This window comes from Streptomyces sp. NRRL S-1813 (assembly GCF_000719605.1).
Classification (GTDB): domain Bacteria; phylum Actinomycetota; class Actinomycetes; order Streptomycetales; family Streptomycetaceae; genus Streptomyces; species Streptomyces decoyicus.
The window spans coordinates 1-42,594 of sequence record NZ_JOHB01000049.1 but is presented as its reverse complement, the minus strand read 5'-3'; the positions used below and the strand labels follow the sequence as shown (position 1 = coordinate 42,594).

Below are 42,594 nucleotides of genomic sequence, written 5' to 3'. Positions count from 1 at the left end.
CCACCCGCCCCCACCTCCCCGAACACTCGTTGCCCCCGCAGCCCGCAGCCCGCAGCCCGCAGCCCGCAGCCCGCAGCCCGCAGCCCGCAGCCCGCAGCCCGCAGCCCGCAGCCCGCAGCCCGAGGCGGCCATGGCTTTGTGGCGTGGTGACGTGGCGCGCTCTGCTGCGGGCAGGGCTGCCTCGGCGTTTGGCCGATACCTTGTGCGGGCGCGACCGCCCTGCCTGCTCACCTTCCGTCGATCACGGCTGTCCAGCGATCACCTACCGCCCGTCTGGGGCCGCGCCACTTTCCACCCCACTTCGCATCCCTCCGTTTCTTGGTGCCCTCCTCGCTCCCCATCGCACGAGCCCGATGGAGCCGGCCGAGTGCCCAGACCGCCGCGGCCGAGAGTCCGGCTGCTGCTATGAGGGAAGCTCCTGTCGGCGTTGTCCTTCGCTCCTGAGCTGCTGGTTCTGTCGGTACTGCCGAGTCCGGTGGTTCTGCTGGTCCCGGATGCCACGGGGCCACCGTGCGGCCGCCCGCCGGTACGGGAACCCCGAAGACCGGCAGCAGCCGTGAAGGGCCGCCGTGGAGCATGCTGCGGGGCAGCAGCGACAGCGGGTCCAGGTAGCTCTTGCCGCGGCGCAGGCCCCAGTGGACGCATGGCGCCCGGCAGTGGAACGGGCCGCGTTGCAGAACGGCGACCGGTTGGCCTGCCGTGACGCGCTGGCCCTTCCGGGCCGTCGGGCGTACGGGTTCGTAGGTGGTGCGTAAGGGTGGACGGCCCGAGTGGGACACCTCGATCGTCAGGACGCCACGGCCCGCGACGGCCCCGGCGTACGCAACCCGGCCAGGTGCCGCAGCCCGCACCACCGCGCCGGCCGGTGCGGCCAAGTCCACGCCGCGGTGCCCGGCCGCCCACGGCGAAGGAGGTGGCTCCCAGCCGCGTACCACCGTGGGCCCGACGCCCGTGGCTCCTCCCACCGGCCAGGCTCTGTCCTCACCCGGTGGGTCGGCACCCGGCGCGTCTCCACCCGGTGAGTCGGCACGTGCCGCACCCCCGGGACGTGTCACCGCTCTGGGAGGTGTCACGGTCCTGGGACGCGTCTCCGCTTCGGGCCGCGCCCCCGACCTGGCACGTGCCACCGCTCTGGGCCGCGTCACCGCCTCGTCAGGTGTCACCTCCCCGGCACCTGCGGTCATCTCCTCAGGGCGTCCCGCCACCTCGCCACGTCCCACCCCCGCCATCCGATTCGCCACCCGCTCCACCCCGCGCTCAGCCCCCGTGGCCAAGGGCAGCGGGTCGGCAGCGCTCGCGGGCGCGGGGGACAGAAGGGTGAGCACCGCGGCCACGGCCGGGGCCAGCCGCGCACAGGCCGCGCGGGCCGGGAAGAAGCAGCTCGGCCCGTATCCGGTCGGCTCGCCGCGCGGTGCCGGTGGTGAGGGCGCCGGTGGCCGGAAACGTGGACGGAAGCGTGACCGGGGAGGCGGAACCGGAGGGGAAGCCGAAGGAGGCGGAGTCAAGGGAGGGGGAGCCGAGGGAGGGGGAGCCATGGGAGGGAGCGGGGGAGGGCAGGGGAGGAGGTCCGGCCGGTGCTGTGGGCGGCGGTGGGACGTCCCCGGCTGCCCACCGCCGACGGCCGGGACCGGGGAGCACCCGGTGAAGCCCGCGCGTAAGCCCAGGTGGAAGCCGCCGACGGCGCGGACGGTCCTGGCCGAGCCGGGAGCTTGTCGAGTGCTTCGGCGGGTGTCGCGTCGCGCATTCTGCTGGGTGTGGAGTCGCATGCCCCGACGGTGACGCAGGCCGTCGCGGCGGGGGGATCTTGGTCCGGAGCTGTGGATGAGGAGGCGGTTGTGGACAACGGTGTCACCCGCCCGGGGCTCGAAATGGTGTGTGTCGCCCGGTGCGTCGGCAGTCCCGTACACTTCTGATGGCGATCCGGGTCACCGGGTCGACTTCGCACGCCCCGCCGTCAGTGCACCAGTCCCTTTCGGGCAGCACGACGGCCGCGCTCCTCGGTCCTCGGACGGCTCCGCAAGGTGTCTTCCCCGGCAGGCGCGTCGGGGCGTCAGGCACCGCGGCCGACCGGCCGCAGTGGAACCGAGTACAACAAGGAGTACGGCCATGGCCGTCGTCACGATGCGGGAGCTGCTGGAGAGCGGCGTCCACTTCGGGCACCAGACCCGTCGCTGGAACCCGAAGATGAAGCGCTTCATCTTCACCGAGCGCAACGGCATCTACATCATCGACCTGCTCCAGTCGCTGTCGTACATCGACCGCGCCTACGAGTTCGTCAAGGAGACCGTCGCCCACGGCGGCTCGGTCATGTTCGTCGGCACGAAGAAGCAGGCCCAGGAGGCCATTGCCGAGCAGGCGACCCGCGTGGGCATGCCCTACGTGAACCAGCGCTGGCTCGGCGGCATGCTGACCAACTTCTCGACCGTCTACAAGCGCCTTCAGCGCCTGAAGGAGCTCGAGCAGATCGACTTCGAGGATGTGGCCGCGTCCGGCCTCACCAAGAAGGAGCTCCTGGTTCTCTCCCGCGAGAAGGCCAAGCTGGAGAAGACCCTCGGTGGTATCCGCGAGATGCAGAAGGTGCCCAGCGCCGTCTGGATCGTGGACACCAAGAAGGAGCACATTGCCGTCGGTGAGGCGCGCAAGCTCAACATCCCGGTCGTCGCGATCCTCGACACCAACTGCGACCCGGACGAGGTCGACTACAAGATCCCGGGCAACGACGACGCGATCCGCTCCGTCACCCTGCTCACCCGCGTGATCGCCGACGCCGTCGCCGAGGGCCTCATCGCCCGCTCCGGTGCCGCCACCGGCGACCAGAAGCCGGGCGAGAAGGCTGCTGCCGCCGAGCCGCTGGCCGAGTGGGAGCGCGACCTGCTCGAGGGCGAGAAGAAGGCTGACGACGAGGCCCCCAAGGCCGAGGAGAAGCCCGCTGAGGAGGCCGCCCCGGCCGCCGAGGTTCCCGCCGCCGAGGCCGAGAAGCCGGCCGCGGACGCAGAGCAGGCCTGACCCGCAGCATCCGGCTGATGACGGCGGGGGAGGGCGCCACAAGCGCCGCCCCCGCCGTCCACCCGTAGATCTTTCGACTTCGAGATTTCGAGAAGAGATTCACAGACCATGGCGAACTACACCGCCGCTGACGTCAAGAAGCTCCGCGAGCTCACCGGCGCCGGCATGATGGACTGCAAGAAGGCCCTGGACGAGGCCGAGGGCGACGTCGACAAGGCCGTCGAGGCGCTGCGAATCAAGGGCCAGAAGGGCGTCGCCAAGCGCGAGGGCCGCTCCGCCGAGAACGGCGCCGTGGTCTCCCTGGTCGCCGACGACAACGCCTCCGGTGCCATCGTCGAGCTGAAGTGCGAGACGGACTTCGTCGCCAAGGGCGAGAAGTTCCAGGCCGTCGCCAACGAGATCGTCGCGCACATCGCGAAGACCTCTCCGGCCGACATCGAGGCCCTGCTCGCCTCCGAGATCGCGGCCGGCAAGACCGTCCAGGCGTTCGTCGACGAGGCCAACGCCACCCTGGGCGAGAAGATCGTCCTGGACCGCTTCGCGCAGTTCTCCGACGGCTTCGTGTCGGTCTACATGCACCGCACCATGCCCGACCTGCCGCCGCAGATCGGTGTCCTTGTCGAGCTCGACAAGGAGAACGCCGAGGTCGCCAAGGGCGTCGCGCAGCACATCGCCGCCTTCGCCCCGAAGTACCTCTCCAAGGACGACGTGCCGGCCGAGGTCGTCGAGGCCGAGCGCCGCGTCGCCGAGGAGACCACGCGTGCGGAGGGCAAGCCCGAGGCTGCCCTGCCGAAGATCGTCGAGGGTCGCCTCAACGGCTTCTTCAAGGACGCGACGCTGCTCGGCCAGCCGTACGCGCTCGACAACAAGAAGTCCGTCGAGAAGGTCCTCCAGGAGGCCGGTGTCACCCTGAAGCGCTTCGCGCGCATCAAGGTCGGCATCTGAGCCTGCGCGAAGGCAGCGAATGACCTGCGACCCCGCTAGGGTCGTACGCAGTCGGCCGCTCAACGGCCGGCCGCAGATGTGACGAGGAGGCCATTGCCGCACAGGGATCTGAACCAGACCCACGGCAATGGCCTTCTTCGTATGTGCACGAGGAGAGCTCAATGATTCACGGTGCCGACGGCGCGCACACAGACCATCCCGGCCACGGCGGCAGGCGACGCTTCCTGCTGAAGCTGTCGGGCGAAGCGTTCGCCGGCGGCGGCGGACTGGGCGTCGACCCCGATGTCGTGCACGCGATGGCCCGCGAGATCGCCGCCGTGGTGCGCGAGGGCTACGAGATCGCCATCGTGATCGGCGGCGGAAACTTCTTCCGCGGCGCCGAACTCCAGCAGCGCGGCATGGACCGGGCGCGTTCCGACTACATGGGCATGCTCGGCACGGTCATGAACTGTCTGGCACTCCAGGACTTCCTGGAGAAGGAGGGCATCGACTCCCGCGTCCAGACGGCGATCACCATGGGACAGGTCGCGGAGCCGTACATTCCGCTGCGCGCGGTGCGCCATCTGGAGAAGGGCCGGGTCGTCATCTTCGGCGCCGGCATGGGCATGCCCTACTTCTCCACCGACACCACCGCCGCCCAGCGCGCCCTGGAGATCGACGCCGAGGCCATGCTGATGGGCAAGAACGGGGTGGACGGGGTCTACGACTCCGACCCCAAGAAGAACCCGGACGCGGTGAAGTTCGACGCCCTCGAATACGGCGAGGTCATCACCCGGGAGCTGAAGATCGCCGACGCCACCGCCATCACGCTGTGCCGGGACAACAAGCTCCCGATCCTCGTGTTCGAACTGCTCGCGGAGGGCAACATCGCGCGCGCGGTGAAGGGTGAGAAGATCGGCACGCTCGTCAGCGATCAGGGCACCCGGGCCTGACGGCCTCAACTGCCGTGATTCCGTCCGGGCATCGGCCTGTACGGGCGGCAGCTCCCGTACCGGGGAAGACCCCGGTACGGGGATGGACAACGGCCTGCCGGTCGGACACCGTGCAGGAGAAGACGCGCGGCAGGGGCGAGGCTCTGCTTCTTACCGAAAAGACCAGGAGCAAGTGGTGATCGAAGAGATCCTCCTCGAGGCCGAGGAGAAGATGGAGAAGGCCGTCGTGGTCGCCAAGGAGGACTTCGCCGCGATCCGCACCGGGCGTGCGCACCCGGCGATGTTCAACAAGATCGTGGCGGACTACTACGGTGCGATGACGCCGATCAACCAGCTGGCGTCGTTCTCGGTTCCCGAACCGCGGATGGCCGTGGTGACCCCGTTCGACAAGAGCGCGCTGCGCAACATCGAGCAGGCCATCCGCGACTCCGACCTCGGCGTCAACCCGAGCAACGACGGCAATATCATCCGGGTGACGTTCCCCGAGCTGACCGAGGAGCGCCGCAAGGAGTTCATCAAGGTCGCGAAGAACAAGGGCGAGGACGCGAAGATCTCGATCCGCAGCGTGCGCCGCAAGGCCAAGGAGACCCTCGACAAGCTCGTCAAGGACAAGGAAACCGGCGAGGACGAGGTGCGTCGCGCCGAGAAGGAGCTCGACGACACCACCGCGAAGTACGTCGCGCAGGTGGACGAGCTGCTCAAGCACAAGGAATCCGAGCTCCTCGAGGTCTGATGAACGAGTCTTCCTGGGGGGCCGCCCCGCCCGGCGCCGGTCAATGGGTACCGGCCGACCACGGACCGGCCTCCTCGCTTCGCGGGGCGGCGCCCGCCGCCCCGGCGGGTCCCGTGCACGACTGGGGTGACGCGGCGCAGACTCGGCCCATGCCCTTCGTGCCCGGGCCAGGCGGACACCAGGACGACGGCCGGGAACATCGGGATATCCGGGATAACCGGGACCACCTGGACGACCGGGGGGCTGCTCGACTGAGCGGCCCCCTGTTCCGCGACGAAAAGCCGCAGGAGCCCATGCCCACCTCTCTTTCCGGGTCCGACAGCTCGCCGGACTCAGAGAAGCCGAAGAAGAAGAGCGCGGGCCGCAATCTGCGCGCCGCGATAGGGGTCGGCATCGGCCTCGGCGCGATCATCGTTGCGTCGCTCTTCGTCTACAAGCCTGTCTTCATCGGCGTGATAGCGATCGCCGTTGTCGTGGGCCTGTGGGAGCTGACCTCGCGGCTGGCGGAGCGCAAGGACATCAAGGTGCCGCTGGTGCCGCTCGCGGTCGGTGGCACCGCCATGGTGGTCGCCGGCTATGTCCGCGGTGCCGAGGGTGCCTGGGTGGCGATGGCGCTGACCGCGCTGGCCGTCCTGGTCTGGCGGATGACCGAGGCGCCGGAGAACTATCTGCGCGATGTCACCGCCGGGGTCTTCGCGGCGTTCTACGTGCCCTTCCTCGCGACGTTCGTGGCCCTGATGCTCGCGGCCGAGCCCGACGGGCCGCAGCGGGTACTGACCTTCCTGCTGCTGACCGTCGTCAGCGACACCGGTGCGTACGCGGTCGGCTGGCGGTTCGGCAAGCACAAGCTCGCACCGCGCATCAGCCCCGGCAAGACCCGCGAGGGACTCGTCGGCGCGGTGCTCTTCGCGATGGTGGCCGGCGCACTGTGCATGCAGTTCCTGATCACGGACGGTGCCTGGTGGCAGGGCCTGCTGGTCGGCCTCGCGGTCGCCGCCAGCGCCACCCTCGGCGATCTCGGCGAGTCCATGATCAAGCGCGATCTCGGCATCAAGGACATGGGGACGCTGCTGCCCGGTCACGGCGGCATCATGGACCGCCTCGACTCCCTGCTGCCGACCGCCCCGGTCGTCTGGCTGCTGTTCGTGATCTTTGTGGGAGCCGGCTGAGCACAGGGTGTTCGCAGGTGGAAGCAGGGAGGCGGGCTTTGTCCCGTCGGCTGCTGCCGCGCGTATGACGGGCCTCCCGATGCCCGTGAGGGGTCTGCCGCACCATGTGGCAGGCCCCTCTTCGCGCGTCTGCGACACTGCACGGACCATGCCTGCACCCGGAGAAGTCAGTCTCTGATGGGTGATGAGAAGCCCCCTACACAGCGGTTTTGCTGCCGGTAGGGGGCTTCTGTTTGGCCCGTGGGCCGTGACTGGGCCGTCAGCGGTGCCAGTACGGCCAACAGCTACTCCAAGGCTGAGGCCACAGCGGACGCGTGCGAAGGGCAGTAGACGGGAGGCGCTTCGGTCACGATGGCCAGACCCTTCACTCCCGGGTACGCAGCCTGGAAGTTTTTGAGCACTGCCCGTGGGCTGTCGCCCATGTCCAGCTCCGTGCAGACAAGCTGCCCCTGAACGCCGAGGTCGTCTGCTTCCACCTGCCTGAGTTCCGGAGCGCGGGCCTTCACGGCGCCGGCGTATTGCTCGTCCTTGTCCGATGGCGAAGGCACGTCATCTGAGGCATCTGAGGAGGAGGGAGACGCAGACTTCGGGCCCCCTGGACCCTTAGGAGCCGCGGGCTGCACGTGTGGCAGCAATGGTCGGACGAGGCGAGGACGGTTCTTTGGCCTCGTTCTCAGGTGAGGCATCACCGCACCCTGCCAGGACGACGAGCAAAACCGCGCCGGCAGCCGCGTTGTGTCCTCGCATGACCATCCCCCTGTTCCGAGACTTTCCGGCGGCGAACCGTAGCGTTGCGCACTTGCACGTGCCCCAGTTTCCGATCAGCAGCGGATCCTTCGACCGGGGGATCGCTCCGGCTGGAGAAGCCGGGCGAGGCCGCCGGGTGGGAAGGGCGGGCGGTGGCGGGGCGCCGTTCTTTCGTCGTCAGGGATGCGGCAGCCTGAAGGGACCGGACGCTCCGGAGATGGCGAGGGGGAGCGGCTGCTGCCGGGATGTGGCCGGGGGCAGCGTGGGCGCTCTGCTAGGCACCCCGCCATCGTGGCTGGGCATGCGGCTGCGCCGAACGGCGCGAGGTTCTCAGAGCTTGGCCAATTTGCTGTACGGACTCATGATCCGTGCCTGCACCGAACCGAAGTCGACAAGTACCGCGACTTCATCCTCGATGCCGATCACACGGCCGAGGCCGTGCTCATCGTGTGTGACCCGGTCGCCCATCGCGAACTGCTTGGGAGGGCGCGTGACCGGGGGCTTGAAGGGGCTGGACGGCAGGTGGCGCCGGGCTACGGCAGGCTTTGTCATTATCAGCAGTATGCGCCTGGTGAGCGAGCTGCCCCTCACACGCCGGCTAACGCAACCAAGCTGAGATCTCCGTCGGCGGTCACTGCTCACCCCATTTCCACGGGCCCCGCGAAGCTGCGGACGCACTACCGGCTTGGCGTGAATTGACGAGGTCATGCCGGTAGCCCGGCCGTCCCCGGGCCGTGCGAGGTGGACTGCCCATGGCAGAAGGCCGCAGCGGGTGACTGTCACCTCACCGCTCCGGCCTGGGCCCCCTTAAACGATCTGCCACACTGGACGGACCATGCCTGCACCCGGAGAACTCACTTTCGTCGCGCCGCGCGGGGCCAAGAAGCCCCCGCGGCACCTTGCCGATCTCAGCCCCGTCGAGCGTCGCGAAGCGGTGGCCGCGATCGGGGAGAAGCCGTTTCGCGCCAAGCAGCTGTCGCAGCACTACTTCGCCCGTTATGCGCACGACCCGGCGCAGTGGACCGACATTCCTGCGGCGGCGCGCGAGAAGCTGGCGAGCGAACTGCTGCCGGATCTGATGAAGGTCATGCGGCACATCTCGTGTGACGAGGACACCACGCGCAAGACCCTGTGGAAGCTGCACGACGGCACGCTCGTCGAATCCGTGCTGATGCGCTACCCCGACCGGGTCACCATGTGCATCTCCTCGCAGGCCGGATGCGGAATGAACTGCCCGTTCTGCGCGACGGGGCAGGCGGGACTGGACCGGAATCTGTCGACCGCCGAGATCGTGCACCAGATCGTCGACGGGATGCGGGCGCTGCGCGACGGCGAGGTGCCGGGCGGGCCTGCGCGGCTGTCCAACATCGTCTTCATGGGGATGGGCGAGCCGCTCGCCAACTACAAGCGGGTGGTCGGGGCGATCCGTCGGCTGACCGACCCGGAGCCCGATGGGCTGGGGCTGTCCCAGCGCGGCATCACCGTCTCGACGGTCGGGCTGGTCCCGGCGATGCTGCGGTTCGCCGACGAAGGGTTCAAGTGCCGGCTGGCCGTGTCGCTGCATGCGCCCGACGACGAGCTGCGCGACACCCTGGTGCCCGTCAACACGCGCTGGAAGGTGCGTGAGGTGCTGGACGCGGCGTGGGAGTACGCGGAGAAGTCCGGGCGGCGGATTTCGATCGAGTACGCGCTGATCCGCGACATCAACGACCAGGCGTGGCGCGGTGACCTGCTGGGTCGGCTGCTGAAGGGGAAGCGGGTCCATGTGAACCTGATTCCGCTGAATCCGACGCCCGGCTCGAAGTGGACCGCCTCGCGTCCCGAGGACGAGAAGGCGTTCGTCCAGGCCATCGAGGCGCACGGGGTTCCGGTGACCGTTCGTGACACCCGCGGCCAGGAGATCGACGGCGCCTGCGGACAGCTCGCAGCCTCGGAGCGCTGACCGCCCGCTGGTACCGTGTGATCGAACAAATGCACATTCCGACAGGGGAGCGCCACAGCGCTGAGAGTGCGGAAGCGTCGTAGTCCTACGGTGCCCGCAGACCCTTGAACCTCGCCCGGGTCATTCCGGGTAGGAAGTTCGGTCGTCACTCATGCTGTTGCGCCCCGCCCCAAGCCGCCTCCGCACGTCATCCGACGTCGAGAGCCGCGGACACCGGGCGGGGCCGCGTCTCTTCCTGGCCAGCCAGGAGGAAGTCAGTGAGCATCACCAGCAGGATCACCGTCCCGGCGGTCGCCGCCGCGGTCGGGATAGCCGCGCTCGCCGCCTGCGGTACGCCGGGCGGCGGGGCGGACGCCAAGACCGTCACGCTCGTCAGCCATGACTCGTTCAACGTCTCCCGGTCCGTCCTGGCCGCCTTCGAGAAGGAGAGCGGCTACAAGGTCAAGATCCTCAAGGGCGGAGACGCCGGCAAGGCCGTCAACCAGGCGATCCTGTCCAAGGGAAATCCCCAGGGCGATGTGTTCTTCGGCATCGACAACACGCTGCTCTCGCGCGGTCTGAACGAGGGCGTCTTCAGCCCGTACGAGGCCAAGGGGCTGGCGAACGTGCCGGCCGGGCTACAGCTCGACAAGGGCGAGCACCGCGTCACGCCGCTCGACTACGGCGACATCTGCGTCAACTACGACCGCGGCTACTTCGCCCGGCACAAGACCGCGCCGCCGAAGACCTTCGACGACCTGCTCGAGCCCCGGTACAAGGGGCTGCTGGTCACGGAGAACTCCGCCACCTCCTCCCCGGGGCTCGCCTTCCAGCTCGGCACCATCGCCAAGTACGGACAGGACGGCTGGCAGGACTACTGGAAGAAGCTCAAGGCCAACGGCGTCGAGGTCGTCGACGGCTGGGAGCAGGCCTACTACGAGCGGTTCTCGGGCTCCGCGGCCGGCAAGGGCAAGGGCGACAAGCCGCTGGTGGTCTCCTACGCCTCCAGCCCGCCGGTCGAGGTGCTCGGCAAGAAGCCCGCGCCCAAGGAGGCACCCACCGGTGTCGCCACGGGCACCTGCTTCCGCCAGATCGAGTTCGGCGGTCTGCTCAAGGGCGCTAAGAACGCGAAGGGCGGTAAGGCGCTGCTGGACTTCCTGGTGAGCAAGGAGTTCCAGGAGGACGTACCGCTGAAGATGTTCGTCAACCCGGCGCGCAAGGACGCCAAGGTGCCGGAGCTGTTCACCAAGTACGGCGCCACGATCGACGAGCCGACGACGCTGCCTCCGGAGACGATCACCAAGAACCGCGAACAGTGGATCAAGCAGTGGTCCTCGCTCGTTCTGAAGTAACCCGCAGCCGGCGCCCCCGGCCCGCGCGGGGAACGGCGGTGCGGCTCGGCCTGATGGCGCTGCCGCTCGCCTTCTTCGCGCTGTTCTTCGCCTATCCGGTCGTGGCGATCGTCGGGCGGGGGCTGAAGGACGGCGGGCAGTGGCAGCTCGCCCGGTTCGGGGCGGTGCTCGGCGACCCGGATGTCGTTCATGTGCTGTGGTTCACCGTCTGGCAGGCGGCCGCTTCCACGGCGCTGACGCTGCTGATCGCACTGCCCGGCGCCTATGTCTTCGCGCGCTTCGACTTCCCCGGCAAACAGCTGCTGCGGGCGGTGGTGGCCGTGCCGTTCGTGCTGCCGACCGTCGTCGTCGGCTCGGCCTTCCTGGCACTGGTCGGGCGGGGCGGGCTGCTGGACGAGCTGTGGGGCCTGCGCCTGGACACCTCGGTGTGGGCGATTCTGCTGGCGCACGTCTTCTTCAACTACGCCGTGGTCGTACGGACCGTCGGCGGGCTCTGGGGGCAGCTCGACCCGCGCCAGGAAGAAGCGGCGCGGGTGCTGGGAGCCGGCCGGTTCGAGGCCTGGCGGCGGGTGACGCTGCCGGCCCTGGGGCCCGCCGTCGCGGCCGCCGCGCTGATGGTCTTCCTCTTCACCTTCACCTCCTTCGGGGTGGTGCAGATTCTGGGCGGGCCCGCCTTCTCGACGCTGGAGGTGGAGATCTACCGGCAGACCGCGGACTTCCTGGATCTGCCGACGGCCGCGGTCCTCACCCTGATCCAGTTCGCGGCGGTGCTGGGCGTGCTGGCGCTGCACGCCTGGACGGTGCGGCGGCGGGAATCCGCGCTGCGGCTCGTGGCACCGTCGCAGACCGCACACCGGCCGCGCGGCCGCGGCCAGTGGACGCTGCTGTGGGGGACGCTCGCCGTCATCACCGTCCTGCTGATCGCGCCGCTGGCCGTGCTCGTGGAGCGGTCGTTCGCCGGGCCGGACGGCTATGGGGCGGTGTTCTACACCTCGCTGCGGTCCTCCGCGTCCGCCGACAGCACCTTCACCGTCGCGCCCCTCGACGCCCTGTGGAACTCCCTCGCCTACGCGGCCGCGGCCACCGCGATCGCGCTGGTGGTGGGCGGGCTGGCGGCCGCCGCGCTGACCCTGCCCCGGCTCCGCAGGGGCCCGTCCGGACGGACGCCCCTGGCCGGCCGGTTCGTCCGCGGCTTCGACGCGCTGCTGATGCTGCCCCTCGGGGTCTCCGCGGTGACCGTCGGCTTCGGGTTTCTGATCAGCCTCGACGCACCCCCGCTCGATCTGCGTGCCTCGTGGTGGCTGGTGCCGCTCGCCCAGGCACTGGTGGGGGTGCCGTTCGTGGTCCGGACGATGCTGCCGGTCCTGCGGGCGATCGACAGGCGGCTGCGGGAGGCGGCCGCCGTGCTCGGCGCCTCGCCGTGGCGGGTGTGGCGCGAGATCGACCTGCCGATGGTGCGGCGGGCCCTGCTGATCGCCGCGGGCTTCGCCTTCGCCGTCTCGCTCGGTGAGTTCGGGGCGACGGTCTTCATCGCACGGCCGGACCAGCCGACGCTGCCGGTCGCCGTGGCGCGACTGCTGGGACGTGCGGGAGAGCTCAACTACGGGCAGGCGATGGCCTTGTCGACCGTCTTGATGGTGGTGTGCGCCGGCGTCTTGCTGGTACTGGAGCGCCTGCGCCCCCTCGACCAATCCGGGGAGTTCTAGATGACGTCACGGGCCGGGACCACGGCGCAGGAGCTGCTACGGCTGGGCGGGGTGACCGTCCGCTTCGGCACGGCGGGACGTCCCGCGCTGGACGCGGTGGATCTGGACGTCGCGGCGCACGAAATCGTGTGCGTCCTGGGGCCGAGCGGCAGCGGCAAGTCCACTCTGCTGAGAGTGGTCGCCGGACTCCAACAGGCCGACGCGGGGCAGGTGTTGCTGGAGGGGCGCGAGCAGGCCGGGGTGCCCACACACCGCCGCGGCGTCGGCATGATGTTCCAGGACCACCAGCTCTTCCCGCAGCGCGATGTCGAGGGAAATGTGGCGTTCGGGCTGCGGATGCGGCGCTCGGCACGCGGCGACCGGGAGCGTACGGTCGCCGAACTGCTGGACCTCGTCGGGCTGCCGGGCGCCCAGCGGCGCGCCGTGGCCTCCCTGTCCGGCGGCGAACAGCAGCGGGTCGCACTGGCCCGCGCGCTGGCTCCCCGCCCCCGCCTGCTGATGCTGGACGAGCCCCTCGGCCAGCTCGACCGCGGGCTGCGCGAACGGCTGGTCGTCGAACTCCGCCGCCTCTTCCGCGAATTGGGCACCACCGTCCTTGCGGTCACCCACGACCAGGGGGAGGCCTTTGCGCTCGCCGACCGGGTCGTGGTGATGCAGGACGGCCGGATCGCGCAGACCGGCACCCCGTTGGAGGTCTGGCAGCGTCCCGCCACGGAATTCGTCGCCCGTTTCCTCGGCTTCGACAATGTGGTCGAGGCGACGGTGCAGGGCGAGGCCGCCGCCACCCCCTGGGGCAAGGTGCCGGTCCCGGACGGTACGGCGGACGGGCCCTGCCGCCTGCTCGTCCGGCCGGCCGGGGTACGGCTGACGGCCGCCCCGGAGGGCCTGCCCTGCACGGTCGCCGCCCGTACCTTCCGCGGTACCCATGTCGCGCTGCTGCTCCGGCCCGCCGGCGGACCGCAGGTGGAGGCGGCCTGCGCGCTGCGGGACGCGCCGGAGGTGGGGGCGCGGGTGGGCATCGCCTTCGCGGCGCAGGACGTGGTGGTGCTGGACGCCTCCGGCACCGCGGGCTGACGCCCTCAGCGGGCCGCCACCTCCGTCTGCCGCTCACCGGCGGCCGGCGATCCGGGCTCCGTCTCCGGCTCCGGTTCGCCGTACCAGGCGACCGCGACGGCACCGGCCACGGCCACCACGAACCCGAGGGCGGCGACCCAGGCGAAGCCCGGACGGGAGGAGTCGCCCAGCCACAGCACCCCGAGCATGCCGGGGACCACCGTCTCGCCCACCACCAGCGCCGCCGTGGCACCGTTCACCGAGCCGATCTGGAGGGCGACGGTGTGCAGATACATGCCCCCGATGCCGGCCACCAGAATCGCGTACAGGGCGGGGTCGCCGAGCAGGGACGGCAGATGGAAGGGGGCCACCCCGTTCAGTACCCGTACGCCGATACCGAGCGCGCCGAAGCCCAGACCGGAGAGCAGGCCCGCGAGGATCGCGGCCCGTCCGCCGAGCAGGCGCACGAGCAGGGTGCCGCCGCCGATGAGTACCACCGAGGCGGCGAGCAGCCACCAGTGGGCGGCGATCGGTGTGTGGCCGCTGCCTTCCGGACCGGCGGCCGTGGCCAGCAGCACCAACGCCCCGCACACCACGCCGATGGAGGTCCACTCCGCCCGGTTGAGCCGGATCCCGAGGAGCTTGATGCTCAGTACGGCAGTGATCACGAGGTTGGCGCTGATCACGGTCTGGGAAAGGAACAGCGGCAGCAGTCTGGCGGCCAGCGCGCCGAGCCCGAACCCTATGAAGTCCAGCACGGTGCCGACCATGAACTCCCAGGTCACGGCGGCTTTCGCGGTGGAGGACAGACTGGGGCCGCCGTGCTGGGTGACACCGGTGGTCGACGCCTCGGCCGCTTCCCGGCGGGCGGACTTGCGTGAACCCACCGCCTGTAGGACCGAACCCGTGCCGTAGCAGGCCGACGCCGCTACCGCCGTCAGAAGGCCGATGATCACCAAGAGCTCCGTTCGCCCGCTGTCTGTCTTACTGTTCGTTGCCCGGCCTGGCAGACGCGCATTTCAGGACGGGAGTTGCCTCAGGTGGGCGGTACACCGAGTGGTCGGCGCACCGAGGCGGTGGGGGCCTGGAGGAGGACGGGGCGGAAAAGTGAGCCTCCCTCCCGGAACCGACGACCGGGACCGGCCTCGGGCCTCAGGGCGCATGAGTACGGGTACTCATGCCGCGGCCGACCAGACTACGCATACTCGCGCCATGCACACGGAATCGCCGGGTTGCCCGGACTGCGGAATGCCTCTGGGGTCACCTCCGCCCGCTTGGTGCACCCGTTGCCGGCTGCCCCTGACCGGGCCGGACGCCCTGGCGTTGTGGCAGGTCACAGGAGAGCTGCGCGCGCTGGACGCACGCAGGCAGTGGCTGGCGCAGCGGCAGCACGAGCTGCTGGCCGCGCTGCGGGTACGCCGGGACGCACCTGCGGGGACGCAGGTGAGCGCTCCGGTGGGCGTTCCCGTGGGCGAGGCGGGTGCTTCGGTGCGGGAGATCTCCGCGCCGTCCGCCCGGACCGCGCTGCTGATCGTCGGCGGAGTGCTGGTGGTCGTCGCCGCGTTGGTGTTCACCGTGGTGAGCTGGGGACGGCTGGGCATCGGCGGGCGGGCCGCCATTCTGCTCGCGCTGACCGCGTGCGCGCTCGCACTGCCCCGTCCGCTGCGGCGGCGGCAGCTCACGGCCACCGCCGAGGCTTCGGCCGCGGTGGGACTCGCCCTGGTGCTCCTGGACGCCTACGCCGCCCGGCAGGCCGGACTCGGCGGCCTGGACCGCGTCGGGCCGGCGGGCTACTGGGCGGTGGTCACCACGCTGACGGCGGTGGGGGCGGGGGCCTACGGCTGGTGGCAGCGGCTACGGATCCCGCTGCCCGTGGGATTCCTGACAGCGCAACTGCCGGGCCTCCTGGGCACTACGGCCTCGGGCGGAGCGGTCGAGGACTACGCGACCGCGATGATCGCCACGGCCGCGATGGACTTCGCGGCCCTGTACGCGCTCGCCGCACACGCCGCCACCGGGCCTGCCGGGTTCCGCGACCGGCTGGGCGGCGAAGGAGCCGCCACCGCCCTGGTCACGGGGGCCCGGGTGATCGGCGGCGGATGGGCGCTGCTGGGCGGGGCGCTCGCGGCGGCGCACGCGACGGGCGCCCCTGCACCGGCCGAAGTGCTGCGGGCCTGGGTGCCGTTGGGGCTGCTGGTGCTTCTGGGGACGGCGCTGTGCCGCGGCTTCCGCACATTGCCGTTCGCGCTGCGCTGTGGCGCCGAGGGCGTGGCCGTCGTGGCGTTGATCGTGGCGGTCGGAGCCGGCTTGCGGTGGGTCGTGCCCTCGGGCTGGGACGTGGCCGGATACGCGGCACCGGCGGCGCTCGTCATGGTGTGGGCGGCGGTGTCCGGTGTGCGCAGCGGCCGGTGGGCGAAGCCTGCGGCGGGCGGCCCGTTCGCACCGCCGCCCGAAGCCGCGGCCGCGGCGGGAGAGCTGGCCGCCGCCTCGATCATGCTGCTGCTGGCCGGTGTGGTGGTGCTGCCGGAACTCGTGCACGCCCTCACCCGGCCCGTCGTCCCCGGCATCATGCTCTGGCTCGACGGTCAACCGCCGCGGTGGAGCTGGCAGCTCGCGACCGCGCCGCTGTTCGTGCTCTGGCTGGCCGCCTCCGTCCTGGCCACCATGGCCGTACTCCGTGCCCGTGCCGTCGGCGACGGGCACCTGGACCGACCGGCGACCGCGCTGTGCAACGCCGCAGCACTGGCCGCCGTCCCCGCACTTCTCCTGATGCCGGTCGCGGTGGGGCTGCCGTACGCCTGGGTGCTTGCGGCCGCCGCTGTGGTGACCGTCGCCGTAGCGGTGGATGTCGTGCGCCGGCCGGGGGCCGCACTCGTACCGCGGCTGCTGGCGCTGGCCGCGAGCGGCGCGCTCGCCCTGCTGTGGTCGTCGGCCGACCGGGCCGCCGTGCTCGCGGTGTGCGGGACCTTCGCCGTGTCAGCCGCGGTACTCGCCCACGTCCTCTCGGCGCCGACCGCCTCGCCCGCCGAGCGCGCGACGGCGCGTGCCGCGGGGGCGTTCGCCGTCCTCGCCCTGGGCGTCGAGGCGTTCGCGTCCGGACGCACCGCCGGCCTGCCCGGGCACCTCGCCGCGTTCGCGGTACTCGCGGTCGCGGCCCTTGCCGCCTGCGCCGCAGCGGTGTGGCACCGGATCCCGGGGCGCGAGCAGGTCTCCACGGCCGTCGAGGGCGCCGGGTATGTCCTTGCCGCGACCGCCCTCGCCCTGACGGCGTCTCACCCCGACGCGCTGAGCGTCGCCCTCGCCGTGTCCGGGGTCGCGGGCCTGGCCCTCGCGCTGCGCCCGGACCGCCGCCGCGCCGCACTCGCCGGAACCGCCCTGCTCATCGCCTCCTCCTGGGTGCGCCTCGCCCTGGCGGACGTCACCTTCCCCGAGGCGTACACGCTCCCGGTCACGGCAGCCGCACTGGTCATCGGCCACCGCCGCCGTACGAGCAACCCCGAGACGGGCTCCTGGCCCGCCTACGGCGCGGGGCTGAGCGCGACCATGCTCCCCAGCCTCAGCGCCGCGTTCAACGACGGGAACTGGGTGCGCCCGCTGCTCCTGGGCACGGCGGCCCTGCTCGCCACCGTGGTCGGGGTACGCACCCGCCTCCAGGCACCGCTGGTCGTCGGCAGCGGCGTACTCGTGCTGGTCGGGGTGCACGAACTCGCCCCGACCGTGGTCCAGGTGCTCGGCCTCGTCCCCCGCTGGGTGCCGCTGGCCGCTGCCGGCCTGCTCCTGCTGCTGCTCGGGGCCACCTACGAGAAGCGGATCGACGAAGCCCGACGCCTGCGCGACACGGTGCGCAGCATGGGGTGAGCCTCCGGCACGGGCCCTGCGTTCCGGGTGGCGCACGCAGACCGGACCGGACCAGACCTGACCGGCTGCGGGATTTTCCTCAAGGCCCGGCGGCAGCGGGGCCTTGGACGAGGGGTGTGCCGCCGCCCGGTCAGGAAGGCGCCCCCTCCGTGAGGCGGGCCAGCGCCTCGGGGGCTTCGTCCACCGAGTCGACCAGCGCGATCCGGGCCGCCATCGGGCGCTCCGCCGCCAGCGCCTGGAGCAGCGGCCAGGCGGGGAGCTTCTCGGTCCAGTGCACGCGGTCCACCAGCACCATCGGGGTCGGCCCGCCGCGCGACTGGTAGTAGTTCGGGGTCGCGTTGTCGAAGATCTCCTGCACGGTCCCGGCCGCGCCCGGGAGGAAGACCACGCCGGCGTTGGAGCGCGCCAGCAGGCCGTCCTCGCGCACCGCGTTGACGAAGTACTTCGCTATGTGGGACGCAAAGGCGTTCGGCGGCTCATGTCCGTAGAACCAGGTGGGGATGCCGGCCGAGGTGCCGCCGCCGGGCCAGGTCCGCCGTATGTCGAAGGCGGCCCGTGCCCACTCCGTGATCGAGGGCGTGAAGTGCGGCGACTTGGCGAGGAGTTCCAGCGCCGAGTCGAGCATGCCGTCCTCGAAGGGCGCGGCGTACGCCCCGAGGTTCGCCGCCTCCATCGCGCCGGGGCCGCCGCCGGTCGCGACGGTCAGCCCGTTGCGGGTCAGCCGGCGGCCGAGCCGGGCCGCGCCCGCGTATGCCGCGGAGCCGCGCTCCAGGGCGTGGCCGCCCATGATGCCCACCACCCGGGCGCCGGCGAGGTGCTCGTCCAGGGCATCGGACACGGCGTCGTCGTGGATGCCCCGCAGCATCGAGGCGAAGATGTCGCCGTCCGCTTTGGTCTGTTCGAACCATTCGTACGAGCGGGCGTCCGGGGTGGCGTCATAGCCGGCGTCGGCCAGCCCCTCGAAGAGTTCGTCCGGGCTGTAGAGGCCGCCCCGGTAGGGGTCGAACGGCAGGCCCGGTACGGGCGGGAAGACCAGGGCGCCCCCGGCTCGTACCTTGGCGGCGGCGTCCGGTTCCATGGCGCAGCCGAGGAACACGGAGTCCGTGGTGTCCGCGCCGAGCAGCGCGAACGTACGGTCCGTCAGATCGACCGACTGGACGCGGTGTCCGGCGAGGCCGCCCGAGGCGATGACCCGGTCGAACTCCGCCAGGGATTCGATCTCGTAGTCGCGGTTGTCGTCGTGGGCGCGGGGGCGGCGGGACGCTGAGGGCTGAGAATTCGACTGCACGTCCGTCATGTTAGGACCGCGGGGTCCCGGCCCGGGGGCCGAGGTGCCCGCCCCGGCGCCGTGCGTCCGGCGGCTCCCGCGTGCGCTCCGGGTCCCGGGCGCACAGGGGCCGGGGCGTGGAGAGCCGTGAGCCCCGCCGGGGCCCCGGCCCCCGCCCGCTCAGCTCAGTGCACGAGCGGAAGCGTGGCCATTTCCGCGACCGTCCAGGTCAGCGGAGCCAGGACGACCACCAGGGCCAGAGCGCGCAGGGCCGCGGCGCGGTGCAGGACGGAGGCGGAGGCGCCCAGGCGCCGGAGGGCGGCCGTGGTGTGGGCGCGGGCCGAGCGGGATTCCAGTGCGGCGGTGAGCGCGCTGGCGGTGACACAGGCCAGGACGACTGCCGCGCCGACCGCGGTGAGCGGACCGAACGGGCGGGAGGGCGAGGCCTCGTACACCTTCATGGCGGCGTACGCGGCGGAGGCGACCGCGCACAGGACCCCCAGAGGGCGCCCGAGGCGGTGCGACTCCTCCTGGAGCACCCGCCCGGACAGCAGACGCAGCGCGCCGGGACGGCCGGCGCAGAGGAGCCGGCCGCACAGATGCACCAGGCCGGGGCCGGCCAGCACGAGGCCGAAGGCCGACAGCGCCCAGCCGGCCAGCACACCGGGAGGGCTGCCGATCAGCCGGCCGGGGAGCGGCAGCAGTCCGCCGTGGCCGCCGGTGCCGGGGCTGGTGTACGCCTCGATCGCCAGGCCCGCCGCTGCCAGGGCGATACCCCAGGGGAGACCGGAGGGCGGGGCGGTCCTGGGGCGGGCCTCGGCCCCGGTCTCGGTGGCGCCTGCCTCGTGGCGGGGGCGCAGCGCGACGGCGGTCGCGGCCGCGGCGGTCAGCGGCACGGTCGCCAGCAGCATGAGGGCGCCGACGAGCGGCACCGGATGGCCGGCCCCGAGCAGATCGGCGTCGAACCCGGCAGCGGACGGGCCGCCGAGGTCGCCGCGGAGCCGGAGGAAGACCAGCAGGGCGAGGAAGACGCCCAGCAGGCAGGTCAGCGTCGTGGAGACCGTGGCGAGCAGGGTGAGACGGAGCGGGCCCAGGCCGGCGGCGGTCATACCGCGCTGGAGACGGGCCGCGGGATCCGTACGGGCCGTGGACACCGCGAACTGGGCGGTGGCGGCGAGCGGGGCCGTGCACCACAGCAGGCGTACCAGTGACTCGTCGGCCGCGGACGGGTGACCCGCGGCGTGGCCGACCGTGGAGAGCAGCAGGAAGCCGGTGCCGGCCGCCGCGACGGCGACGGCGAGGCGGCGCAGCAGGACGAGGGGGTGCGAGCCGCGGGCTAGACGGAGAGCGAGCACGCTGCCCTGCTTTCCTCATCGGAGGACCCGGCGGTGGCGGACGCGGCGGTCGAGGGGTGGCCGTCGAGGAGCGCGAGGGACCGGTCGGCGAGCGTGGCGACCTCGGGGTCATGGGTCGCCAGGACGACGGTGATCTGGTGCGAGCGGGCCGCGGTGGTGAGGGTGCGCAGCACCTGGGTGCCGTCGGAGCGGTGCAGCGGGGCGGTCGGCTCGTCGGCGAACAGCACCTGGGGGGTGGTGGCGAGGGCACGGGCGATGGCGACGCGCTGGCGCTGGGACTGGTCGAGCTGCCGGGGGCGGCGGCCGGCGCACATGCCCACGTCGAGGCGGTCCAGCCATTCCACGGCGGTGTGCTTGGCGGAGCGGGTGGCGGTGCCGCGGAGCAGGAGGGGGAGGGCGGCGTTCTCCCAGGCGGTGAGCTCGGGGACGAGGTGCGGTTCGGTGTCGATCCAGCCGAACCGGTCCAGACGCAGCCGTTCGCGGCTCGGGGAGGAGAGCGTGTGCACGGGGGCGCTGTTGAACCAGATCTCGCCCTCGGACGGGACGAGTTGACCGGAGAGACATTTCAGGAGGGTGGTCTTGCCACTGCCGCGCGGGCCGGTGACGGCGAGGATCTCGCCTTCGCGGACGCCGACGGAGACTCCGGCGAGGGCGGAGGTGCCGCCGTGCGTGTGGTGCAGGCCGCGGGCCCAGAGAACGTCGTTGTCAGGCGGGGCCACCATCTGCGCACCTCTTGTTGTAGGCGTCGAATCGTTCCCCCGACCGGGTGAACGACCATGGAGGGTATCGGTCACTAGCACGGTAAAGACTGGTGACCCCCGGTATTCGACGCTTGGCAGCACAACGGCCCAGATTCACTCGTATGGCTTGAAGTGAGTGAATCCGGGCCGATGGGTGTTCAGTTGTGCAGGGCTGTACCGAGGGGTGGCCCTGGGATCAGAGCTTGGTCCAGGCCTCGGTGAGGACGGAGCGCAGGATCTGCTCGATCTCGTCGAAGACCGGCTGGTCGGCGATCAGCGGCGGCGCGAGCTGGATGACCGGGTCGCCACGGTCGTCGGCGCGGCAGTAGAGACCGTTGTCGTACAGCGCCTTGGAGAGGAAGCCGTACAGGACGCGCTCGGTCTCCTCGTCGTTGAAGGACTCCTTGGTGGTCTTGTCCTTGACGAGCTCGATGCCGTAGAAGAAGCCGTTGCCGCGGATGTCGCCGACGATCGGCAGGTCGTGCAGCTTCTGGAGGGTGTTCAGGAAGTTGCCCTCGTTGTCGAGGACGTGCTTGTTGAGGCCCTCGCGCTCGAAGATGTCGAGGTTGGCGACACCGACGGCCGCGGAGACCGGGTGGCCGCCGAAGGTGTAGCCGTGCAGGAAGGTGTTGTCGCCCTTGTAGAACGGCTCGGCCAGGCGGTCGGAGATGATGCAGGCGCCGATCGGGGAGTAGCCCGAGGTCATGCCCTTGGCGCAGGTGATCATGTCCGGGATGTAGCCGAACTTGTCACAGCCGAACATCGTGCCGAGGCGGCCGAAGGCGCAGATGACCTCGTCGGAGACGAGCAGCACGTCGTACTGGTCGCAGATCTCGCGGACCCGCTGGAAGTACCCGGGCGGCGGCGGGAAGCAGCCGCCGGCGTTCTGCACCGGCTCCAGGAAGACCGCGGCAACGGTCTCGGGGCCCTCGAAGAGGATCTGCTGCTCGATCTGGTCGGCGGCCCAGCGGCCGAAGGCCTCGGGGTCCTCGCCGTGGATCGGGGCGCGGTAGATGTTGGTGTTCGGCACCTTGTGCGCGCCGGGGACCAGCGGCTCGAAGGGGGCCTTCAGGCCGGGCAGGCCGGTGATGGACAGGGCGCCCTGCGGGGTGCCGTGGTAGGCCACCGCGCGGGATATCACCTTGTGCTTCATCGGCTTGCCGACGAGCTTGAAGTACTGCTTGGCCAGCTTCCAGGCGGTCTCGACGGCCTCGCCGCCACCGGTGGTGAAGAAGACCTTGTTGAGGTCGCCCGGGGCGTGGTGGGCCAGGCGCTCGGCGAGCTCCACGGCCTTGGGGTGGGCGTAGGACCACACCGGGAAGAAGGCCAGCTCCTGCGCCTGCTTGTAGGCGGTCTCGGCGAGCTCGACCCGGCCGTGGCCGGCGTTGACCACGAACAGGCCGGCGAGACCGTCGATGTAGCGCTTGCCCTTGTCGTCGTAGATGTTGGTGCCCTCGCCGCGCACGATCGTGGGCACGGGGGCATTCTCGTACGACGACATGCGGGTGAAGTGCATCCACAGGTGGTCGTAGGCCGTCTTGGAGAGGTCGCCGGTCATCGTTATCTCGTTCCCCAGGTGTAGGTCTGCTTCCGGAGCTTGAGGTACACGAAGCTCTCGGTGGTCCGGACGCCGGGAAGCGTCCGGATCCGCTTGTTGATCATTTCCAGAAGGTGGTCGTCGTCCTCGCAGACGATCTCGATGAGGAGATCGAAGGAGCCTGCCGTCATGACGACGTACTCGACCTCTTCCATGGTCGTCAGGGCGTCGGCCACGGGGTCGAGGTCACCTTCGACGTTGATGCCGACCATTGCCTGCCGACGGAAACCGACCGTGAGGGGGTCGGTGACCGCGACGATCTGCATCACGCCTTGGTCGAGCAGTTTCTGTACGCGCTGGCGTACCGCCGCCTCGGACAGGCCGACGGCCTTGCCGATCGCGGCGTACGGACGGCGCCCGTCCTCCTGGAGCTGCTCGATGATCGCCAGGGAGACGGAGTCGATCGACGGGGGGCTGGTTCGGTCATGACCATTACGGGACGCCACGTCGTTCACTGTGCACGAGCCTCGTCTGTCTTGCAACCCCCAGACGATGAAATTAGTCGTGTCGCGATCGAAATTTCACTGATTCCGTTGTTCCTGGGTGGCGGGTGTGTTGAAAACGTGGGTTCCATGGCTAGGGTGGATGTTCAAACCACCAGACTTCTGACTGAAGGGGGCGCACAGTGACCACCGCACTGCGTCGTCTGCGCAACTACATCGACGGGGAGTTCCGGGACGCCGCCGACGGGCGGACCACGGAGGTGGTCAACCCCGCGACGGGTGAGGCATACGCCACCGCCCCGCTCTCGGCCCCCGCCGACGTGGACGCGGCGATGGCCGCCGCCGAGGCCGCCTTCCCCGCCTGGCGCGACCTGATCCCGGCCGAGCGCCAGAAGGTCCTGCTGAAGATCGCCGACCGCTTCGAGGAGCGGGCGGAGGAGCTGATCGCTGCCGAGTCCGAGAACTGCGGCAAGCCGATCGCGCTCGTACGGTCCGAGGAAATCCCGCCGATGGTGGACCAGATCCGCTTCTTCGCGGGTGCCGCCCGGATGCTGGAGGGCCGCTCGGCCGGCGAGTACATGGAGGGCTTCACCTCCATCATCCGCCGCGAGCCGGTCGGCGTCTGCGCCCAGGTCGCGCCGTGGAACTACCCGATGATGATGGCCGTGTGGAAGTTCGCCCCGGCGCTGGCCGCGGGCAACACCGTCGTCATCAAGCCGTCCGACACCACCCCGGCCTCCACGGTGCTGATCGCCGACATCATCGGCAGCGTGCTGGACGAACTGGGCCACTCCCGCGGCGTCTTCAACGTCATCTGCGGTGACCGCGAGACCGGCCGGCTGATGGTCGAGCACAAGGTTCCCGCGATGGCCTCGATCACCGGCTCGGTGCGGGCCGGCATGCAGGTCGCCGAGTCCGCGTCCAAGGACCTCAAGCGGGTCCACCTGGAGCTGGGCGGCAAGGCGCCGGTCGTGGTCTTCGAGGACACCGACATCGCCAAGGCCGTCGAGGACATCTCGGTCGCCGGCTACTTCAACGCCGGCCAGGACTGTACGGCCGCCACCCGCGTCCTGGTCCACGAGTCCATCCACGACGAGTTCGTCTCCGCGCTGGCCAAGGCCGCGTCGGAGACCAAGACCGGCGCGGTCGACGACGAGGACGTGCTCTACGGGCCGCTGAACAACGCCAACCAGCTCAAGCAGGTCAAGGGCTTCATCGAGCGGCTGCCCGCGCACGCCAAGATCGAGGCGGGCGGCGAACAGGTCGGCGACAAGGGCTACTTCTTCGCCCCGACCGTCGTCTCGGGCCTCAAGCAGGACGACGAGATCGTCCAGCAGGAGGTCTTCGGCCCGGTCATCACCGTCCAGTCCTTCTCCGAGGAGAAGCAGGCGCTGGAGTGGGCCAACGGCGTCGAGTACGCGCTCGCGTCCTCGGTGTGGACCAAGGACCACGCCCGCGCCATGCGGATGTCCAAGAGCCTCGACTTCGGCTGTGTGTGGATCAACACCCACATCCCGCTGGTCGCCGAGATGCCGCACGGCGGGTTCAAGAAGTCCGGCTACGGCAAGGACCTTTCGGCCTACGGCTTCGACGACTACACCCGCATCAAGCACGTGATGACCTCGCTGGACGGCTGAACCGGCCGGCCCGGGGATCTTCACCGTCGAGCGGCACGGAACGCTCGACACACCGTCGCGGGCGGAGGCCCGGCAACTGACGCTCTGTCTCTTGCCGCCTCCGCCCGTGGCACGTGAGAGTGCTCGCCATGGCTGATCTTTCGCGGCGTGCGCTGCTCCGGGGTATGGGCGGAATGGGTGTGACGGGGGCGCTGGCCGCCATGACCGGCTGCGGGGTGCCGCCCGCGTACGTCAAGGAGGCGGACCGCGGGAGCGCGGACCGTTCGGCGCGGGACCGGAAGATCGTCTTCGCGAACTGGCCGCTCTACATCGACGTCGACGACCACCACAAGCAGCGCCGGCCCACCCTCGACGCCTTCGAGCGGCGCACCGGGATCTCCGTCACGTACACCGAGGAGATCAACGACAACGACGAGTTCTTCGGCAAGATCAGCCCCGCGCTGATGAACCACCAGAGCACCGGCCGGGACCTGATCGTCATCAGTGACTGGATGTGCGCCCGGTTCGTCCGGCTGGGATGGGTCCAGAAGATGGACCGGGCGGCCCAGCCGCATGTCGCCGAGAACCTCGACCCGCTGCTGCGCACCCCGCACTTCGACCCGGGCCGTCTGCACTCCGTGCCCTGGCAGTCCGGGATCACCGGCATCGCCTACAACCGCAAGAAGCTCGGCCGGGAGATCCGGCACACCTCCGACCTGTGGAAGGACGATCTGCGCGGCCGGGTCACCCTGCTCTCCGGGCTCGACGAATCGTTCGCGCTGCTGATGCAGGGGGACGGGGTGGACATCACCCGCTGGACGGCCGACGACTTCCACCGGATGACCGACCGGATCCGCCGCCTGGTGAGCCGGGGCCACATCAGGCGGTTCACCGGCAACGACTACATCAAGGACCTGGACTCCGGGGATGTGCTCGCCGCGCAGGCCTACTCGGGCGATGTGATCCAGCTCCAGGCGGACAACCCGGACATCGAGTTCGTGGTGCCGCAGGAGGGCGCCGAACTCTGGGCGGAGAGCCTGCTGATCCCCGACCTCGCGGAGCACAAGCGCAGCGCCGAGCGGCTGATCGACTACTACTACCGGCCTGAGGTCGCCGCGGAGCTGGCCGCCTGGGTCAACTACGTCTGTCCCGTACCGGCCGCGCGCGAGGTGCTGGCCTCCTCCAAGGACAAGGAACGGGCCGCGCTCGCCGAGGATCCGCTGATCTTCCCCGACGACGCGATGCGCAAGCGGCTGGCCATTGCCCGCGACATCACCTCCAAGGAGCGGACCGAATTCGCCAAGGAGTGGAACGCGATCGTGGGGTTGTAGGGGGTGAAGGGGGTGTAGGGGCGGGAGACGGGCGGATGTCCGTTGTAGCCGCTCGCTGTGGCCGCGCCGGCCCTTGTCGGGCCGGCGCGGCCACAGCGGGGGCAGCCGGTCGCGATCAATGCCCGGCAGCCGGTGTGGCTATCCGCGCCACGATGCCGTGTAGCTGTCGATCTCGGCCGTGAGCCGTGTCTTGGCGGCGGTGTCCATGAAGGAGGCGGCGACGGCGTTCTTGGCGAGGCCGGCCACACCGGCGGCGTCCAGGCCCAACAGCCGGGCGGCGACGCCGTATTCGGTGTTGAGGTCCGTGCCGAACATCGGCGGGTCGTCGCTGTTGATGGTGACCAGCACGCCCGCGTCGGCCATCTCCTTGAGGGGATGCTCCTCCAGGGTGCGCACCGCGCGGGTGGCGATGTTGGAGGTGGGGCAGACCTCCAGCGGGATCCGGAGCTCGGCGAGATGGGCCAGCAGCTTCGGGTCCTGGGTGGCGCTGGTGCCGTGGCCGATGCGCTCGGCGCGGAGCTCGGTGAGCGCGTCCCAGATCGTGCCGGGGCCCGTGGTCTCTCCGGCGTGCGGCACGGAGTGCAGACCGGCGGCGATGGCGCGGTCGAAGTACGGCTTGAACTGCGGGCGGGGGACACCGATCTCGGGGCCGCCGAGCCCGAACGAGACCAGGCCCTCGGGCTGGAGGTCGCACGCGATACGGGCGGTCTCCTCGGCGGCCTCCAGGCCCGCCTCACCGGGGATGTCGAAGCACCAGCGCAGCACCACGCCCAGTTCGGACTCCGCCGCCTTGCGCGCGTCCTCGATGGCCTCGACGTACGCGGCGTCGGGGATGCCGCGCCTGGTCGAGCTGAAGGGGGTGAGGGTCAGCTCGGCGTAGCGGATGTTCTGCCGGGCCATGTCCCGGGCGACCTCGTACGTCAGCAGCCGGACATCCTCGGCGTTGCGGATCAGGTCCACGACGGAGAGGTAGACCTCGATGAAGTGCGCGAAGTCGCGGAAGGAGAAGTAGTCGGCCAGCGCTTCGGGGTCGGAGGGGACGGCGGAGTCCGGGTGCCGCGCCGCCAGCTCGGCGACGATACGCGGTGAGGCCGATCCGACGTGGTGGACGTGCAGCTCAGCCTTGGGCAGGTCCGCAATGAAGGCATCGAGATCGGGCAACGGTTCCTCCTGGTCAAGGGGTGCGCAGGGGTGCGCGGAGGGTCCAGGTCATGCTAAGCGGGCCGGGCGGGGCCGTGGGGGCGAGGGCTGCACACCGGCCCTCGCCGCGGCAGCCCCGCGGTCCGGCTACGCCCGGGGGCCGGCCCCTTCCCGCAGGGTCTGGGGCTTGCCGGCCATCTTCCAGTGCTCGGCGGTGGCGTACCGGACCCCGTCGACGGTGAAGGGGGAGGGCCACCACTGGCTGAAGCAGCTCGGGCCGAGGCTGCCGTCGCGCCGGGGGCTGTGGCCCCAGAAGTGGACGAATCTGACGCGCTTGCCGGCGGCCGTCGCGCGGCGCAGCTCCTCGGCCGAGCGCGGCCCGTCCGCGGCGCGCTCACCCTTGATCCCCGTGTTGTCGTGCACCATGCCGGGATTCTGCCGGCGGGCACTGACAACGTGTCGGGGCTCGTACGGTAAGAATCACAGAATTCGTCGCGTAATCAAAAGGAAACAACGGAATCCCTTGTTGCGACCCCTTTCCTCTGTCAAGATCAGCCATCGATTCCGGAAATAGCTACGCCAGGCAGTGCCGCTGAGCGGCCCCGGTGCCCGGCGGAGGAGAGCACCATGGATCACCGATTCGATGTCACCGAGCGATTCGCCGCGGGCGCGCAATTCATCGCAGGCAGTCTCCGGAGCGGCAGTTCCGGACGTACCCAGGCCGTCGTGGACCCGGCGACAGGCGAGACGGTGTACTCCTATGAACTCGCAGGCACGGCCGACGTGGACGCCGCTGTGGAGGCCGCGCAGCAGGCGTTCCGGGAGTGGGGCGGTGCCACACCCGGCGAGCGCTCCGACACTCTGCACGCCTTCGCCGCCGCGCTCGCCGAGGACGCCGCCGATCTCGCCTATGCCGAATCGCTGAACTGCGGAAAGCCGATCAAGCTCAGCAAGGAGTTCGACGTACCGGGTTCGGTCGACAACGCCGCGTTCTTCGCGGGCGCCGCCCGTCATCTGGAAGGCAAGGCGGCCGGGGAATACAGCCCCGACCACACCTCCGTCATCCGCCGCGAGCCCATTGGTGTCGTCGGCTCCATCGCGCCGTGGAACTATCCGCTCCAGATGGCCGCCTGGAAGGTGCTGCCGGCCATCGCCGCGGGTAACACCATCGTCCTCAAGCCCGCCGAGATCACCCCCTTCACCTCCCTGCTGTTCGCGCAGGCCGCACAGCGCGCGGGGCTGCCGGACGGGGTCATCAACATCATCTCCGGGGCGGGCAGGGACGCCGGTGAGCACCTGGTGGGCCACCGTTCCGTCGCGATGACCTCCTTCACCGGCTCGACCGGCGTCGGCAAGCGCGTCGCCGAGATCGCCACCGGCACCGTCAAGCGGCTGCATCTCGAACTCGGCGGCAAGGCCCCCTTCGTCGTCTTCGACGACGCGGACCTGGAGGCCGCCGTCCACGGAGCGGTCGCCGGATCGCTGATCAACACCGGCCAGGACTGCACCGCCGCCACCCGCGCCTACGTCCAGCGCCCGCTCTACGACGCCTTCGTCAGCGGTGTCGCCGATCTGATGGCGACCGTACGGCTCGGCGACCCCTTCGACCCGTCCACCGACCTGGGCCCGCTGATCTCGCACGCCCAGCGCGACCGGGTGGCCGGGTTCGTGGACCGGGCGCGCGGCTACGCCACCGTCGTCACGGGCGGCGAGTCACCGCAGGGCGAATTGGCCAAGGGCGCCTACTACCGGCCCACGCTGATCGCCGGGGCCGCGCAGGACAGCGAGATCGTGCAGTCCGAGATCTTCGGTCCGGTGCTGGTGGTGCTGCCCTTCGACAGCGACGACGAGGGCATCGCGCTGGCCAACGACACCCCCTACGGGCTGGCCGCCTCCGCCTGGAGCCGGGACGTCTACCGCACCGGCCGCGCCACCCGCGAGATCAACGCGGGCTGTGTCTGGGTCAACGACCACATCCCGATCATCAGCGAGATGCCGCACGGCGGCGCCAAGGCCTCCGGCTTCGGCAAGGACATGTCGGCGTACTCCTTCGAGGAGTACACCCAGGTCAAGCACGTCATGTATGACAACACCGCGGCGGCGCGCAAGGACTGGCACCGCACCGTCTTCGGGGACCGCCCGTAAGGGACGCCCCCTCGGGCCCGAGCGGCCCCTCGCCCTGCGGCCGGCGCCGCGGGCCTCGTCACCACCGGCCGAGCGCCGGGCTCACCCCCTGAAAGGGCACCGCGCATGGAGCACCACGAGCAGCCCGAACCCCTGTCCTCGGCCGAACTCACCGCCATGCGCCGCAGTGCGACCGACGGCCGGCTCGCCATGACCCGCCGCTCCCTGTTGCGTGCGGGCGGCGCCATGGCGGCCACGGCCGGCGGTCTGGGCGCCCTGGGGGCCTGCGGCATCCCGCCCGCGGGCCGTACGGACGCCGGCCGTTCCGAGGACCACTCCACGGCGGAGAAGCGGCTCGCGTTCTCCAACTGGACCGAGTACATGGACGTCAGCGAGGACGGCAAGCACCGGCCGACGCTGGACCGCTTCACCCGGCGCACCGGCATCGCCGTCAAATACACCGAGGACATCAACGACAACGACGAGTTCTTCGGCAAGATCCAGGCGCAGCTGGCGGCCGGCCAGGACACCGGACGCGATCTGATCGTGCTCACCGACTGGATGTGCGCACGGATGATCTCCCTCGGCTGGATCCAGCAGCTGGACCCGGCCAATCTGCCGCACGCCTACGCCAACCTCTCGGCGCAGTACCGCGATCCCGCCTGGGACCCGGGCCGGGCGCACTCCTACGTCTGGCAGGGCATCCCGGCCCTCATCGCGTACAACAAGAAGGCCACCGGCGGGAAGAAGGTCGACTCCATCAGCCAGCTGCTGGAGGACCCGCAGCTCAAGGGCCGGGTCGGCTTTCTCTCCGAGATGCGCGACAGCATCGGCCTGACCCTGCTGGACATGGGCAAGCGGCCCGAGGACGTGACCGCGGACGACTACGACGCGGCCATCGCCCGGCTCCAGAAGGGCGTCGACTCCAAGCAGATACGCCGCTTCACCGGCAACGACTACACCAACGACCTGGACAAGGGCGACCTGGCCGCCTGTGTGGCCTGGGCCGGCGACATCGTCCAGCTCCAGAACGACAACCCGGACATCGCCTACGCCATCCCGAAGACCGGCTACATGACGTCCACCGACAACCTCATGGTGCCGAACAAGGCGCGCCACAAGCAGAACGCCGAACGGCTCATCGACTACTTCTACGAGCCGAAGGCGGCGGCCCGGCTCGCGGCCTACATCAACTACGCCTGCCCGGTCGACGGTGTGCGTGAGGAACTCGCCAAGATCGACAAGAAGGCGGCGGACAACCCGCTGATCCTGCCGGACAAGGAGATGGCTGCCCGGTCCCACTCCTTCCGTGCCCTGACCGCCAAGGAGAACAAGGAGTTCGCCCAGAAGTTCTCCGACCTCACCGGCGCCTGATCCACCGCCTCCCGGGCCCGCCCGAGCCGCTTCGCCCTCCGACCCACGGGACGACCGACATGACCCACACCGCGACCCCCCAGAGCAGTGGCGGCGACGTCCGCCTCCAGGGGATAAGCAAAACCTACGGCTCCTTCACCGCCGTCCATCCGCTCGACCTGACCGTCCCCGCGGGCTCCTTCTTCGCGCTGCTGGGCGCCTCGGGCTGCGGCAAGACCACCACCCTGCGCATGATCGCCGGGCTGGAGGAACCCACCACCGGCACCGTCCAGCTGTCCGGCCGGGACGTCACCGCCCTGCCGCCGTACAAGCGCCAGGTCAACACCGTCTTCCAGAACTACGCGCTCTTCCCGCACCTGGACATCTACGAGAACGTCGCCTTCGGGCTGCGCCGCCGCGGCATCAAGTCCGTCAAGAAGCAGGTCGAGGAGATGCTCGACCTCGTCCAGCTCGGGCCGATGGCGCGCCGCAAGCCGCAGCAGCTCTCCGGCGGCCAGCAGCAGCGCGTCGCGGTCGCCCGCGCGCTGATCAACCACCCGCAGGTGCTGCTGCTCGACGAGCCGCTCGGCGCCCTCGACCTCAAGCTGCGCCGCCAGATGCAGCTGGAGCTCAAGCGCATCCAGACCGAGGTCGGCATCACCTTCGTGCATGTCACCCACGACCAGGAGGAGGCCATGACGATGGCCGACACCGTGGCCGTGATGAACGGCGGCCGGGTCGAACAGCTCGGTGCCCCCGCCGACCTCTACGAGAACCCCGCCACCACCTTCGTCGCCAACTTCCTGGGCACCTCCAACCTCATCGAGGCCGAGGTCGTCGAGGCCGGCGGCGAGGAACTGCTCCTCAAGGCCGGTGACGCCAAGCTGCGGCTGCCCGCCGACCGGTGCAGCGCCACGGCCCGCACCGGCGAAAAGGTGCTCGCCGGAGTCCGGCCCGAGAAGGTGACCCTGGCGCACGCCGACGACGCCGGGTCCCTCGCCGAAGGCCGCAACCGGCTGCCCGCGCGGATCAAGCACGCCGGCTTCATCGGGGTCTCCACGCAGTACGTCCTCGAGGCCCCGGGCCTGGGCGAACTCGCCGTCTACGAGCAGAACATCGAGCGCGACGGGCGCCTGGTCCCCGGCGCCGAGGTCGTGCTGCACTGGAGCCCGGCGCACACCTTCGGGCTGGACGCCACCCAGGACATCCAGGCCGGCGCGGACCTCGACGAGGAGGCCGCGTGACCGGCACCGCAACACCCGCGCCACCGGACGAGCCGGCCGGGGCCGCGCCCCTGGAGGTGCGCAGGACCCCCGTCCGCAAGCGCCTCGTGCCCTACTGGCTGCTGCTGCCCGGCCTCCTGTGGCTGGTCGTCTTCTTCGCCGCCCCGCTCGTCTACCAGGCGTCGACCTCGATCCAGACCGGCTCCCTCGAAGAGGGCTTCAAGGTCACCTGGCACTTCGCCACCTACTGGGACGCGCTGGGCGAATACTGGCCGCAGTTCGTCCGCTCGGTGGGCTACGCCGCCGTCGCCACCGCGCTCTGCCTGCTCCTGGGCTACCCGCTGGCCTACCTCATCGCCTTCAAGGCCGGCCGCTGGCGCAACCTCGTGATGATCCTGGTCATCGCCCCGTTCTTCACCAGCTTCCTGATCCGTACGCTGGCCTGGAAGACGATCCTGGCCGACGGCGGACCGGTCGTCGGCATCCTGAACTCGCTGCATGTCCTGGACGTCACCAGCTGGCTGGGCCTCACCGAAGGGCAGCGGGTGCTCGCCACTCCGCTCGCGGTGGTCTGCGGACTGACCTACAACTTCCTGCCGTTCATGGTCCTGCCGCTCTACACCTCGCTGGAGCGCATCGACCCGCGCCTCCACGAGGCCGCCGGTGACCTCTACGCCCGCCCGGCCACCACCTTCCGCCGGGTGACCTTCCCGCTGTCCATGCCCGGTGTCGTCGCCGGCACCCTGCTCACCTTCATCCCGGCCGCCGGTGACTACATCAATGCCGAACTGCTGGGCTCCACCGACCAGAAGATGATCGGCAACGTCATCCAGTCGCAGTTCCTGCGGGTGCTGGACTACCCGACCGCCGCCGCCCTCTCCTTCATCCTCATGGCGGCCATCCTCGCCATGGTCACGATCTACATCCGCAAGTCCGGGACGGAGGATCTGGTCTGATGGCCGTCCACGAGACCACCGACGCCACCGCGGCCCGCACCCCGAACCGGGGCCTGCGCTGGCTGCGCCGCAACATCATCGCGATCGCGGGCCTGTGCACGCTGGGCTATCTGATCCTGCCCAACCTCGTGGTGATGGTCTTCTCCTTCAACAAGCCCAACGGCCGCTTCAACTACCAGTGGCAGCGCTTCTCCACGGACGCCTGGCGCGACCCGTGCGGCGTCGCCGACCTGTGCGGCTCGCTCGGCCTGAGTCTCCAGATCGCGCTCTGGGCCACCATCGGCGCGACCGTCCTCGGCACCATGATCGCGTTCGCGCTGGCCCGCTACCGCTTCCGCGCCCGCGCCGGCGTCAACACCCTGATCTTCCTGCCGATGGCGATGCCCGAGGTCGTCATGGCCGCCTCGCTGGCGACCCTCTTCCTCAACATGGGCATCCAGTTCGGCTTCTGGACGATCCTCATCGCGCACATCATGTTCTGCCTGAGCTTCGTGGTCACCGCCGTCAAGGCGCGGGTGATGAGCATGGACCCGCGGCTGGAGCAGGCCGCTCAGGACCTCTACGCCTCACCCGTCCAGACCTTCCTGCGGGTGACGCTGCCGATCGCCGCCCCCGGCATCGCGGCCGGTGCCCTGCTGTCCTTCGCCCTGTCCTTCGACGACTTCATCATCACCAACTTCAATGCCGGCTCCACCGTGACCTTCCCCATGTTCGTCTGGGGATCGGCGCAGCGGGGCACCCCCGTTCAGATCAATGTCATCGGCACGGCCATGTTCCTGGTCGCCGTGCTGTGTGTAGTGGTGGGCCAGCTGGCCGGGGCCCGCCGTAAGAGGAGCAAGAGGAGCTGAGAACCATGGCACGAGCTGCCATGACCCCGTCCGCCGTGCATGCGCTCGCGGACGCCGAACCCACCCCCTTCTGGCTGACCGACCCGGACCGCCCGGCCGCCCGGCCCGCCCTCGTCGGCGACGAGACCTGCGATCTGCTGGTGGTCGGCGGCGGCTACTCGGGGCTGTGGACCGCGCTGATCGCCAAGGAGCGCGACCCCCAGCGCGATGTCGTCCTGATCGAAGGCGCCGAGATCGGCTGGGCGGCCTCCGGCCGCAACGGCGGCTTCTGCGCCTCCTCCCTCACCCACGGCCTCGGAAACGGCCTGGCCCGCTGGCCGGACGAACTGGCCACCCTCGAAGAGCTCGGCATCCGCAACCTCGACGCCATCGAGGAGGCCGTCGCCCGCTACGACATCGACTGCGCCTTCGAGCGCACCGGTGAGATCGACATCGCCACCGAGCCCCACCAGATCGCCGAGCTCAAGGAGTTCGCCGAGGACGCCGCCGGGCTCGGCCTCGACCGGCACACCTTCCTCGACCAGGACGAACTGCGCGCGCAGGTCGACTCGCCGACCTTCCGCGCCGGTCTGTGGGACCGCGACGGCGTCGCCATGCTCAACCCGGCCCGCCTCGCCTGGGGCCTGAAGCGGGCCTGCCTCGGCCTCGGCGTCCGCATCTACGAGCGCACCCGGGCCACCGACCTCGCCTCCGAAGGCCTGGGCATGGCCGTCCGCACGCCCTACGGCCGGGTCTTCGCCCGCCATGTCGCGCTCGGCACCAACGCCTTCCCGTCGCTGGTCAAGCGGGTACGCCCATACATCGTCCCGGTCTACGACCATGCCCTGATGACGGAGCCGCTCTCCGACGCACAGCTCGCCGCCATCGGCTGGAAGAACCGCCAGGGCCTCTCGGACTCCAACAACCACTTCCACTACTTCCGCATCACCGCCGACAACCGCATCCTGTGGGGCGGCTACGACATCGTCTACCGCTACGGCGGCGGTATCCGTGCCGAGTTCGACCACCACCCGGCCACGTACGAGAAGCTTGCCCGGCACTTCTTCCGCTGCTTCCCGCAGCTGGAGGGACTGCGCTTCACCCACACCTGGGGCGGCGCCATCGACACCTGCTCCCGCTTCTCGGCGTTCTTCGGCAGCGCGCACGCAGGACGGGTCGCCTATGCCGCCGGCTACACCGGCCTCGGCGTGGGCGCCACCCGCTTCGGCGCCGAAGTGATGCTCGATCTGCTCGCCGGTGAACGCACCGCGCGCACGGAGCTGGAGATGGTCCGCAGCAAGCCGCTGCCGTTCCCGCCGGAACCGCTGCGGTGGGCCGGCATCGGAATCACCCAGTGGTCGATGACCCGGGCCGACACCCACGGCGGACGCCGCAATCTGTGGCTCAAGGCCATGGACAAGGTGGGCCTGGGCTTCGACAGCTGACGCTCAACGGGGGGCGGGCGAACGGAAGTTGCCCGCCCCCTTGTGCGCCAGTGCGGGAGGGCGGAAGTTGCCCGCCCCCTTGTGCGCCAGTGCGGGCGGATGGATGTTGTCCGCCGCACGGAAGTTGCCTGCCGTCTCGTGCCCCAGTGCGGCCCGAGAAGGCCAGGTTCAGTTCCTGCCCGGTCCAGCCGCGTCGCCCGCCTCCTGGCGCACCGCCCGGTCCTCGCCCCCGGCCCAGCGGTCGCACACCGCACACCACACCGCGAGCAGCACCCCGGCCAGACACCAGCTGCCGACGACGTCCAGCGGCCAGTGATACCCCCGGCGCACCAGGCCGATGCCGACGCCTGCGTTGAGCAGGGCGACGGCGAGAGGGAGTGCGACCGCGGCCGCCGGGGCGCCCCAACGGGCGTCCACGTCGTTGCTGTTGTCATTGCCGATCCGCAGCCGCAGCAGCAGTCGCATCTGCGCCCGCATCCTGCCGCGGGTCAGCAACAGTGCGGCCACGCCGTACGCCACGGCCGCCGTGGCCCCGTGGCCGGACGGATAGAAGCCGTCGTGCGCACCGCCGGCCATCTGCGGCGGACCCGGCCGGGCCAGCCACAGCTTGAGCGGGACGACCAGTGCGGGCACCGCGGCCAGTGCGAGGCCGGCGGCGAGCGGCGGCAGCCACCAGCGCACCGGAGCCGGGCCACCGGCGGCGTCCGCGCCGCCCTGCTCCCCTTCACGCTCTCTGTGCCACCGCTGCGATCTCTGCCGTCCCCGCCACCCCGTCCACACCATGACCACCAACAGCACCGGCAGCGCCACGACCGTATTGCCGAGGTCGGCAAAGAACTCGGCGAGCCCGGAGGGGATGTCCCCGGCAGCGGCGAGGGTGCGCCCCAGCCGTTCGTCGAGGGTGCGCAGTGGGCCGTGGCCGGCCACCTGCCAGGTGAGCGCGGCGAAGAGCAACGCGCTCAGCAGCGCGGCGGCCAAGGGCGGGAAACGAAGAGAGCCGCGGCCCGACGGGCCTGCGGAGTTCGGGAAAAAGGTCGGCCGCCTCGGAACAGGGGGGGTGGTTCCGAGGCGGCCGCGCTGACCGGTGTTCCGCGCGCCCCGGGGGGTATGGGGCGGGCGGACATCCGATCGGTGAGGATTCCCGGGGCCCCGAGGGGTCCCGGTGTTGTGCGCGAGGGCACGGCCTGATCGGAGCCGGGGAAGCGCCGACCGGGCGTCGCCCGCAGTCCCCTGCGAGCGGGGTGTTTCTCTCATCTGCGGAAACCGTACGGCACAGCGAGCGCACCCGACAGTCGCATTACCCGGCCGCCATGGGCCCCGCACATCTTCTTCACGCCATGCCTCCAGTTACGCGTGTCCGCACGGAAATGAGCACAGAAATAGGTACAGAGCGGGTACGCACACGGGCGCGAACAGGGGCACGTCCCCGGGCACGAGCAGGGGGACATCCCCGGGCGCGAGCAGAGGGCATCCCCGGGCGGGAACAGGGCGGCGTCGTCCCCACCCGGGGGGCAGGACTCCCTCCCTGCCCCCGGAGGGCCCCCTCCCTGCCCCCGCCAACGGGCACGGCCCGGGACACGGCATGAGCCGTGTCCCGGGCCGTGCCGGGGTTCTCCGCGGAGCGCCGTGCGCGCCGCGCTGCTCAGAGCGCGGCGAAGGCGCCTTCGAGGATGTCCAGACCCTCGTTGAGCAGGTCCTCGCCGATGACCAGCGGGGGCAGGAAGCGCAGCACATTGCCGTACGTGCCGGTCGTCAGGACCAGCAGGCCCTCCTGGTGGCAGGCCTTGGCGAGGGCGCCGGTGGCCTCCGGGTCGGGGTCCTTGGAGCCGGACTTGACCAGCTCGATCGCGATCATCGCGCCGCGGCCGCGGACCTCGCCGATGATGTCGTACTTCTCCGCGATCGCGTGCAGACGGGCCTTCATGACCTCGCCGATCCGGCGGGCCTTGGCGTTCAGGTCCTGCTCGCGCATGGTCTCGATCGAGCCCAGCGCCGCGGCGCAGGCCACCGGGTTACCGCCGTAGGTGCCGCCCAGGCCGCCCGCGTGCGCGGCGTCCATGATCTCGGCGCGGCCGGTGACGGCGGCCAGCGGCAGACCGCCGGCGATGCCCTTCGCGGTCGTGATCAGGTCCGGCACGATGCCCTCGTCGTCACACGCGAACCACTGGCCCGTGCGGCAGAAGCCGGACTGGATCTCGTCGGCGACGAAGACGATCCCGTTCTCCTTGGCGAAGTTCGCGATCGCCGGGAGGAAGCCCTTGGCCGGCTCGATGAAGCCACCCTCACCGAGCACCGGCTCGATGATGATCGCCGCGACGTTCTCTGCGCCGATCTGCTTGGTGATCTGCGAGATGGCCTGGTCCGCGGCCTCCTGCGCACAGTTCTCCGGGCCGGTCAGCCAGCGGTAGGGGTAGGCCACCGGGACGCGGTAGACCTCGGGCGCGAACGGTCCGAAGCCCTGCTTGTACGGCATGTTCTTGGAGGTGAGCGCCATCGTCAGGTTCGTGCGGCCGTGGTAGCCGTGGTCGAAGACGACGACCGCCTGGCGCTTGGTGTGCACACGGGCGATCTTGACGGCGTTCTCGACCGCCTCCGCGCCGGAGTTGAACAGCGCCGACTTCTTCGCGTGGTCGCCCGGCGTCAGCTCGGCCAGCTGCTCACAGACCTCGATGTACGGCTCGTACGGCGCCACCATGGCACAGGTGTGGGTGAAGGCCTGGAGCTGCGCGGTGGCCCGGCGGACGACCGCCTCCGCGCTGTTGCCGACCGAGGTCACCGCGATGCCGGAGCCGAAGTCGATCAGGGAGTTCCCGTCCACGTCCTCCAGGACGCCGCCGCCCGCGCGCTTGACGAAGACGGGCAGCACGGCGCCGACGCCACCGGCCACCGTGGCCTGCTTACGCGCCCACAGCTCCTGCGACTTCGGGCCGGGAATCGCGGTGACGACGCGACGCTCCTGGGGGAGGGACGGGCCTCCGGACAGTTCGGTCATGGCAGTCTCCTGGGGGTGGAACGGGGGGACGTACAAAGCTGTTGTTCTCGCAGGCTAGGGGCGGCCGGGCAGGTCTGGCATGTTCCGTTCGGGAGAAGTGCGCGTGTTGCCTTGTCCGCACCGGACATAGCGGCGGTCCGCGGCCAGTAGATTGAGCGACGGCGTGCCCGGCAGCGGCGGACACCAGCGCGGGCATGACAATGACACCGCGGCCGTACGACGCGGCCGCCGGCGTCACGACGCAGCAGGCCACGGCTCAAGGGGGACAAGGGGCACCGGATGGACACCGAGGGCACGCACGACGCACAGCACACCGCTCCCCAGCCGTCGGACGGAGCGCACCGACCCGAACCCGCGGTGCCACGCCCCGCGGTACCGCCCACCCCGCCGGCCACCGCGCCGCGCACCCCGCCACCGCCCGCCGCCCCACCGACCGTGCCGGCCCCGTCCGCCATCCCTCCGGGCGCTGCGCCCGTTGGCTCCGCGGCTCCGGAACCGCCGCTGCTGAGCTGGCTGCGCACCCCGCGCCCGGCGTCCGCGCCCGGCATCTGGACCCTCGGCCACCGGCCCCGGCCCGCGCAGGAGCCCGACCGGGTCCCCGGCCGGCAGTTGATCAGCGGAGCGGTGATCTCGTTCCTGTGCGGGTGGCTGTTGTGGTCGTTGCTGTGGAACGGGTATCTCGGCCCGTATTGGTTCTGGCCCGTGGACCTTCTGGTCCCCGACGCATGGCCGGCCGCGAGAACGCCCGGTGACAGGACGGCCTACCTCGTGGTCTCGAATGCCTACTACGGGCTGTGGATCATCGGCGTCATCGTCGTCTTCGGACGTATCGGCCGCTGGAGCGAGGTGGCTCGCCGGTACGTACTGCCTGTCATCCGCCTCCGCCGCCACACACCCGCCTCCCAGCCCCAGCCCGCCGCGGACCGGGCGCAGTGGCCCGACCTGCGGGCGCACGGCGCGACGGACGCCGCCGACAAGCTCGCAGCCGAGGCCCGGACCGGCCGGATGAACGATGTCGATGTGGCCAGGATCGAGCGTGCCTGGCGCTCGGTGCGGTCCGGCAAGAACTCCCTGGTCTCCTTCACCGACACCGTGCTCCGGCACGGCGCGGCGGCCTGTGCACACCCGTCGGGGAGGCGTGACCTGCCCCGCCGGACCGCCCACCACGATCTGCTCGCCCACCAGGTCCGTATCGGCACCACCGCGGACGACCTCCGCAACCCGTATCAGCACCGCGGCGCCGGATGTGCCCTGGATCCGGGGGTGTTGGGCACCTCACTGCTGGCCGTGGGGCCGGCCGGGAGCGGCAAGACCACCCGGGTCGTCAAGCCGGTGGTGGAGTCGATGTGTCTCCAGGCGCTGGCCGGGCAGTCCGCGGTGATCGTCGTCGGCCCGGCCGGGTCCGACCTCGGGCCTGATGAGGCGTTCGACGTGGTGGTCAGGGTCGGCCGCCCGGATCCGGACTGCGACCTCGACCTGTACGGCGGCACCACGGACCCCGACGAGGCGGCCGGCATCCTGGCGGAGGCCCTGGTCGGTGATCTCGCCGAGCAGCTGCCCGGCGGCGACAGCCGCCGTGCCGCGACCGCACTGGCCCAACTGCTCGGCCCCTTCCGAGCCGCCCACGACCGCTTCCCCACCGTTCCTGAGCTGCGCGAACTGCTGGACGGCGCGCCCCAGGCGATGTCCGCCCTGCGCACTGCCCTTCAGGACGGCGGTGACCACACCCTGCTGCGCGAACTGGACGCCCGGGTACGTCAGTCGGAGCGCCCCGGTGACCTCGGAGTGCTCCTCGCCGACCGCATCGCCCTCCTGGACCGGCCCGCCTTCGCCGCCTTCTTCGACCCCACGGGAAGCACCCGCCAGGTCTCCCTGCGTGCCCTCGACCATCCGCTGCGGGTCCGTATCGAATTGCCCGAGCGCGGCCACGCGGAAGCGTCACGGATCCTCGCCCGGCTGGTTCTGGCGCAGTTCACCGAGTGTGCGGTGGCCCGCGGCGACCGCTCGCTGTTCGCCTGCCTGGTGCTCGACGAGGCCGCACACACGATCACGGCCGAGGCGCTGCGCGGTATGCAGCGGCTGCGCTCGGCGAACGCCGGCGCCGTGCTGACGCTGCGCTCCTTGGACGACATCCCCGACGCGCTCCGCGGCACGCTGCTCGGCACCGTCGGCTGCCGGATGGCATTCGCGGGCGTGACGACGTGGGACGGCGCCCGCTTCGCCGAGGTGTGGGGCAAGGAATGGGTGGAGACCCGCGATGTCACGGACCGTCAAATCATCGCGGAGGGCGCCGCGATGAAGGCGTTCCACCTCTTCCGTCACCTGGTCACCGGCAAGGCGGCCACCGCGAAGGCCGTCACCGTCCGCACCGTGGAACGGGAACGCTGGTCCGCCTCCGATCTCGCCAACTCCGTCCCGCCCGGTCACGCCGTCCTCTCCGTGACCTCGGTGGCCGGGGAGCATGCGCCGCCGGTGCTGGTGGACCTGCGGTCCTGAGGACGCGGTAGAGCGGCGGCCGAGGGCATCGGGAGTGTCGGGGGTGCCAGGAGCATTGCCTACGCCTGGGGCGCTCTCGGGTGCTCCGGGGCGGGGGTGTGCTGCGTGGCCGCCGCGGATTTGTCCGGTCCGGCGCTCCCCGGGATTCTTCCGCTGAGGCAGAATCGACACTGGCCGTTCATACGAGGCGGCGCAAACAATCGGTCGTGACCTGTCGTCGATCGGGCCTCGACGATCGTCGATCGGTCGTCGATCAGTCGCCGATCAGTCATTGACCGGTCAGCGATTGATCGGGATCGGCGGTCGGTCAGTGATCGGTCAGTGATCGGTCAGTGGTCTGTTGTCGATCGGTCGCCCCGTCCCTCGCAGTCGTCGACGTCATGAAGGTTCCATGCCGCACACCCTCGCTTCCCTGGTCAACCACACCACGCTCAAGCTGACCGTGCTCGCGGGCGAGGAGCGGCTGGACGTTCCGGTGCGCTGGGCGCACGCCAGTGAGCTGATCGATCCGGTGCCGTACATGGAGGGCGGGGAGCTGCTGCTGATCACCGCGCTCAAGCTGGACGCGGAGGACGCGGAGGCGACGCGCAGGTATGTGCGGCGGGTCGCGGAGGCCGGGGTCGTCGGGCTGGGCTTCGCGGTCGGGGTCAATTACGAGGGCGTTCCGGACGCGCTGGTCGAGGCGGCCAGGGAGCAGGAGCTGCCGCTGCTCGGAGTGCCCCGCAGGACGCCGTTCATCGCGATCAGCAAGGCGGTCTCCGCCGCCGTCGCCGCCGACCAGTACCGCGCGGTGACCGCGGGGTTCGAGGCGCAGCGGGAGCTGACCCGGGCGGCGCTCAGCGCCGAGGGGCCGGCCGAGCTGCTGGCCCGGCTCGCGGCGCATCTGGACGGCTGGGCCGCGCTCTACGACGCGTCCGGCGCGGTGGTGGCCGCCGCTCCCGACTGGGCGGCCCGCCGCGCGGCCCGGCTCACCGACGACGTCGGGCGGCTGCGCGAACGGCCCGCGCCCGCCAGCTCGGTCGTCAGCGACACGGACGGCGACGACCGGGTCGAGCTTCAGTCGCTGGGCACCGGACGCCGGGCCCGCGGGGTGCTCGCGGTCGGTACCGGGGCGCCGCTCGGCACGGCCGAGCGCTATGCCGTGCACTCCGCGGTCGCGCTGCTCACCCTCACCACCGAGCGGTCCCGGGCACTTCAGGACGCGGAGCAGCGGCTGGGCGCGGCGGTGCTGAAGATGCTGCTCGCCGGGGAGCCCGACCATGCCAGGGCGGTGGCGGGCCGGCTATACGGCGGGCTGCTGGACGCGCCGTTCCGGGTGGTGGTCGCGGAGCCGGTGGCCGGCGAGGAGCAGGGATCCACGGTGTCCGCGGGCGCCGGGGCCACGGGGGGCCTCGACGGGCTTGCCGACGCGATGGACTCGGCGGCCGCGCGGACCGGTGAGGCGGTGCTCGCCGTGCCGGACGGCGACCGGCTGATCGTGCTGGTCGCGGACGGCGGGGCGGCCGCGGACGCCTGTGCCGCGTACGCCGCTGAGGCCGAGGCCCGGGCCGGAGCGCAGCCTCGTGCGCGCGGCCGGGCGGGGCGGGCGGAGGCGGGCCACGGCGAGGGGGTGGCCGTCGGACTCTCGGCGCCGACCGGGCCGACCGCCGCCGCGAACGCCTACCGCCAGGCCGAACAGGCGCTGTCGGTGGCCCGCCGGCGCGGCCGTGCGCTGGTCGAGCACGAGGATGTGGCGGCCGGGTCCGTGCTGCCGCTGCTCGCCGACGACGCCGTCCGTGCCTTCGCGGACGGGCTGCTGCGGGCGCTGCGCGAGCACGATGCGAAGGGCCGCGGAGATCTGGTGGCCTCGCTGCGGGCCTGGCTCGCCCGGCACGGCCAGTGGGACGCGGCCGCCGCCGACCTGGGCGTACACCGCCACACCCTGCGCTACCGGATGCGGCGGGTGGAGGAGATCCTGGGCCGCTCGCTGGACGATGCGGATGTCCGGATGGAGCTGTGGCTGGCGCTCAAGGCGACGTCGGGGGCCCCGGGGGAGTAGACGGGAGCCGCTGCCCACGGAGGCGGCCCCAGGGCCGGGCTGACGGCGACCAGGGTCGGGCTGACCACGCCCTCGGGCGCCTTGACCACGCCCTCGGGCGCCTTGACCGCACCCCCGGGCCCCCTGACCGCACCCCCGGGCCGCCTTTGACCTCGCCCTCGGCCCACCCTGCCCCCGAGCCAGGCCGCCCCCACCCCGGCCCAAGCCCCGCCCATCCTCACGCCCCGCC

The 42,594-nt window shown here is 71.0% G+C and carries 32 protein-coding genes and 1 riboswitch; of the genes, 20 read left to right on the top strand and 12 right to left on the bottom strand.

The features are described 5' to 3' along the window. Positions 1–227 precede the first annotated feature (227 nt). Positions 228–1,184, bottom strand: a complete 957-nt coding sequence (locus IF67_RS46105) for a murein hydrolase activator EnvC family protein (protein ID WP_078889857.1) — start codon at positions 1,182–1,184, stop codon at positions 228–230. 922 nt (positions 1,185–2,106) lie between these two features. On the opposite strand from IF67_RS46105, the gene rpsB reads away from it, so the two are divergent. The 5 genes from rpsB (at position 2,107) to IF67_RS39880 (ending at position 6,785) form a co-directional block, all read left to right on the top strand. Continuing rightward, positions 2,107–3,006, top strand: coding sequence for a 30S ribosomal protein S2 (gene rpsB, locus IF67_RS0136395; RefSeq protein WP_030993034.1), 900 nt, complete (start codon positions 2,107–2,109; stop codon positions 3,004–3,006). 108 nt (positions 3,007–3,114) lie between these two features. After that, complete coding sequence (tsf, locus tag IF67_RS0136390) at positions 3,115–3,951, top strand: translation elongation factor Ts (RefSeq protein ID WP_030993032.1); 837 nt, start codon at positions 3,115–3,117, stop codon at positions 3,949–3,951. A 161-nt stretch (positions 3,952–4,112) separates the two neighbouring features. Then, the gene (pyrH, locus tag IF67_RS0136385; RefSeq protein WP_030993030.1) at positions 4,113–4,883 is read left to right on the top strand and encodes a UMP kinase; all 771 of its coding nucleotides are present in this window, start codon (positions 4,113–4,115) and stop codon (positions 4,881–4,883) included. A 175-nt stretch (positions 4,884–5,058) separates the two neighbouring features. Further along, positions 5,059–5,616 carry a ribosome recycling factor gene (gene frr / locus IF67_RS0136380; RefSeq protein WP_030087489.1) on the top strand — a complete coding sequence of 186 codons (558 nt, stop codon included), beginning with the start codon at positions 5,059–5,061 and terminating at the stop codon, positions 5,614–5,616. After that, the gene (locus IF67_RS39880) at positions 5,616–6,785 is read left to right on the top strand and encodes a phosphatidate cytidylyltransferase (RefSeq protein ID WP_030993028.1); all 1,170 of its coding nucleotides are present in this window, start codon (positions 5,616–5,618) and stop codon (positions 6,783–6,785) included. The genes frr and IF67_RS39880 overlap by 1 nt, the downstream gene beginning before the upstream one ends. A 1,077-nt stretch (positions 6,786–7,862) precedes the next feature. Here IF67_RS39880 and IF67_RS0136365 read toward each other — a convergent pair. After that, complete coding sequence (locus IF67_RS0136365) at positions 7,863–8,084, bottom strand: CarD family transcriptional regulator (RefSeq protein ID WP_030993025.1); 222 nt, start codon at positions 8,082–8,084, stop codon at positions 7,863–7,865. Positions 8,085–8,367: 283 nt separating this feature from the next. Between IF67_RS0136365 and rlmN the strand changes: the two genes are divergently transcribed. The 4 genes from rlmN (at position 8,368) to IF67_RS0136345 (ending at position 13,585) form a co-directional block, all read left to right on the top strand. Then, complete coding sequence (gene rlmN / locus IF67_RS0136360) at positions 8,368–9,474, top strand: 23S rRNA (adenine(2503)-C(2))-methyltransferase RlmN (protein WP_030993023.1); 1,107 nt, start codon at positions 8,368–8,370, stop codon at positions 9,472–9,474. Positions 9,475–9,507: 33 nt separating this feature from the next. Next, a riboswitch (TPP riboswitch) is annotated at positions 9,508–9,628 on the top strand. 103 nt (positions 9,629–9,731) lie between these two features. Continuing rightward, positions 9,732–10,805: a thiamine ABC transporter substrate-binding protein gene (locus IF67_RS0136355; protein ID WP_030993020.1), complete on the top strand. Its 1,074-nt coding sequence runs from the start codon at positions 9,732–9,734 to the stop codon at positions 10,803–10,805. Continuing rightward, positions 10,781–12,511 carry an ABC transporter permease subunit gene (locus tag IF67_RS0136350; protein WP_030993018.1) on the top strand — a complete coding sequence of 577 codons (1,731 nt, stop codon included), beginning with the start codon at positions 10,781–10,783 and terminating at the stop codon, positions 12,509–12,511. The genes IF67_RS0136355 and IF67_RS0136350 overlap by 25 nt, the downstream gene beginning before the upstream one ends. Then, positions 12,512–13,585, top strand: a complete 1,074-nt coding sequence (locus tag IF67_RS0136345) for an ABC transporter ATP-binding protein (RefSeq protein ID WP_030993016.1) — start codon at positions 12,512–12,514, stop codon at positions 13,583–13,585. A gap of 5 nt (positions 13,586–13,590) precedes the next feature. On the opposite strand, the gene IF67_RS0136340 is transcribed toward IF67_RS0136345, so the two are convergent. Then, complete coding sequence (locus IF67_RS0136340; RefSeq protein WP_037840281.1) at positions 13,591–14,520, bottom strand: hypothetical protein; 930 nt, start codon at positions 14,518–14,520, stop codon at positions 13,591–13,593. Positions 14,521–14,776: 256 nt separating this feature from the next. On the opposite strand from IF67_RS0136340, the gene IF67_RS0136335 reads away from it, so the two are divergent. Beyond that, on the top strand, positions 14,777–17,422 hold the full coding sequence (locus IF67_RS0136335) for an SCO7613 C-terminal domain-containing membrane protein (RefSeq protein WP_158713214.1): 2,646 nt from the start codon (positions 14,777–14,779) through the stop codon (positions 17,420–17,422). 130 nt (positions 17,423–17,552) lie between these two features. On the opposite strand, the gene IF67_RS0136330 is transcribed toward IF67_RS0136335, so the two are convergent. From IF67_RS0136330 to IF67_RS0136310, 5 genes are all read right to left on the bottom strand, one after another. Then, a complete protein-coding gene (locus IF67_RS0136330; protein ID WP_030993011.1) occupies positions 17,553–18,710 on the bottom strand; it encodes an LOG family protein in 1,158 nt (385 codons plus the stop codon). A gap of 164 nt (positions 18,711–18,874) precedes the next feature. Beyond that, a complete protein-coding gene (locus IF67_RS0136325; RefSeq protein WP_030993009.1) occupies positions 18,875–20,044 on the bottom strand; it encodes a hypothetical protein in 1,170 nt (389 codons plus the stop codon). Beyond that, a complete protein-coding gene (locus IF67_RS0136320; protein WP_030993007.1) occupies positions 20,026–20,766 on the bottom strand; it encodes an ABC transporter ATP-binding protein in 741 nt (246 codons plus the stop codon). The genes IF67_RS0136325 and IF67_RS0136320 overlap by 19 nt, the downstream gene beginning before the upstream one ends. Before the next feature lie 214 nt (positions 20,767–20,980). Next, positions 20,981–22,342, bottom strand: coding sequence for an aspartate aminotransferase family protein (locus tag IF67_RS0136315; protein ID WP_030993005.1), 1,362 nt, complete (start codon positions 22,340–22,342; stop codon positions 20,981–20,983). 2 nt (positions 22,343–22,344) lie between these two features. Beyond that, on the bottom strand, positions 22,345–22,827 hold the full coding sequence (locus tag IF67_RS0136310) for an Lrp/AsnC family transcriptional regulator (protein WP_030993003.1): 483 nt from the start codon (positions 22,825–22,827) through the stop codon (positions 22,345–22,347). A gap of 179 nt (positions 22,828–23,006) precedes the next feature. Between IF67_RS0136310 and IF67_RS0136305 the strand changes: the two genes are divergently transcribed. Further along, entirely contained in the window at positions 23,007–24,461 is a 1,455-nt protein-coding gene (locus tag IF67_RS0136305; RefSeq protein ID WP_030993002.1) for a gamma-aminobutyraldehyde dehydrogenase, read from the top strand. A gap of 128 nt (positions 24,462–24,589) precedes the next feature. Then, on the top strand, positions 24,590–25,771 hold the full coding sequence (locus tag IF67_RS0136300; RefSeq protein WP_030993000.1) for an ABC transporter substrate-binding protein: 1,182 nt from the start codon (positions 24,590–24,592) through the stop codon (positions 25,769–25,771). 138 nt (positions 25,772–25,909) lie between these two features. Here the strand turns inward: IF67_RS0136300 and IF67_RS0136295 are convergent, their stop codons facing one another. Both IF67_RS0136295 and IF67_RS0136290 read right to left on the bottom strand, forming a co-directional pair. Beyond that, positions 25,910–26,932: an adenosine deaminase gene (locus IF67_RS0136295; RefSeq protein WP_030992998.1), complete on the bottom strand. Its 1,023-nt coding sequence runs from the start codon at positions 26,930–26,932 to the stop codon at positions 25,910–25,912. A 126-nt stretch (positions 26,933–27,058) separates the two neighbouring features. Continuing rightward, positions 27,059–27,337, bottom strand: coding sequence for a hypothetical protein (locus tag IF67_RS0136290; RefSeq protein ID WP_420708739.1), 279 nt, complete (start codon positions 27,335–27,337; stop codon positions 27,059–27,061). A gap of 201 nt (positions 27,338–27,538) precedes the next feature. Between IF67_RS0136290 and IF67_RS0136285 the strand changes: the two genes are divergently transcribed. The 6 genes from IF67_RS0136285 (at position 27,539) to IF67_RS0136260 (ending at position 34,839) form a co-directional block, all read left to right on the top strand. Continuing rightward, a complete protein-coding gene (locus tag IF67_RS0136285; RefSeq protein WP_030992994.1) occupies positions 27,539–29,056 on the top strand; it encodes a gamma-aminobutyraldehyde dehydrogenase in 1,518 nt (505 codons plus the stop codon). 105 nt (positions 29,057–29,161) lie between these two features. After that, positions 29,162–30,409 (top strand): polyamine ABC transporter substrate-binding protein, encoded by a 1,248-nt coding sequence (locus tag IF67_RS0136280; protein WP_030992991.1) that lies wholly within the window; start codon positions 29,162–29,164, stop codon positions 30,407–30,409. Between the two features lie 59 nt (positions 30,410–30,468). Next, complete coding sequence (locus IF67_RS0136275; RefSeq protein WP_030992989.1) at positions 30,469–31,632, top strand: ABC transporter ATP-binding protein; 1,164 nt, start codon at positions 30,469–30,471, stop codon at positions 31,630–31,632. Further along, the gene (locus IF67_RS0136270; protein ID WP_030992987.1) at positions 31,629–32,567 is read left to right on the top strand and encodes an ABC transporter permease; all 939 of its coding nucleotides are present in this window, start codon (positions 31,629–31,631) and stop codon (positions 32,565–32,567) included. Before IF67_RS0136275 ends, IF67_RS0136270 begins: the two co-directional genes overlap by 4 nt. Beyond that, positions 32,567–33,415, top strand: coding sequence for an ABC transporter permease (locus tag IF67_RS0136265; protein ID WP_030992985.1), 849 nt, complete (start codon positions 32,567–32,569; stop codon positions 33,413–33,415). The genes IF67_RS0136270 and IF67_RS0136265 overlap by 1 nt, the downstream gene beginning before the upstream one ends. 5 nt (positions 33,416–33,420) lie before the next feature. Beyond that, a complete protein-coding gene (locus IF67_RS0136260; protein WP_030992984.1) occupies positions 33,421–34,839 on the top strand; it encodes an FAD-dependent oxidoreductase in 1,419 nt (472 codons plus the stop codon). Positions 34,840–35,007: 168 nt separating this feature from the next. Here IF67_RS0136260 and IF67_RS39875 read toward each other — a convergent pair whose 3' ends face one another. Both IF67_RS39875 and gabT read right to left on the bottom strand, forming a co-directional pair. Then, positions 35,008–35,817, bottom strand: coding sequence for a phosphatase PAP2 family protein (locus IF67_RS39875; RefSeq protein WP_324608905.1), 810 nt, complete (start codon positions 35,815–35,817; stop codon positions 35,008–35,010). A 664-nt stretch (positions 35,818–36,481) separates the two neighbouring features. Continuing rightward, positions 36,482–37,831, bottom strand: coding sequence for a 4-aminobutyrate--2-oxoglutarate transaminase (gene gabT, locus IF67_RS0136250; RefSeq protein ID WP_030992981.1), 1,350 nt, complete (start codon positions 37,829–37,831; stop codon positions 36,482–36,484). A 279-nt stretch (positions 37,832–38,110) separates the two neighbouring features. On the opposite strand from gabT, the gene IF67_RS0136245 reads away from it, so the two are divergent. Continuing rightward, a complete protein-coding gene (locus IF67_RS0136245) occupies positions 38,111–40,327 on the top strand; it encodes an ATP-binding protein (protein WP_030992979.1) in 2,217 nt (738 codons plus the stop codon). A 391-nt stretch (positions 40,328–40,718) separates the two neighbouring features. Then, the gene (locus IF67_RS0136240; RefSeq protein ID WP_030992978.1) at positions 40,719–42,365 is read left to right on the top strand and encodes a PucR family transcriptional regulator; all 1,647 of its coding nucleotides are present in this window, start codon (positions 40,719–40,721) and stop codon (positions 42,363–42,365) included. Positions 42,366–42,594 lie beyond the last annotated feature (229 nt).

What these genes read in the sequence shown, in the direction of transcription:
- rlmN (WP_030993023.1), top strand. Translation starts at nt 8,368, where the DNA reads ATGCCTGCACCCGGAGAACTCACTTTCGTCGCGCCGCGCGGGGCCAAG.
- gabT (WP_030992981.1), bottom strand. Translation starts at nt 37,831, where the DNA reads ATGACCGAACTGTCCGGAGGCCCGTCCCTCCCCCAGGAGCGTCGCGTC.
- IF67_RS0136265 (WP_030992985.1), top strand. Translation starts at nt 32,567, where the DNA reads ATGGCCGTCCACGAGACCACCGACGCCACCGCGGCCCGCACCCCGAAC.
- IF67_RS0136240 (WP_030992978.1), top strand. Translation starts at nt 40,719, where the DNA reads ATGCCGCACACCCTCGCTTCCCTGGTCAACCACACCACGCTCAAGCTG.
- IF67_RS0136365 (WP_030993025.1), bottom strand. Translation starts at nt 8,084, where the DNA reads ATGACAAAGCCTGCCGTAGCCCGGCGCCACCTGCCGTCCAGCCCCTTC.
- IF67_RS46105 (WP_078889857.1), bottom strand. Translation starts at nt 1,184, where the DNA reads ATGACCGCAGGTGCCGGGGAGGTGACACCTGACGAGGCGGTGACGCGG.
- IF67_RS0136260 (WP_030992984.1), top strand. Translation starts at nt 33,421, where the DNA reads ATGGCACGAGCTGCCATGACCCCGTCCGCCGTGCATGCGCTCGCGGAC.
- IF67_RS0136335 (WP_158713214.1), top strand. Translation starts at nt 14,777, where the DNA reads ATGCACACGGAATCGCCGGGTTGCCCGGACTGCGGAATGCCTCTGGGG.
- IF67_RS0136315 (WP_030993005.1), bottom strand. Translation starts at nt 22,342, where the DNA reads ATGACCGGCGACCTCTCCAAGACGGCCTACGACCACCTGTGGATGCAC.
- IF67_RS39880 (WP_030993028.1), top strand. Translation starts at nt 5,616, where the DNA reads ATGAACGAGTCTTCCTGGGGGGCCGCCCCGCCCGGCGCCGGTCAATGG.
- tsf (WP_030993032.1), top strand. Translation starts at nt 3,115, where the DNA reads ATGGCGAACTACACCGCCGCTGACGTCAAGAAGCTCCGCGAGCTCACC.
- IF67_RS0136345 (WP_030993016.1), top strand. Translation starts at nt 12,512, where the DNA reads ATGACGTCACGGGCCGGGACCACGGCGCAGGAGCTGCTACGGCTGGGC.
- IF67_RS0136275 (WP_030992989.1), top strand. Translation starts at nt 30,469, where the DNA reads ATGACCCACACCGCGACCCCCCAGAGCAGTGGCGGCGACGTCCGCCTC.
- IF67_RS0136285 (WP_030992994.1), top strand. Translation starts at nt 27,539, where the DNA reads ATGGATCACCGATTCGATGTCACCGAGCGATTCGCCGCGGGCGCGCAA.
- pyrH (WP_030993030.1), top strand. Translation starts at nt 4,113, where the DNA reads ATGATTCACGGTGCCGACGGCGCGCACACAGACCATCCCGGCCACGGC.
- IF67_RS0136280 (WP_030992991.1), top strand. Translation starts at nt 29,162, where the DNA reads ATGGAGCACCACGAGCAGCCCGAACCCCTGTCCTCGGCCGAACTCACC.
- IF67_RS0136245 (WP_030992979.1), top strand. Translation starts at nt 38,111, where the DNA reads ATGGACACCGAGGGCACGCACGACGCACAGCACACCGCTCCCCAGCCG.
- IF67_RS0136300 (WP_030993000.1), top strand. Translation starts at nt 24,590, where the DNA reads ATGGCTGATCTTTCGCGGCGTGCGCTGCTCCGGGGTATGGGCGGAATG.
- IF67_RS0136290 (WP_420708739.1), bottom strand. Translation starts at nt 27,337, where the DNA reads ATGGTGCACGACAACACGGGGATCAAGGGTGAGCGCGCCGCGGACGGG.
- rpsB (WP_030993034.1), top strand. Translation starts at nt 2,107, where the DNA reads ATGGCCGTCGTCACGATGCGGGAGCTGCTGGAGAGCGGCGTCCACTTC.
- IF67_RS0136320 (WP_030993007.1), bottom strand. Translation starts at nt 20,766, where the DNA reads ATGGTGGCCCCGCCTGACAACGACGTTCTCTGGGCCCGCGGCCTGCAC.